This is a genomic window from Micromonospora sp. NPDC005203 (genome assembly GCF_042872705.1).
In the GTDB taxonomy this organism is placed as follows: domain Bacteria; phylum Actinomycetota; class Actinomycetes; order Mycobacteriales; family Micromonosporaceae; genus Micromonospora.
On the sequence record NZ_JBIAKV010000004.1, the window covers coordinates 341095 to 398077 of the forward strand.

General features: G+C 72.2%; 53 protein-coding genes and 1 riboswitch (1 of these 54 cut by a window edge). Of the genes, 29 read left to right on the forward strand and 24 right to left on the reverse strand.

The genetic code is table 11. The annotated features are described in order from the left end of the window. Together ACFYPM_RS13255 and ACFYPM_RS13260 are read left to right on the forward strand one after the other, a co-directional pair. Positions 1-28: the 3' portion of a TetR/AcrR family transcriptional regulator gene (locus ACFYPM_RS13255; protein ID WP_387195202.1), read on the forward strand. 545 nt of this gene lie to the left of the window's left edge; 28 of the gene's 573 nt are visible here — the last part of the coding sequence; its start codon lies beyond the left edge, outside the window; it ends in the stop codon at positions 26-28. A gap of 28 nt (positions 29-56) precedes the next feature. After that, a complete protein-coding gene (locus tag ACFYPM_RS13260; RefSeq protein ID WP_112699780.1) occupies positions 57-284 on the forward strand; it encodes a winged helix-turn-helix domain-containing protein in 228 nt (75 codons plus the stop codon). A gap of 145 nt (positions 285-429) precedes the next feature. Here ACFYPM_RS13260 and ACFYPM_RS13265 read toward each other — a convergent pair whose 3' ends face one another. Next, positions 430-885 carry a type II toxin-antitoxin system VapC family toxin gene (locus ACFYPM_RS13265; RefSeq protein WP_387195205.1) on the reverse strand — a complete coding sequence of 152 codons (456 nt, stop codon included), beginning with the start codon at positions 883-885 and terminating at the stop codon, positions 430-432. Then, a complete protein-coding gene (locus ACFYPM_RS13270) occupies positions 875-1114 on the reverse strand; it encodes an AbrB/MazE/SpoVT family DNA-binding domain-containing protein (RefSeq protein ID WP_387195208.1) in 240 nt (79 codons plus the stop codon). Before ACFYPM_RS13270 ends, ACFYPM_RS13265 begins: the two co-directional genes overlap by 11 nt. 146 nt (positions 1115-1260) lie before the next feature. Here ACFYPM_RS13270 and ACFYPM_RS13275 point away from each other — a divergent pair, with 146 nt between their 5' ends. After that, positions 1261-3336: a maltotransferase domain-containing protein gene (locus ACFYPM_RS13275; RefSeq protein WP_387195211.1), complete on the forward strand. Its 2076-nt coding sequence runs from the start codon at positions 1261-1263 to the stop codon at positions 3334-3336. Further along, positions 3324-5426, forward strand: coding sequence for a 1,4-alpha-glucan branching protein GlgB (gene glgB / locus ACFYPM_RS13280; RefSeq protein WP_387195214.1), 2103 nt, complete (start codon positions 3324-3326; stop codon positions 5424-5426). Before ACFYPM_RS13275 ends, glgB begins: the two co-directional genes overlap by 13 nt. A 21-nt stretch (positions 5427-5447) precedes the next feature. Here glgB and ACFYPM_RS13285 read toward each other — a convergent pair whose 3' ends face one another. Continuing rightward, positions 5448-6488: an App1 family protein gene (locus tag ACFYPM_RS13285; RefSeq protein WP_387195217.1), complete on the reverse strand. Its 1041-nt coding sequence runs from the start codon at positions 6486-6488 to the stop codon at positions 5448-5450. A gap of 124 nt (positions 6489-6612) precedes the next feature. On the opposite strand from ACFYPM_RS13285, the gene ACFYPM_RS13290 reads away from it, so the two are divergent. From ACFYPM_RS13290 to ACFYPM_RS13305, 4 genes are all read left to right on the forward strand, one after another. Further along, positions 6613-8232: an ArnT family glycosyltransferase gene (locus ACFYPM_RS13290; RefSeq protein ID WP_387195220.1), complete on the forward strand. Its 1620-nt coding sequence runs from the start codon at positions 6613-6615 to the stop codon at positions 8230-8232. 51 nt (positions 8233-8283) lie between these two features. Then, positions 8284-9081, forward strand: a complete 798-nt coding sequence (gene yaaA / locus ACFYPM_RS13295; protein WP_387195223.1) for a peroxide stress protein YaaA — start codon at positions 8284-8286, stop codon at positions 9079-9081. Positions 9082-9188: 107 nt separating this feature from the next. After that, on the forward strand, positions 9189-9845 hold the full coding sequence (locus ACFYPM_RS13300; RefSeq protein ID WP_387195226.1) for a hypothetical protein: 657 nt from the start codon (positions 9189-9191) through the stop codon (positions 9843-9845). A gap of 82 nt (positions 9846-9927) precedes the next feature. Beyond that, positions 9928-10890, forward strand: a complete 963-nt coding sequence (locus ACFYPM_RS13305; RefSeq protein ID WP_387195229.1) for a TAXI family TRAP transporter solute-binding subunit — start codon at positions 9928-9930, stop codon at positions 10888-10890. Between the two features lie 9 nt (positions 10891-10899). Here the strand turns inward: ACFYPM_RS13305 and ACFYPM_RS13310 are convergent, their stop codons facing one another. The 3 genes from ACFYPM_RS13310 to ACFYPM_RS13320 all read right to left on the reverse strand — a co-directional run bounded on the left by ACFYPM_RS13310 (position 10900) and on the right by ACFYPM_RS13320 (position 13412). Next, a complete protein-coding gene (locus tag ACFYPM_RS13310) occupies positions 10900-12351 on the reverse strand; it encodes an ATP-binding protein (RefSeq protein ID WP_387195232.1) in 1452 nt (483 codons plus the stop codon). A gap of 9 nt (positions 12352-12360) precedes the next feature. After that, positions 12361-13017: a response regulator transcription factor gene (locus ACFYPM_RS13315; RefSeq protein WP_357245811.1), complete on the reverse strand. Its 657-nt coding sequence runs from the start codon at positions 13015-13017 to the stop codon at positions 12361-12363. Between the two features lie 83 nt (positions 13018-13100). Beyond that, positions 13101-13412, reverse strand: a complete 312-nt coding sequence (locus ACFYPM_RS13320) for a hypothetical protein (RefSeq protein WP_355031047.1) — start codon at positions 13410-13412, stop codon at positions 13101-13103. A 113-nt stretch (positions 13413-13525) separates the two neighbouring features. Here ACFYPM_RS13320 and ACFYPM_RS13325 point away from each other — a divergent pair, with 113 nt between their 5' ends. Beyond that, positions 13526-13864, forward strand: a complete 339-nt coding sequence (locus tag ACFYPM_RS13325) for a DUF952 domain-containing protein (RefSeq protein ID WP_387195236.1) — start codon at positions 13526-13528, stop codon at positions 13862-13864. Between the two features lie 74 nt (positions 13865-13938). Here ACFYPM_RS13325 and ACFYPM_RS13330 read toward each other — a convergent pair whose 3' ends face one another. From ACFYPM_RS13330 to ACFYPM_RS13340, 3 genes are all read right to left on the reverse strand, one after another. Continuing rightward, on the reverse strand, positions 13939-15702 hold the full coding sequence (locus ACFYPM_RS13330; protein ID WP_387195239.1) for a CDP-glycerol glycerophosphotransferase family protein: 1764 nt from the start codon (positions 15700-15702) through the stop codon (positions 13939-13941). A 208-nt stretch (positions 15703-15910) separates the two neighbouring features. Further along, positions 15911-18019: a DUF6077 domain-containing protein gene (locus ACFYPM_RS13335; RefSeq protein WP_387195242.1), complete on the reverse strand. Its 2109-nt coding sequence runs from the start codon at positions 18017-18019 to the stop codon at positions 15911-15913. A gap of 137 nt (positions 18020-18156) precedes the next feature. Then, entirely contained in the window at positions 18157-18795 is a 639-nt protein-coding gene (locus ACFYPM_RS13340) for a TetR/AcrR family transcriptional regulator (protein WP_387195245.1), read from the reverse strand. A gap of 178 nt (positions 18796-18973) precedes the next feature. On the opposite strand from ACFYPM_RS13340, the gene ACFYPM_RS13345 reads away from it, so the two are divergent. The 4 genes from ACFYPM_RS13345 (at position 18974) to ACFYPM_RS13360 (ending at position 24059) form a co-directional block, all read left to right on the forward strand. Beyond that, positions 18974-19867, forward strand: coding sequence for an ABC transporter permease (locus tag ACFYPM_RS13345; RefSeq protein ID WP_387195248.1), 894 nt, complete (start codon positions 18974-18976; stop codon positions 19865-19867). 34 nt (positions 19868-19901) lie between these two features. Beyond that, positions 19902-20678, forward strand: coding sequence for an ABC transporter ATP-binding protein (locus ACFYPM_RS13350; protein ID WP_357376373.1), 777 nt, complete (start codon positions 19902-19904; stop codon positions 20676-20678). Between the two features lie 146 nt (positions 20679-20824). Next, positions 20825-22336 (forward strand): D-ribitol-5-phosphate cytidylyltransferase, encoded by a 1512-nt coding sequence (locus tag ACFYPM_RS13355; RefSeq protein WP_387195251.1) that lies wholly within the window; start codon positions 20825-20827, stop codon positions 22334-22336. A gap of 34 nt (positions 22337-22370) precedes the next feature. Next, positions 22371-24059, forward strand: a complete 1689-nt coding sequence (locus ACFYPM_RS13360; RefSeq protein ID WP_387195254.1) for a CDP-glycerol glycerophosphotransferase family protein — start codon at positions 22371-22373, stop codon at positions 24057-24059. 24 nt (positions 24060-24083) lie between these two features. Here the strand turns inward: ACFYPM_RS13360 and ACFYPM_RS13365 are convergent, their stop codons facing one another. The 4 genes from ACFYPM_RS13365 to ACFYPM_RS13380 form a co-directional block, all read right to left on the reverse strand. Continuing rightward, the gene (locus tag ACFYPM_RS13365; protein ID WP_387195257.1) at positions 24084-24830 is read right to left on the reverse strand and encodes an alpha/beta fold hydrolase; all 747 of its coding nucleotides are present in this window, start codon (positions 24828-24830) and stop codon (positions 24084-24086) included. A 125-nt stretch (positions 24831-24955) separates the two neighbouring features. Further along, a complete protein-coding gene (locus ACFYPM_RS13370; RefSeq protein ID WP_387195260.1) occupies positions 24956-25804 on the reverse strand; it encodes a C39 family peptidase in 849 nt (282 codons plus the stop codon). A 229-nt stretch (positions 25805-26033) separates the two neighbouring features. Beyond that, a riboswitch (cyclic di-AMP (ydaO/yuaA leader) is annotated at positions 26034-26175 on the reverse strand. 283 nt (positions 26176-26458) lie between these two features. Next, complete coding sequence (locus tag ACFYPM_RS13375; RefSeq protein WP_387195263.1) at positions 26459-27229, reverse strand: hypothetical protein; 771 nt, start codon at positions 27227-27229, stop codon at positions 26459-26461. 172 nt (positions 27230-27401) lie between these two features. Then, positions 27402-28610 carry an acyltransferase family protein gene (locus ACFYPM_RS13380; protein WP_387195266.1) on the reverse strand — a complete coding sequence of 403 codons (1209 nt, stop codon included), beginning with the start codon at positions 28608-28610 and terminating at the stop codon, positions 27402-27404. A gap of 276 nt (positions 28611-28886) precedes the next feature. Here ACFYPM_RS13380 and ACFYPM_RS13385 point away from each other — a divergent pair, with 276 nt between their 5' ends. Further along, the gene (locus ACFYPM_RS13385) at positions 28887-30056 is read left to right on the forward strand and encodes a glycosyltransferase family 2 protein (protein WP_387195269.1); all 1170 of its coding nucleotides are present in this window, start codon (positions 28887-28889) and stop codon (positions 30054-30056) included. Between the two features lie 109 nt (positions 30057-30165). Further along, on the forward strand, positions 30166-31218 hold the full coding sequence (gene pseI / locus ACFYPM_RS13390) for a pseudaminic acid synthase (protein WP_387195272.1): 1053 nt from the start codon (positions 30166-30168) through the stop codon (positions 31216-31218). Between the two features lie 182 nt (positions 31219-31400). Here pseI and ACFYPM_RS13395 read toward each other — a convergent pair whose 3' ends face one another. Genes ACFYPM_RS13395 through ACFYPM_RS13410 form a run of 4 tightly spaced genes read right to left on the reverse strand, consistent with a single transcriptional unit; the run spans position 31401 to position 34113 of the window. After that, positions 31401-31853 (reverse strand): hypothetical protein, encoded by a 453-nt coding sequence (locus tag ACFYPM_RS13395; protein ID WP_387195275.1) that lies wholly within the window; start codon positions 31851-31853, stop codon positions 31401-31403. Further along, positions 31837-32592 (reverse strand): SDR family NAD(P)-dependent oxidoreductase, encoded by a 756-nt coding sequence (locus ACFYPM_RS13400; protein WP_387195278.1) that lies wholly within the window; start codon positions 32590-32592, stop codon positions 31837-31839. Before ACFYPM_RS13400 ends, ACFYPM_RS13395 begins: the two co-directional genes overlap by 17 nt. Then, complete coding sequence (locus ACFYPM_RS13405) at positions 32585-33865, reverse strand: AMP-binding protein (protein WP_387195281.1); 1281 nt, start codon at positions 33863-33865, stop codon at positions 32585-32587. The genes ACFYPM_RS13400 and ACFYPM_RS13405 overlap by 8 nt, the downstream gene beginning before the upstream one ends. Continuing rightward, positions 33862-34113: an acyl carrier protein gene (locus tag ACFYPM_RS13410; RefSeq protein ID WP_179783042.1), complete on the reverse strand. Its 252-nt coding sequence runs from the start codon at positions 34111-34113 to the stop codon at positions 33862-33864. The genes ACFYPM_RS13405 and ACFYPM_RS13410 overlap by 4 nt, the downstream gene beginning before the upstream one ends. 100 nt (positions 34114-34213) lie before the next feature. Here ACFYPM_RS13410 and ACFYPM_RS13415 point away from each other — a divergent pair, with 100 nt between their 5' ends. Continuing rightward, entirely contained in the window at positions 34214-34723 is a 510-nt protein-coding gene (locus ACFYPM_RS13415) for a GNAT family N-acetyltransferase (RefSeq protein ID WP_387195284.1), read from the forward strand. Between the two features lie 93 nt (positions 34724-34816). Here the strand turns inward: ACFYPM_RS13415 and ACFYPM_RS13420 are convergent, their stop codons facing one another. Beyond that, on the reverse strand, positions 34817-36550 hold the full coding sequence (locus ACFYPM_RS13420) for a hypothetical protein (protein WP_387195287.1): 1734 nt from the start codon (positions 36548-36550) through the stop codon (positions 34817-34819). Positions 36551-36915: 365 nt separating this feature from the next. Here ACFYPM_RS13420 and pseB point away from each other — a divergent pair, with 365 nt between their 5' ends. The 7 genes from pseB (at position 36916) to ACFYPM_RS13455 (ending at position 44273) form a co-directional block, all read left to right on the forward strand. Beyond that, positions 36916-37899 carry a UDP-N-acetylglucosamine 4,6-dehydratase (inverting) gene (gene pseB, locus ACFYPM_RS13425; protein ID WP_387195290.1) on the forward strand — a complete coding sequence of 328 codons (984 nt, stop codon included), beginning with the start codon at positions 36916-36918 and terminating at the stop codon, positions 37897-37899. Continuing rightward, positions 37896-39053: a DegT/DnrJ/EryC1/StrS family aminotransferase gene (locus ACFYPM_RS13430; protein WP_387195293.1), complete on the forward strand. Its 1158-nt coding sequence runs from the start codon at positions 37896-37898 to the stop codon at positions 39051-39053. Before pseB ends, ACFYPM_RS13430 begins: the two co-directional genes overlap by 4 nt. A gap of 10 nt (positions 39054-39063) precedes the next feature. Then, positions 39064-39912: a hypothetical protein gene (locus ACFYPM_RS13435; protein WP_387195295.1), complete on the forward strand. Its 849-nt coding sequence runs from the start codon at positions 39064-39066 to the stop codon at positions 39910-39912. After that, positions 39902-41731: a class I SAM-dependent methyltransferase gene (locus ACFYPM_RS13440; protein WP_387195298.1), complete on the forward strand. Its 1830-nt coding sequence runs from the start codon at positions 39902-39904 to the stop codon at positions 41729-41731. The genes ACFYPM_RS13435 and ACFYPM_RS13440 overlap by 11 nt, the downstream gene beginning before the upstream one ends. Further along, positions 41728-42501: a cytidylyltransferase domain-containing protein gene (locus ACFYPM_RS13445; protein ID WP_387195301.1), complete on the forward strand. Its 774-nt coding sequence runs from the start codon at positions 41728-41730 to the stop codon at positions 42499-42501. Before ACFYPM_RS13440 ends, ACFYPM_RS13445 begins: the two co-directional genes overlap by 4 nt. Then, entirely contained in the window at positions 42498-43556 is a 1059-nt protein-coding gene (locus ACFYPM_RS13450; RefSeq protein ID WP_387195461.1) for a PseG/SpsG family protein, read from the forward strand. Before ACFYPM_RS13445 ends, ACFYPM_RS13450 begins: the two co-directional genes overlap by 4 nt. Before the next feature lie 81 nt (positions 43557-43637). After that, on the forward strand, positions 43638-44273 hold the full coding sequence (locus tag ACFYPM_RS13455) for an alpha-ketoglutarate-dependent dioxygenase AlkB (RefSeq protein WP_387195304.1): 636 nt from the start codon (positions 43638-43640) through the stop codon (positions 44271-44273). A gap of 28 nt (positions 44274-44301) precedes the next feature. Here the strand turns inward: ACFYPM_RS13455 and ACFYPM_RS13460 are convergent, their stop codons facing one another. The 3 genes from ACFYPM_RS13460 to ACFYPM_RS13470 all read right to left on the reverse strand — a co-directional run bounded on the left by ACFYPM_RS13460 (position 44302) and on the right by ACFYPM_RS13470 (position 49734). Beyond that, complete coding sequence (locus ACFYPM_RS13460) at positions 44302-44820, reverse strand: TrmH family RNA methyltransferase (RefSeq protein ID WP_387195307.1); 519 nt, start codon at positions 44818-44820, stop codon at positions 44302-44304. Between the two features lie 334 nt (positions 44821-45154). Beyond that, a complete protein-coding gene (locus ACFYPM_RS13465; protein ID WP_387195310.1) occupies positions 45155-47638 on the reverse strand; it encodes a DNA topoisomerase (ATP-hydrolyzing) subunit A in 2484 nt (827 codons plus the stop codon). Positions 47639-47676: 38 nt separating this feature from the next. Then, a complete protein-coding gene (locus ACFYPM_RS13470) occupies positions 47677-49734 on the reverse strand; it encodes a type IIA DNA topoisomerase subunit B (protein ID WP_387195313.1) in 2058 nt (685 codons plus the stop codon). Positions 49735-50192: 458 nt separating this feature from the next. Between ACFYPM_RS13470 and ACFYPM_RS13475 the strand changes: the two genes are divergently transcribed. Together ACFYPM_RS13475 and ACFYPM_RS13480 are read left to right on the forward strand one after the other, a co-directional pair. Then, entirely contained in the window at positions 50193-51449 is a 1257-nt protein-coding gene (locus tag ACFYPM_RS13475; protein WP_387195315.1) for a hypothetical protein, read from the forward strand. A gap of 100 nt (positions 51450-51549) precedes the next feature. Then, positions 51550-52413 carry an alpha/beta fold hydrolase gene (locus ACFYPM_RS13480; protein ID WP_387195318.1) on the forward strand — a complete coding sequence of 288 codons (864 nt, stop codon included), beginning with the start codon at positions 51550-51552 and terminating at the stop codon, positions 52411-52413. A gap of 24 nt (positions 52414-52437) precedes the next feature. On the opposite strand, the gene ACFYPM_RS13485 is transcribed toward ACFYPM_RS13480, so the two are convergent. Next, positions 52438-52608 (reverse strand): hypothetical protein, encoded by a 171-nt coding sequence (locus ACFYPM_RS13485; protein ID WP_157563104.1) that lies wholly within the window; start codon positions 52606-52608, stop codon positions 52438-52440. A 196-nt stretch (positions 52609-52804) separates the two neighbouring features. On the opposite strand from ACFYPM_RS13485, the gene ACFYPM_RS13490 reads away from it, so the two are divergent. Beyond that, a complete protein-coding gene (locus ACFYPM_RS13490) occupies positions 52805-53434 on the forward strand; it encodes a hypothetical protein (protein ID WP_387195321.1) in 630 nt (209 codons plus the stop codon). A gap of 155 nt (positions 53435-53589) precedes the next feature. Next, positions 53590-53961 carry a hypothetical protein gene (locus tag ACFYPM_RS13495; RefSeq protein WP_387195324.1) on the forward strand — a complete coding sequence of 124 codons (372 nt, stop codon included), beginning with the start codon at positions 53590-53592 and terminating at the stop codon, positions 53959-53961. Positions 53962-53976: 15 nt separating this feature from the next. Here ACFYPM_RS13495 and ACFYPM_RS13500 read toward each other — a convergent pair whose 3' ends face one another. After that, positions 53977-54888, reverse strand: a complete 912-nt coding sequence (locus tag ACFYPM_RS13500) for a DUF72 domain-containing protein (RefSeq protein ID WP_387195326.1) — start codon at positions 54886-54888, stop codon at positions 53977-53979. Between the two features lie 135 nt (positions 54889-55023). On the opposite strand from ACFYPM_RS13500, the gene ACFYPM_RS13505 reads away from it, so the two are divergent. Further along, positions 55024-55527, forward strand: coding sequence for a DinB family protein (locus ACFYPM_RS13505; protein WP_387195329.1), 504 nt, complete (start codon positions 55024-55026; stop codon positions 55525-55527). A 4-nt stretch (positions 55528-55531) separates the two neighbouring features. On the opposite strand, the gene ACFYPM_RS13510 is transcribed toward ACFYPM_RS13505, so the two are convergent. Continuing rightward, complete coding sequence (locus ACFYPM_RS13510; RefSeq protein ID WP_387195332.1) at positions 55532-56062, reverse strand: DUF664 domain-containing protein; 531 nt, start codon at positions 56060-56062, stop codon at positions 55532-55534. A 77-nt stretch (positions 56063-56139) separates the two neighbouring features. On the opposite strand from ACFYPM_RS13510, the gene ACFYPM_RS13515 reads away from it, so the two are divergent. After that, positions 56140-56655: a 2'-5' RNA ligase family protein gene (locus ACFYPM_RS13515; protein ID WP_387195464.1), complete on the forward strand. Its 516-nt coding sequence runs from the start codon at positions 56140-56142 to the stop codon at positions 56653-56655. Positions 56656-56983 lie beyond the last annotated feature (328 nt).

Here is a 56983-nt window from a genome sequence, read left to right on the forward strand (position 1 = left end):
ATCCCCCCACGTCCACCGCGCTGACTGACTCCCGGCTGACGAGAGGTGGCCCTGCCATGCCGAGACAACCCGTATACGAGCAGGTCATCGACGACGTGATCCGCTCGATCCAGTCCGGCACGCTCCAGCCCGGCGACAAGTTGCCGTCCATCGCCGAACTCGGCGAGCAGTACCGAGCCAGCGCGACGCCGATCAGGCTGGCCCTGCGGATCTTGGATGAGCGGGGCTGGATCGAGGTGCACCAGGGCAAGGGGTCGTTCGTGGCACCGAACCCGCCCGCCTGACTCCGTTCGCGCCCCTCGCCCGGCCTAGACCCACTCGGCTTTCCAGGAAAACGCCGTATCCGGGTCGCCTCGATACCGCGCTTTCAAGGAACGCGTGTGGATCTTGCGGCGCCGGGCCGCATGGCCCAGCGATGACCCAGGGCGCTCAGTGGTCCGGGGTGATCAGCGTCAGGGTCGGGAAGTACGTGCGGTATCGCGACCTGTCACGGGTCAGCAGGTTGTACCGGCAGACAGCCGCGTGCGCGCCGATGGAGAAGTCGGCAAGCGGCGAGCGCTTCGTACCGCCCAGCTTCCGGTACCGCGCATACGCCTTGCCGGCGAGGAAGCCCGCCAGGTAGGGCAACTCCTCACGGAGGAGGTCCCCGGCAGGCAACGCCTCGTCCAGCTCTTCGATGCGGTCGAAGCGGACCGATACCTCGGCGTACACGATGGGGTTGATCACCAGATTGCCGGCGTCGCGGGCCTCGGCGAGGGCGTTCCCGGACCAGTCTGCCCACTTCGGGTCGTCGGTCAGGATGTCCAACAGCACGTTGCTGTCGACCAGGGTCGTCACCGCGTCGGACCGCCGCGACGGCACTGCGCGGAGCCGGTCACTCGCCACGCAGCAACTCCATCAGCTCCTCGGTGGACATGTGCTCGGTCTCCTTGGCGCTGCCCCGGCCCCGCATGTGGCCGACGAGACGCTGGCCTCGGGTTTCGGCACCGTGGACTCGGACGATGCGGAGGGCGCCGCCGTCCTCGACCACATCGACCTCGTCGCCTTCGTGCAGGTTGTACTGGGCCCGCAGCGCCGCCGGAATGGTGACCTGGCCCTTGCTATTCAACCGCATACCCGACCCCCTGTCACGTGTCACATATGATACGCGACACTTAGAAGGTATGCGGTCCGCCTTGATGGCTTCCATCAGTCTCGCCAGGCCGCCGATGTCCGGGGCTTGCCCGCGCGCGAACGGATCTCGCGCAGTAGGTTGGCGGGGTGACTGGACGGTTCCCGATCGAAGACGTCTCCCCTGTCGTCTCGTGCGGGCGGTACCCGGCCAAGGCGGTGGTCGACGAACCGGTCCCGGTGTCGGCCCGCGCCTACCGGGAGGGGCACGACGCGCTCGGCTGCAACGTGGTCTGGATGGGTCCGGACGGCGTCACCAGGCCGTTCACCCGGATGCGCCCCGGCGAGCCCGGCCAGGACCGGTGGCACGCCACCATCCGGCCGGACACCGTCGGCTCCTGGGCCTTCGCCGTCGAGGCGTTCCAGGACCCGTACCTGACCTGGCAGAACGCGGTGACGAAGAAGATCGCCGCCGGGCAGGGGCCGGAGGACCTGGCCAACGACCTGGCCGAGGGCGCGCGGGTGCTCGCCGCCGCCCGGGCCCTCGTTCCGACCGCCGAGCGGCCCCGGATCGCCGACGCGCTCACCGCGCTCGTCGAGACCGACCTGCCGCTGCCGCAGCGGGTCGGCCCGGCCCTGGCGCTGACCGACCTGCTGTGGGAGCACCCGGTGCGGGAGCTGGTCACCTCCGGTGACACGTACTCGATCTGGGTGGATCGCAAGCGGGCGCTCTACTCGGCCTGGTACGAGTTCTTCCCCCGCTCCGAGGGGGCGACGCAGGGCCGGTCCGGCACCTTCGCCACCGCCACCGACCGGCTGCCGGGCGTGGCCGCGATGGGCTTCGACGTGCTCTACCTGCCGCCGATCCACCCGATCGGCCGGGTCAACCGCAAGGGCCGCAACAACGCGCTCACCGCCGGGCCGACCGACGTGGGCTCGCCGTGGGCGATCGGCGCCGCCGAGGGCGGCCACGACACGATCCACCCCGACCTGGGCACGCCGGCGGACTTCCGCGCCTTCGTCGAGGCGGCGGCGGCGCAGGGCCTGGAGGTGGCGATGGACCTGGCGTTGCAGTGCGCGCCGGACCACCCGTGGGTCACCGAGCACCCGCAGTGGTTCACCACCCGAGCCGACGGCAGCATCGCGTACGCGGAGAACCCGCCGAAGAAGTACCAGGACATCTACCCGGTCAACTTCGACAACGACCCGGAGGGCATCCGGGCCGAGGTGCTGCGGGTCGTGCTGCACTGGGTGGGCGAGGGCATCCGGATCTTCCGGGTGGACAACCCGCACACCAAGCCGTTCGACTTCTGGCGCTGGCTGATCGCCGAGGTGAAGAAGGTCGACCCGGACGTACTGTTCCTGGCCGAGGCGTTCACCCGGCCGGCCATCATGCACGGCCTGGGCAAGATCGGCTTCACGCAGTCGTACACCTATTTCACCTGGCGCACGACGGCCGCGCAGATGCGGGAGTACTGCGAGGAGCTGGTCGCGTCGGCCGACCACATGCGGCCGAACTTCTGGCCGAACACCCCGGACATCCTGCACGAGTCGTTGCAGCACGGCGGCCCGCCGATGTTCAAGATCCGGGCGGTGCTGGCCGCGCTGCTCTCCCCCTCCTGGGGCATGTACGCCGGCTACGAGCTGTTCGAGCACGTGGCCCGGCCGGGCGCGGAGGAATACCTGGACAACGAGAAGTTCGAGCTGCGCCCCCGCGACTGGGCCGGCGCCGAGGCGCAGGGCCGATCGCTGGCGCCGTTCCTGGCCACCCTCAACCGGGTACGCCGCGACAACCCGGCCCTGCACCAGCTCCGCAACCTGCGCTTCCACGAGGTCGACAACCCGGCGCTGCTCTGCTGGTCCAAGCACGACCCGGACACCGGCAACACCGTCATCGTGATCTGCTCGTTCGACTCACATGTGGTGCAGTGGGGTAACACGACCCTGGACATGCCGGAGCTGGGGTTCGACTGGCACGAGCGGTTCACCGTGTACGACGAGCTGACCGGCACCAGCTACGACTGGGGGCAGCGCAACGCGGTGCGGCTCGACCCGTACCTGCAACCGGCGCACGTGCTGACCCTCCGCCGCCCGGCCGCGCCCTGCGCGCCGGAGCCCGCCGGCGTCGAACCGGCGGACCTCACCGTCACCGACGTGCCCACCGAACTCTCCGGCGGTACCGCGCCGACCGCCCCCGCCCCGAAGGACGACCGATGGACCAGCTGATCACCGGCGCGACGCACGACCCGCACGCGCTGCTCGGCGCACACCCCGCCGAGGGCTCGACGACGATCCGCACGATGCGCCGGGGCGCCGGTGACGTGGTGCTGCTCGTCGGCGACGAACGGCACCCGATGAAGCGGGTGCACGACGCGGGCGTCTTCGAGACCCAGGTCGACGGCACGGTGCTCGACTACCGGGTGGAGGTCGACGGCACCGCACACGACGACCCGTACCGCTATCCACCGACGCTCGGTGAGCTGGACCTGCACCTGATCCGGGAGGGCCGGCACGAGCGGCTGTGGGACGCGCTGGGCGCGCGGGTATTCGACGAGGGCGTCGCCTTCAGCGTGTGGGCACCCAACGCCCGCGGCGTGCGGGTCGTCGGCGACTTCACCGGCTGGTCCCCGGACGACGGCTGGCCGATGCGTTCGCTCGGCTCCAGCGGCGTGTGGGAGCTGTTCGTCCCCAACGCCCGCGTCGGGGCCCGCTACAAGTATCGGGTGCTGGGCGCCGACGGGCAGTGGCGGGACAAGGCCGACCCCCTGGCCGCGTACGCGGAGGTGCCGCCGGCGACCGCCTCGGTGGTGCACCACTCGACGTACCGGTGGAACGACGCGGACTGGCTGGCCCGACGGGCCGAGCGGCAGCCGCACCAGGAGCCGATGAGCGTCTACGAGGTGCACCTCGGTTCGTGGCGACCCGGGTTGGGCTACCGCGAGCTGGCCGACCAGCTCACCGCGTACGTCACCGAGATGGGCTTCACGCACGTGGAGTTCCTGCCGGTGATGGAGCACCCGTTCGGCGGTTCCTGGGGCTACCAGGTGACCGGCTACTACGCGCCGACCTCCCGCTTCGGTGACCCGGACGACTTCCGGCACCTGGTCGACCGGCTGCACGCCGCCGGCATCGGCGTGCTCCTCGACTGGGTGCCCGCGCACTTCCCCAAGGACGAGTGGGCCCTCGCGCGCTTCGACGGCACCCCGCTCTACGAGCACCCCGACCCGCGCCGGGGCGAGCACCCGGACTGGGGCACGTACGTCTTCGACTTCGGTCGCAACGAGGTCCGCAACTTCCTGGTCGCCAACGCGCTCTACTGGTGCGACCAGTTCCACGTCGACGGGCTGCGGGTGGACGCGGTCGCCTCGATGCTCTACCTGGACTACTCCCGGGAGCACGGGCAGTGGACCCCGAACCAGTACGGCGGCCGGGAGAACCTGGAGGCCATCGCGCTCATGCAGGAGGTGACCGCGACCGTCTACAAGCACCACGCCGGGGTGGTGATGATCGCCGAGGAGTCCACCGCCTGGCCGGGCGTCACCAGCTCCACCACCGAAGGCGGGCTGGGCTTCGGGTTCAAGTGGAACATGGGCTGGATGCACGACACCCTGCTCTACACCTCGAAGGACCCGATCTACCGCCAGCACCACCACCACCAGCTCACCTTCTCCCTGGCGTACGCGTGGAGCGAGAACTACGTGCTGCCGATCAGCCACGACGAGGTGGTGCACGGGAAGGGCTCGCTGGCCGGCAAGATGCCCGGCGACACCTGGCAGCGGCTGGCCAACGTGCGGGCGCTGCTGGCGTACATGTGGGCGCACCCGGGCAAGCAACTGCTGTTCATGGGTTCCGAGTTGGCCGACGACCGGGAGTGGAGCGAGGAGCGCGGCCTGGACTGGTACCTGCTGCACGACCCGGCCCGCGCCGGGGTGCAGCGTCTCGTCGCCGACCTCAACCGGGTCTACCGGGACACCCCGGCGCTCTGGGCACAGGACACCGAACCGGCCGGGTTCCGGTGGATCGCCGGCGACGACGTCGCCAACAACACCGTGTCGTTCGTTCGGATCGCCCCGGACGGCTCGACCCTGGTGTGCGCGGCGAACTTCTCCGCCGAGCCGCTGCACGACTACCGGATCGGCCTGCCGGCCGGCGGCACGTGGACCGAGGTGCTCAACACCGACGCCCACCACTACGGCGGCTCCGGAGTGGGCAACCTGGGCCAGGTACGCGCCGAGGACGTGCCCTGGCACGGCATGGTCGCCTCGGCGGCCCTCCAGGTGCCGCCGCTGGGTGCCGTCTGGCTGCGCCAGGGCTGACCGCCCGGGGGCTGCGCGGGGTCAGACCAGGTTGGCGTCGCGCAGCAGTTGCCACAGGCCGGCGCCGTCCGGGGCGGACAGCCACTTCTGCCCCACCGGGCCCGACGACGGGCGACCCGCCGGGGCGGGCAGGGTGCCGGCCAGCACGGACTGCGTCGGGGAGAGCCGCCGGATCGCCACCCCGGCGACGTTCTCCGGGTGGGCGGCGGCGAACTCCCGGTAGATCTCCTGGTCGTGCTGGCCGTCGTCGCCGACCAGCAGCCAGCGCACGTCGGGGAACTCGCGGGCCAGCCGGGCCAGGGTGGACCGTTTGTGTTCCATTCCGCTGCGGAACCAGCGGTCGGCGGTCGGCCCCCAGTCGGTGAGCAGCAGCGGCCCGGCCGGGTAGAGGTGCCGGGACAGGAAGCGGGTCAGGGTGGGTGCCACGTTCCACGCGCCGGTGGAGAGGTAGAAGACCGGCGCGCCGGGGTGCGCGGTGACCAGCCGCTCGTAGAGCACGGCCATGCCGGGCACGGCGTTGCGGGCGTGCTCGTCGAGCACGAACGTGTTCCACGCGGCGAGCAGCGGCCGGGGCAGCGCGGTCACCATCACCGTGTCGTCGATGTCGGAGATGATGCCGAACTTGACCTCCGGGTCGAGGATGCGCACCGGCGCGTCGACCGGCTCGGCGTCCGGAACGCTGAGCCGGACCGTGCCCCAGCCGGGTGGCAGGTCGGCCTCGACGAGAGTGTCGACGAAGCCGCTGCGGTCGGCCTGCGTCTCGTGCCGTACCCCGCCGGCCTCGATGGTCACCGTGACGTGCTTGTTGGGCAGGGTGGTGAAGCTGCGCCAGCCCCGGACCTTGTCGAGTCGGCCCCGCTGCCGGGTGTCCGGTCGGCCCAGCAGCACCCGACACATCACCCGCACCCAGCCCGGGGCGCCATAACCGGTGTACGCGACGATGTTGACCCGCCAGCCGGTGCGCCGCAGCCGGCGCTGGACGAGCTGGTGCACGGCGTCCTCGATCCGCGCAGCCCGGTGCAGGTTCGGAACGGCCAGTTGACCGGCGGGAGTGGGTGGCACGCGCCAACCCTGCCACACGTCGACGGCAGCGGCCACGCGAGCCGACTCCGGCTGCGCCGATCCACCTCGGCGACCCGGCCGGTCGTGAAACACTCCGGTCGGGACGACGACGGGGGCGTTGGTCGTGTCGCATCCAGAGCAGCACCGTGGGCGATGGCGCCCGCGACTCGACCGGCCGGCGCTCGTCGCGCTGCTGTTCGGGCTGGCCGGGGTCGTCTACCGGCTGGTCCTGACGCTGTACACGGTGCCGGTGTCGAACAGCGACGAGGCCACCTTCGGCCTCGCCGCGCTGCACATCGGGCAGGGCCGGGAACGCCCGGTGTTCCTGTACGGCCAGCACTACATGGGGATGTTGGAGTCGTACCTGGCCGCGCCGCTGGTGGCGGTGGCCGGGCCGAGCTGGCCGGTGCTGCGGCTGCCGATGCTCGCGCTGTACGCGCTGTTCCTCTACCTGATCCACCGGCTGACCCGCCGGCTCTGCGCGCCCTGGTTCGCCACAGTCGTGGTGGGCCTGCTCGCGCTCGGTGGCGAGCGGGTGGTCCGCGACCAGCTCACCGTCGTCGGGGGACGGCCGGAGGTGAAGCCGGCGGTGCTGCTGATGCTGCTGATCACGGTGGGGCTGGCGACCGGCACCGTACGCCGTCGGCGGCTCGCCGTCGCGCTGTTCGGCCTGCTCGTCGGGCTCGCCGCCTGGTCGGACTGGCTGATCCTGCCGTACCTGGCGGTGGCCGGGCTGGCGCTGGTGTGGGCGCTGCGGCGCGAGCTTCTCGGCTGGTCCGGGCTGCTGCTGGTGGCGGGCGTCGTGGTCGGGATCGCGCCGATGGTCCTGGACAACCTGCGCGCCGGACCGGGTGAGGACTCGTGGACCGTGTTCCGGGAGGTCAGCACCAAGGAGGGGCCGTCGCCGCCGTTGTCGGAGCGGCTCCGGGGCGGCCTGCTGGAGGGGGTGCCGCTGGCGCACGGGCTCTGCCCGGTGGACGGCTGCGGACGCTGGCAACAGTGGTTCGGGGTGGTGTATCCGCTGCTACTGGTGGTCGGCGCGGTGCTCGCGGTGCTCGCGTACCGCCGGGCCGCCGCCACCCCGCGCGGGCAGCGGGTCGGGCCGGTCGTCCAACTCGCGCTGGTCGCCGGTGCCGCGTTGACCTTGTTGTCGTACGTCCGCAGTCCGCTCGCCGCGACCAGCCCACTGGACAACGCCCGCTACCTGTCGGTGCTGCAACTGTCGCTGCCGGCGGTGCTCTGGCCGCTCTGGGTGGCGGCGCTGACCGCCTGGCGGGGCACCAGCAGCGTGCTGGGGCGGTTCACCGGCGCGCTGTCCGCCGCCGTGCTGGTCGCTCTGACCGCCACCACGCTCGTGGTCACCGTGCTCTTCGCGGCCACCGGCACCGCCGCCTCCCGGACCGAGGAACGCCAGGCCCGGGAGTTGGCCGCCGCGCTGCGCGCCGACGGACCCCACGAGGTGTACGGGGACTACTGGACCTGCAACCGACTGATCTTCAACACGGACGAGACGGTGGTGTGCGGGGTGCTCGACGCGGACCTGTCCCCCGGGCAGAACCGCTACCGGCCGTACTGGCGGCAGGTCGGACGGGCTCCACGCCCCGGCTATGTCGTGGAGGTCGACTCCCCGATGGACCGGCGGCTGCGCCGACTGCTCGCCGACCGGGCCGACGCCACACCGGTGCGCGAGGTGGGCGGCTATCGCGTGTACCACCCCGAGACCCCGGTGCGGCCCTGGCGCTGAGGGCGGGTCGTACGCTGGCCGGGCCGCCGTCCCGCCCGTCGAGGAGACCCGATGCTCATCCTGCTGCCGCCCTCGGAGGGCAAGGCCGACGCCGGCACCGGGCGGCGCTGGGCCCCGGACCGGCTCTCGCTGCCCGAGCTGAACCCGGCCCGGGAGCGGGTGGTGGACGCGCTGGTGGCGCTGAGCGCCGGGCCGGACGAGGCGACGGCGCGGGCGGCGCTCGGCCTCAGCGAGGGCCAGCGCGACGAGCTGCGCCGCAACGCCCGGCTGCGGGAGGCGGCCACCGCGCCGGCGGAACGGCTCTACACCGGGGTGCTCTACGAGGCGCTGGAGCTGACCTCGTTGCCGGTCGCGGCGCAGCGGGCGGCCCGTCGGTCGATCCTGATCAGCTCCGGGCTGTGGGGCGCGGTCCGGCTCGCGGACCGGATCCCCCCGTACCGCTGCCCGATCGGCGCCCGCCTGCCGGGCGTCGGGGCGTTGTCGGCGTACTGGCGTGGGGAGCTGACGCCCGCGGTGGACGCCGCCGCCGGCCGGGGTCCGGTGCTGGACCTGCGCTCCGGCGCGTACGCGGCCACCTGGGCGCCGCGGGGAGAGCTGGCCGAACGGACCGTCAGCGTGCGGGTGCTGCACGAGCGGGAGGTCGACGGCGTGCCGGTCCGCTCGGTGGTCAGCCACTTCAACAAGGCGACCAAGGGCCGGCTGGTCCGTGATCTCCTCGCCGCCGCCGCCAGACCGCGCTCGGCGGCGGAGCTGCTCGGCACGCTGCGGGAGTTGAAGTACACGGTCGAGGAGCAGGCCACCGCACCCGGCCGGGTGCGACAGGTGGACCTGGTGGTCAGCGACCTGTAGCGGCGCGAGCAGTCGCAAGATTTGCTCAAGGCTGGGCCGGAAGAGTTCCGTAACGACGAAGCAGGGGCCACGGTAGGGGCACCCAGACTCCGACGAGGGAGCCTTCGTTGACCCGCGAACCCGCCCTGCTCGACCGGCCGCGCTCGTCGGCGCCGCCGCCCCCGCTGGACTGGCTGACGCTCGGCGACGCGTTCGAGGCCGCCTGCCTGCTGCGCTGCACACCGCCGCCGACCACCGCCCGGCCGAACCCGGCGCACACGCCGGGGGTGGAGTTCAACCGGGAGGACGCCGCGCAGCGGATGCGGCAGTTGCTCGCCCGCCTGGATATTCCGGTCACGCACGAGGTCGCCGTCGGGGGCCTGCGCCGCCGCTACGAACTGCACCGGCTCTGGGTGCCCCAGGAGCAGCAGGACACGTACGTCCGGCTGTTGGAGGCGGGCTGGTGGCAGGGGCGGCGCGCGCTGCTGGGCGGCCCACCCCCCGGCACCTCGCCGGCCCGCCGGCAGTTGGTGACCCGACTCGCGGCGGCGGCCTGGCGGTCGGCGCTGCTGGCCGCCGGCCGACACGTCCGCCGACACATCCTCGGCGTTCGGCTCACCGACCGGGAGTTGGCTGCCGTGCTGATTCGCAGCGCCGCCGTGCTCGACGTCCCGGCCCGGCTTCGAGCGGGCACCGGCTGTTTTCTGGTCAGCGTGGCCGACGGTCCGGACCGGGCGCGGATCCTGAGCAACGCGGCGCTGGAGCCGGCGCGCCCGGCCTGCTGACCGGCACTCGGTCCACACCCACTCGGCACACCTGTCGGCACGGAGCTTGCGCGCACCGGTCCGACGGCGCACAGTGCACCGCGTGAGACGTACCTCGTCCCGCCGGCCCCGGCGTCATGCTGCGGGACTGGCGGCCCTGTTGACGGTGCTGCTGACCGCGACCACGAGCACCGCCGGTTGCCAGGACGCCCCCACCGAGCAGGTGCTGATCCGGATCGCCACCGGCAGCCCCACCGCCGTCTACTACGCGTTCGGGCAGTCGCTCGCGACCATCCTCAACCGGGAACTGCCCGACGTCGACGCCCGCGTGGTGGTCACCGCCGCCTCCGCGGAGAACGTCCAACTGGTCCGGTCCGGCAGCGCGGAGCTGGGCTTCACCCAGGCCGACGTGCTGCCGGCGAACGCCGAGGAAAGCAGCTCGGTCAAGGCGGTCGCCCGGGTGTACGACGACCAACTCCACCTGGTCACCACGAGTGCAGGGCCGGTGCGCACACTCGGCGACCTGCGGGGCCGGCGGGTCTCCGTCGGCGCACCCCGATCGGGCACCGAGATCACCACGACGAGGCTGCTGGAGGTGGCCGACCTCGGTGGCGACGCGGTACGCCGTGCGCGGCTCGGGCTGGACGACTCGGTGGAGGCGCTGCGCTCGGGGCAGATCGACGCGTTCTTCTTCTCCGGTGGGCTGCCGGTGTGGGGCATCGAGAACCTGGCCCGGCAGCGTGCCACCCGGATCGTGGACCTCAGCGACTGGACCGAGCGGCTGCGCTCACGCTACGGCCAGGTGTACGTCTCCCGGGACATCCCCCGCTCGGTGTACGGGGTGGACGCGGTGACCACGGTGGCCGACCCGAACTTTCTGATCGTCAGCGCCAGCCTGCCGGAGCCGTTGGTCCGGGAGGTGACCCGCCTGCTGATGGACGGGCGGGCCGAGCTGGCCGCCGCGCATCCCGCGGCGGGGCGGATGAGCCCTCGCTCGGCGATCGCCACCGCGCCGCTGACGTTGCACCCCGGTGCCGCCGCCTGGTACCGGGAGGACAAACCCTGACGGCCGGTGCTACCGAGTCAGGGTGGGCCGGCGGTCGGTGGCCGGCTCGCCGTCCACCGGCTCGCCGTCCACCGGCCCGGTCGCCGGGTCCCGGTCCGGCGCGGGAAACCACAGGGCCGCGACCAGCCCGCGCGTCTCCCCCGGGCGCATGGTGAGCCGCCCGTCGGACGCGTCCACCAGCACGGCGGCGATGGTCAGGCCGAGCCCCGCGCCCTCCACGTTCTGCGCGTCCGGCGCCCGCCAGAACCGCTCGGTCGCCTGGCCGAGCTGACTGCCCGTCATGCCCGGGCCGGAGTCGCGCACCTCCAGGGCCACCCCGTCGTCGCGGCGGGCCACGGCCACCGTCACCGCCCCGCCCGCCCCGCTGAACTTCACCGCGTTGTCGATGAGCGCGTCCAGCGCCTGGTCGACGGCGGTCGGCACGGTCTGCGCGTACGCCGGGGCGTCGGTGCTGGTCAGCCGCAACGTGACCGAACGGTGCCGGGCCAGCGGCGCCCACGCGGACACCCGGGACGCGGCCACCGCGGCGGCGTCCACGGTGACCCTCTCGTTCTCCTCCCGTTCAGCGCGGGCGAGGGTCAGCAGCGCGTCGAGCACCAACGCCAGCCGATCGGTCTCCTCCAGCGCCAGCCGGTGCTCCGCGCGGCCCTCCGGGTCGCTGAGGCTGGGACCCAGTTCCTCCACCCGCAGCCGCAGCGCGGTGAGCGGGTTGCGCAGTTGGTGGCTGGCGTGCGCGACGAAGGCGCGCTGCCGGTCCATCACGTCGGAGACCACGTCGGCCATGTGGTTGAAGCTGGCCGCGAGGCGACGCAGCTCCGGCGGACCCAGGCGGTGCTGCACCCGGGCGCCCCGGTCGCCCTCGGCGATCTCGTGGGTGACCGCGTCCAGCTCGGTGACCGGGCGCAGCACCCAACCCGCCAGCCCGAACGCGGTGAGCACGCAGGCCAGCACGGCGAGCAGGCCGGCCAGGGCGAGCAGTGACCACCACACGGCGACCTCCCGGCGGATCGGGTTGGCCGGGGTCACGATCACCACCGCGCCGAGCACCTCACCACCGTCGTTGATCGGCACCGCCACCACCACCGGGCCGGTCCTCCACGGCCAGACCGACTCCGGGGCGCTCGTCTGCTGCCCGGCCAGCGCCATGTCAAGCGTCGCCGCGGTCCCCGGGCCGGGTTGGTACCGGGGCGACGCGAACAGGGTGCTCCGGTCCCGGTCGACGATCGCGGCGCCGATCCCGTACAGGTCGTCGTAGCTGGTCAGCTCCGACTCGATCGGACCCGGCCCACCGTCGCGCAGCGCGGGCCCGGCCAGCGAGGCGAACCGGGTCGCGTCGGCGAGCCGGTCGGCCCGGACCTGTTCGGTTTCGCGGCTGGCCATGGTGGCCGCCAGCGGTGTCTCCAACGCGATGAGGACGAGCACCATCAGCAGCAGATAGCTGATCACCAGTCGACGACGCACGTCAGCCCCTCACGCGTCGCGCAGCCGGTAGCCGACGCCACGGACGGTCTCCACCAGGCGGGCGTCGCCGAGTTTGCCGCGCAGGGACCCGACGTGCACCTCGACGGTGTGCCGGTCGGCCCAGGTGGTGCCCCAGGCGTCCAGCAGGATGCGGTCGCGGGGCACCGCCACCCCCGGTTGGCGGGCCAACGAGAGCAGCACGTCGAACTCCTTGCGGGTCAACGTGACGGCGCGGCCGTCCACGGCCACCGTCCGCGCGGCCACGTCGATGCGCACTGAACCGGCCTGAATGACGTGCCGCTCCGGTGTGGCGTTCGCGGCCCGGCGCAGCACCGCCTCGATCCGGGCCTGCAACTCCACCATCGAGAACGGCTTGACGACGTAGTCGTCGGCGCCGAGACGCAGGCCCAGCACCCGGTCGCGTTCCTCACCGCGGGCGGTCACCGCGATGATGCCGAGCTGGCTGCTCCGCCGGCGCAACTCCCGGCACAGGTCGGTGCCGTCGCCGTCGGGCAGGGTCAGATCGAGCAGCACCAGGTCACATGGGGCGGCGGAGAGCGCGGCCGCGACGGTGGCGGCGTGCTCGACCTCGTAGCCCCGGCGGGTGAGGGCGGAGGAGAGCGCGGCGGCCACCCGGCGGTCGTCCTCCACCAGCAGGATCCGCACCCGTGCCCCCGTTCGTCGCAGCGCTGTTCTGCGAATGGTGGCAGAAGCGCACGCCCGGCGGGAAGCCGCGTGTCGGGTCGGACCTACAAGCCGAAGACGTCGTCGGCGGTGGCGTCCCGGACGCCGTCGGTGAAGCCGCGGAAACCCGGGTCCTCGTGGCTGGCCGGCACGCTGGTGACGGTCACCCCGCTGGCCTGGGTGACCGCGTCGACCAGAGGCGGGTAGTCGATCTCGGCGTCGTTGAAGGCGTCGTCGTCCGCCTCGGCCAGGTTGATCACGTGCTGTACGTCATCGGACGGAGTGTCCGGATCTTCGGCCCACTCGCCGCCAGCCCGGTAGCACTCGTCGTACAGCGCGCGCTGACTGTCGGTCCAGTCGTCGTCGTAGCTCTGCATCGCCCATCCCTCCGCGGCCCGTGACCTGAGCATGCCCGGCCCGGGGCGACGGGCGCGGCGGTACCGGCGAAAACCGGGCGAGCGTGCCGCCGGCGTCCCCGTAGGCTGCGGTGGTGATCTACAAACTGTTGTCGACCACGGAATGGGACGACGCCCTCGCCGCCGGCGCCTTCGCCGGCTCCGCCGTGGACCGGCAGGACGGCTTCGTCCACCTCTCCGGCGGTGACCAGGTGGTGGAGACGGCGCGGCGGCACTTCGCCGGGGCGACCGGGTTGACCCTGCTCAGCGTCGAGGAGGAGCGACTGGGTGACGCGCTGCGGTGGGAACCGTCGCGCGGCGGGCAACTCTTCCCACACGTGTACGGCCCGCTGCCGGTCGCGGCGGTCGTCACGGCGCAGGCGTTGCCGGCGGACACTCCGGCCGCCGACGCGGTGGCCGCCCTGCTGGGCTGAACCGGTCGCGCCCGGCCCGAGCGGTGTCGGACCGGGCGCAACGGGGGCTCAGCGGCAGAGCCGCTTCGTGCCGCTCAGCGGCAGAGCCGGGAGATCTCCTCCTGGAACCGGTCCATCGGGTTCGCCTCGGCCGGACCGAGCAGGTAGGTCTTCAACTCCCGGCGGGCCTCGGTCATCGGGTCGTCGCCGGCCCGGGTCAGTGCCACGATCTTCTCCAGCTCACCGCAGTCCTTGGAGAGCAGGTACGCGGCCCGAGCCGTCGGGTACTCCCGGCGGAAGTCGTCCTCCGACAGGCCGGACGGGTTGGCCACCACGTACGGCCGCTGGCTCTGCACGAAGTCGGAGACCACACTGGACACGTCGCTGATCAGCAGGTCGGTCTGGTTGAAGCAGTCGAACAGCGCCGGGGTGCGGCCGGTGACCACCAGGTGCGCGGTGCCGTCCAGGGAGGACGCGCTCGGGTCGCCGCCGGCGGCGCGGATGGCCGCCACGACCCGGTCGTGCACCTTCCTGGCCGCCCGGGACCGCGACCCGGTGAGCGGGTGCGGCTTGTAGATCAGGCGCAGCCGGGGCGTCGTGGCGAGCAGTCCCTTGACGATCCGCTCGCCCATCAGCACCAGCGAGGTGTGGTACGGGTCGTCGTCGAGCCAGCCCTCCCAGGTGGGGGCGTAGAGCACGGTGAACGGCCGGTCCACCGACTCGGCGCCGAAGGTGTGCACACCGGCGAGCTGCGGGCGGCCGATCTCGACGATGTCCGAGTCGAGGACACCCACACCGGCTCGGGCGTAACGCTCCCGGCCGGCCAGGCCGGCGACCCAGACCTCGTCGTACACCTTGCTGTACGGGTTGACGCTCGCCTGCTTGTCGCTGTCGCCGTGCCCCACGAAGACGTGCTTGGTGCTCGGCTCACGCAGCATGTGGATGTTCGCGCCGACGTTCGCGGCGTAGAGCGCCGCACGGATGTTGCGCAGATCGAGGTTCATGAAGTCGACCCCCGTCGGTACGCAGATCACCGGCAGCCGGGTGTCGGCCAGATCGAGGAACGCGTCCCGGCTGCGTAGCAGCACCACCGCGCGCTGCTGGAGCGCCTCGGTCGGGGCGAGCCACATGTTGGCCTGGTAGACGTCCTTGGCCGGCCCGGCGAAGTAGAGCGCCACCTCGGGCCGGTAGTTGTCCAGCCACCGCTGCACGGCGGGCAGCAGTGGGCCCTCCCCCGTGCTCCGGCCCCGACCGCGCAGCCAGGTCAGCGCGGTGATGGCGCCCACCACACCGGTCGCCACGACCGCCAATGCAGCGGCGGCGAAGAACGGCGTCAGGTCGTGCCGCACCGCCGCGGCCACGGCGGCCGGGACCAGCAGCAGGTTGAGCAGCGGCATCCGGTCACCGGCCACCGTCGCCACCCAGCCCGGCAGTTGGGGAGCGGAGCGCAGCTCACCCAACTCGATGTTGCGCACCATGGCCGAGAGTGGGTTACGACGCTCGATCATGACGGAGAGCGCCCCGGCGAAGACCGACACGACCCACACCAGGGCCGGCAGCGCCAGCAGCAGGGTCAGCTCACCGCCGCTGAGCCGCACCTCGGCGGCGACGAGCAGCACGGCCGCGAGGTCCCGGGTCAGCTGCCGGTACGACCAGTGCAGACCCACCTTCTCCAACAACAGCTGCGACGTCGGCGACCAGCGGGCGGCGGCGAACTCGCCGATCACGGCGGCCAGTCCGGCGACGGCGAACAGGCCCACCCAGCCGAAGACACCCGCGACGAGCATGACCAGGTAGGCCAGCACCAGCAGCGCGGCGCTGGCGGCCACTCCGATGCGACCTGAGAACGTGCCGAACAACGAGTTCGCTCCCTACGATTTCCGTATCGGGTTGGGCTGGGTCTGCGCGGACCAGGAGCCGAGACCGAAGCCCCTGGTGGACGCTCGTCCCGTCACGGCAGCCCTCGGCGGACGAACGTGCCTGCGACCCTAACGTGAGACCGCCTGATGGTATCGAGCGGGTATCCGTACGGAAAACCGACCAAACCGACCGCCAACCCGACCCGCCTCAGGATCCGCCGGTGGGCGAGCCGGGGCGATAGCAGACCATCGCGCCCGGCGCCTTGCGCGACGCGAAGGGCGTCAGCCCCAGGGCGGGGGTCGCCGCCGCGCTGGCGGTGTTGCCCTTCCACAGGCACACCATGCCCACGCCGACCCTGGCCATAGCCTCGGCGACCGCAGGAACGGAGACAGGCTCCGTGCCGTCGGCGAACCTCGCGAGCAGCAGCCTGTCCTGCGCGAACGGCGTCTCGGGTCCGTAGTCGGTGAGATACAGGTCGCGGGGCAGCACCACGCGGACCTCCGAGGTGACCTGCGGAAGCGACCGCATCACCGACGACGGTGCGAGGACCAGGCCGGCGGGGTGGTCCAGCTTCTCGATCCAGAAGGAGGCGGCCTTGCGGTTCTCCGGCATCCGCCAGGTCGGCGTCGTCTGGATCACCTGCCCCTCCCACATCGGCTTTCCCTGGGTGAAGAAGAGGAACACCAGGACGACGGGAAGGGCGAAGGCGAGGACCCGGCTCGTCCGGGCCAGCCCGGGCAGGCGGATGACCGCGAGGACGCCGACGAGCGCCGGCACGGGCAGGATCCACGGCACCCGCCAGAGCACGGCCGTCAGCCCGCTGAGATCACCGCCGAACTTCAACAGGCCGGGGACCATCAGCACCGTGGTCGCCAGCGCGGCGCCGGCGGCCAGTTGCTGCGGCACACCGCGACGGAGCAGGAGGGGCGACCACCAGACGGCGAGCCCACCGATCACGCCGAGGACGCCGAGCCACAGCGTCAGCTCGTAGATGGTCCGCAGCGGCAACAGCGGGGAGTACGTCGCGGCGGCCTCCTCCACCCCACCGCGCAGAACCTGGACGAGCACGCCGGACAGCAGGGGGTAGACCGAGAGGACCGCGAAGCACACGATGGCCTCCCGCGTGCGCCGCGTGGCGAGCAGCACCGCGCCGGCCGCCGCGGCGAGCAGCGGCAGCAGGAAGACCGCGGTGGTGGTGTAGCCGACAGCAGCGACGGAGAGCAGGGTGAGGAGGAGCAGTGCCCGCCGCGAGCGGTGCTCCAGGTAGTCGGTGAGGTACACCCAGGCGAGTGGGATCAGCGCGTGGACGAACACGCTCTTGCCCTGGGTCAGCCGGGGCAGGTGGTAGGTGTTCAGGGCGTCGGCGTAGTAGGCCACGAGCAGGATGTAGGCCGCCGCGACGCCGAACGCGACGAGCGGGCGTCGCGGGGCCCAGCGCAGCACGAGCCGCCACAGCGCGAAGACCGCGAAGACCGCCAGCACCGGCAGGAGCAGGTACCACATCACCGACGCCGTGTGCACGTGCAGGGCGCGGGCGAGCGCCCCGATGAACACCTCGAAGGAGGGCAGCGGCGGGTTCGCCGAACCGCCCGGCAGCACGCCCTCGGTGAACAGGAAGTCCTTGAACGGGATGTTGTCCCGGTCGGCGACCCAGACCGACTTGCCGACGTAGAAGACATCGTCGAGCGACACCCGGTCGATCAACGTGGCGAAGTAGGCGGCGGCCAGGGACACGACGATGACCACGTACCCCTGCACGGGGGTGGTCCGCTGGCCGGCCGGCGCGGCGACCACGTCGGTCGCCCCGCCGCGGCGCGGCAGGGTCAGCCAGGCGGAGACGACCGAGACCAGGCCGAGCCCGGCGGCCAACCACCAGCTCACCGCGCCACGACCGAGGGCGGCGAACAACGCCGCGCCGAGTGCGGCACCGACCGGCAGCGCGTACCGACGCAGCAGCGCCGCGCGGTCGGCGGGCACCTCGGTCGGGGCGGGGGCGGTCTCGTCGTCGGCCTGCCGTGCCACCGGGTCATGACGGCGCAGCCGCCAGGCCGCGTACGCCGCGACCGGCTGCAGGACGACCCAGCTGAGGAAGACGACGGACGGGCGCAGGTCGAGGCCGAGGTTGAGGTGGTAGAGCAGCGTCCAGATGGCGAAACTCACCACCGCCGCGTCGGTGTACACCACGGGTGCGGCCGCCACCGCGGCGTTGAACCGCCCGATCAGACCGCGGCCCCGTCCGGGTCGGGCACCCGCGCTCGGGGTGTCCTTCTGGCTGCCTGCCGCTGAGGCCACAACAGCGTCTTCGACTTGCGTCACGGGGCGTCCTTGTCGTCCGGCGGCGGGTTGGGGCGAGAAGCGGATGTCTGACCGGTGACCGGCCGGGGGTCAGGGGGCAGCGTAGCGGAATCGGGCAGGGGGACCGCCGCTGCGGGAGGCGGAGTGTCGGAGGCTGGTCAACCCGATATCGGGGCTGTTCGGGGACGGGATAGGGCGCTGTCGGCGCCGAGCCCGGTGGCCACGGATTCGACCAGGTTGTCGAGGTAGCTGTCGGTGAGCGGGAGACGGGCGATGGCCAGCCGCCAGTAGAGCGGGCCCACGATGAGGTCGACCGCCGCGTCCGGGTCGGTGTCGGTGGGCAGTTCGCCGCGCTGCACGGCGCGGGCGACCAGGCGACCGCCGATCTCCTGCTGACGGGCGTGCAGCACCTGCCGCAGGGTCGCGTCGATGCTGGGGTTGCGCGCCGCCTCGGCCAGCAGGTCCGGGATGATCTGCGACGCCAGCGGGTGGCGCAGCGCGTGTGCCACCGCCTGGAACAGCAGGGCGAGGTCGCCGCGCAGGGTGCCGGTGTCCAGGGCCGGCAGCTTGCCGTGGGCCGCCGCGGCGACGATCTCCAGCACCAGGTCGAGCTTGGAGTTCCACCGCCGGTAGATCGCGGTCTTGCTGACACCGGCGCGACGCGCCACCGCCTCGATCGAGAGCCGGCCGTAGCCGACCGCGGCGAGCTCCTGCGTCAGCGCACGCCGGATGGCCGTGGTGATCTCGCCACGGAGCACTGCCGCACCGGCCGGGGCGCGCCTCTTCTCGGTGGTCACCAGGGACTCTTATCGCAGGTCACGGTGCCCAGGGTAGCGCAACGACGATACGGTTGCGTCCCGACGTGTTTCGGACTACTGTCCTCGCAGCGACGAGGCGGCGCCCCGCGCACATCTCCCACTAGGATTCCATCGTCGTGAGCCACCCGTCTGCACGAAAGATCGGAGCGCCATTCCCATGGCCACCACCGCGCTGGTCGACCCCGACACGGGCCTGACCCAGGCGCAGCTGGCCGCTCGGCACGGGCTACGGGTCGCCGGTGAGCGACCGACCCTCGTCGAGTACAGCCGCCAATTGTGGGCCTACCGGCACTTCATCGCCGCGTACGCCAACGCCAAGCTGGTCGCCTCGTACAGCAACGCCAAGCTGGGCCAGCTCTGGCAGGTGCTCACCCCGCTGACCAACGCGGCGGTCTACTACCTGATCTTCGGGGTGGTGCTGAGTCAGAACGAGATTCCGAACTACATCGCCTACCTGACCACCGGGTTGTTCATCTTCAACTTCACCCAGAGCGCGGTCCTGGCCGGCACCCAGTCGATCAGCAGCAACCTGGGGCTGATCCGGGCGCTGCACTTCCCCCGGGCCAGCCTGCCGCTGTCCACGACGATGACCCAGTTCCAGCAACTGCTGGCGTCGATGGTGGTGCTGATCGGCATCGTGCTGGTCACCGGGGAACCGATCACGCTGGAGTGGCTGCTGCTGGTGCCGGCCCTGTTCCTGCAGGCGGTGTTCAACGCCGGCGTCGTCCTCGTGGCGGCGCGGTTGGGCAGCAAGTCGAGCGACCTGAAGCAGGTCATGCCGTTCATCATGCGCACCTGGATGTACGGCTCCGGCGTCCTCTACAGCGTCAGCCTCTTCGAGCAGCTGCCGAGCTGGGCGACGACGCTCGTGCAGTACAACCCGCTGCTCGTCTACATCGAGCTAGCGCGGTACACGCTGCTGGAGGAAACACCGCTGCTCAACGAGTCGCTGGCCCAGCTCTGGCTGGTCGGCGGCGGGTGGGCACTGCTCGCCGGCTTGGGCGGTTTCATCTACTTCTGGCGCGGCGAACAGGAGTACGGCCGTGGTTGAGCACTTCGAGGCCCCTACCGAGGCGACCGCGACGATGACGTCGACGCAGGAGCGCATCCCGACCGTGGTGGTCGACGACGCGCACATCATCTACCGGGTGCACCAGGGCGCCGGCGGTGGCACCACCCCGGTGGCCGCGCTGCGCCGGCTGGTCAAGCGCACCCACGCCCCGAACATCCGGGAGGTGCACGCGGTCAAGGGTGTCTCCTTCACCGCGTACCGGGGTGAGGCGATCGGGCTGATCGGCAGCAACGGCTCCGGCAAGTCCACCATCCTGCGGGCCATCGCCGGCCTGCTGCCGGTCAACCGGGGCGCGATCCACACCCAGGGACAACCGTCGCTGCTGGGTGTGAACGCCGCCCTGCTCAACGACCTCTCCGGCGAGCGCAACGTCACCCTCGGTTGCCTGGCCATGGGCATGCACCCAGACGACGTGGCCCAGCAGGCCGCCGGCATCATCGAGTTCTCCGGGATCAACGACCGGGGCGACTTCGCCAGCCTGCCGATGCGGACGTACTCCTCGGGGATGGCGGCCCGGCTGCGGTTCTCCATCGCCGCCGCGAAGAAGCACGACGTGCTGCTCATCGACGAGGCGCTCGCCACCGGCGACAAGGGCTTCCGCAAGCGCAGCGAGCAGCGGGTACGGGAGCTGCGGGAGGGCGCGGGCACGGTGTTCCTCGTCAGCCACCAGCTCTCCTCCGTCCGGGACACCTGCGAACGAACGATCTGGCTGGAATCGGGCGTCCTGCGGATGGACGGCCCCACCGACGAGGTCATCCGGGCCTACGAGGCGTTCGCGAACAGCAAGTAGATCGCCGGCGAACAGTCGGCATCGACACGGCGCCATGGACCGCGTCGCCCGCGTTGGGGCGGCGCGTTCCGCGCGTTAAGGTTCATTCCGTCGCCGCTCGGGCGGAACCTTCCGTTAACGCATCCGAAGAGAGTGAGGATCCGGCAATGACGCAGGACCAGACCACTGGCCCGGACGCCGCAGCGGAGACCCCGACGCCGTGGCGGCCCTCGCGGACGGTGGCCGTGGTTCTGGCCGGCGGCACCGGGACCCGGCTGGGCCTCGGCATCCCCAAGCAGCTGCTCAAGATCGCCGGCAAGCCGATCATCGAGCACACCCTGGCGGTCTTCGAGGCGGCGCCGGAGATCGACGAGATCATCGTGCTGATGGCGACCGGCCACGTCGACGACGCCCGGCAGATCGTCGAGAAGGCCGGCCTGCGCAAGGTCACCAAGGTGATCGAGGGCGGTGACACCCGCAACGCCACCACCCGCATCGCGCTGGACGCGGTCGGCCCGGAGGACTGCAACATCCTCTTCCACGACGCGGTACGCCCACTGCTCAGCGGGCGGATCGTGCGCGAGTGCGTCAACGCGCTCTGGACGTACGACGCAGTGGACGTGGCCATCCCGTCCGCCGACACGATCATCCAGGTGGACGACAACGACTGCATCACCGACATCCCGGTGCGCTCCCGGCTGCGCCGCGGGCAGACCCCGCAGGCGTTTCGCTCCCCCACCATCCGGGAGGCGTACCGGATCGCCGAGAACGACCAGGACTTCGCCGCCACCGACGACTGCGGCGTGGTGCTGCGCTACCTGCCCGGCACCCCGATCAAGGTGATCGACGGCTCGGACGAGAACATCAAGGTCACCCACCCGGTCGACGTGCACCTGGCGGACAAGCTCTTCCAGCTCGCCGCGGCGCAGGCGCCCCGGCTGACCGACCACCGCAGCTACTCGGAGGAGCTGACCGGCCGCACCATCGTCGTGTTCGGCGGCAGCTACGGCATCGGCCACGAACTGGCCGAGCTGGCCCGACGCTACGGCGCGCAGGTCTTCCCGTTCAGCCGTTCCAGCACCGGCACCCACGTGGAGCGGGCCGCCGACGTCGAGGCCGCGCTGACGACCGCCTTCGAGGCCACCGGCCGGATCGACCACGTGGTGGTCACCGCCGGGGTGCTGGAGAAGGGCGCCCTCGCCGACATGGACGAGGAGACGATGGACCGGGTGCTCCAGGTCAACTTCGTCGGCCCGGTGACCATCGCCCGGCAGTCGCTGCCCTACCTCCAGCAGACCAAGGGCCAACTGCTGCTCTACACGTCCAGCTCCTACACCCGGGGGCGAGCCCGCTACGCGCTGTACTCGGCCACCAAGGCGGCCCTGGTCAACCTCACCCAGGCGCTCGCCGACGAGTGGGCCGACGTCGGCGTCCGCGTCAACTGCATCAACCCGGAGCGCACCGCCACGCCGATGCGCACGCGGGCCTTCGGCGAGGAGCCGGAGCACACCCTGCTCGCCGCCGAGGCCGTCGCCCAGTCGTCACTCGACGTGCTGATCTCCGACCTGACCGGCCAGGTCATCGACGTACGCCGGGCACCTGGCGACGGTCCCACGCCGAGCGTGCCGGCCCAGCCCGGTCAGGTCGACGCGCCGGTCGGCGCGGCGCCGACGAACTGACACCGACCGGCGGCGGAACCACGAACGGAGCGACATGCGCGGCGACCTGGTCCGAAAGCTGGCCGCCCGGTGCCTGAGCACCGGACTGGCCGTGCTGGCCTTTGCCGTGCTGGCGCTCACCGGCGCCACCGGCTGGGGGTTGACGCTGGCCGTCGCCGCGCTGGCCGCCTCGGCCGCCGAGCAGCGGATCCGGCCCAACGCCGACCTCGTCGCGGAGACGACGCTGATCGCGGCCGCGATCCTGGTCGGTTACTCCCGGCGGTTGGACGACGGGCTCCACCTCACGCTCGTCGCCACCGCCCTGGTGCTGCTGGGACTGGTGCTGCTGGTGGGGCCCCTGCGTACCGCCGGCAACCTGGAGATCCGCACGGCCAACCTGCCGGTCCGGGCCTGGACGCCACTGATCGCCGACCGGCTCGGCACCGCCCTGCTCGGGCTGCTCGCCGTCCTGGCGCTCGCCGCCGCGCTCACCCTGCCGGCCGGCGTGGCGTTGGTCGCGAGCCTGCTGGTCGCCGCGGGCACCGGAGTCGTCGCCCTGGACCTGGCCCGGCGGCGGTTCCGGCCGGGAGCCGGCGGCGGGCCGGTGGCCCGGGCACTGCGCCGGCACCAACCGGAGTTCCTGCTCTACTTCTCCGCGCCGCCCGGCTCGGAATACCAGGTCACCATGTGGCTGCCGTACCTGGAGCGAATCGGCCGGCCGTTCGTGGTCGTGCTGCGCGAGCCGGAGTTCCTGGCCCCGATCGCCGCGGCCACCGACGCGCCGGTGGTCTACTGCCCCACCCTGCGGGCCATGGACGAGGCGCTGGTGCCGAGCCTGCGGGCGGCGTTCTACGTCAACCACGGCGCGAAGAACAGCCACTGCATCCGCTTCACCCAACTCACCCACGTCCAGTTGCACCACGGCGACAGCGACAAGGCGCCGAGCGCCAACCCGGTGTCCGGGATCTTCGACCGGATCTTCGTGGCCGGCCCGGCGGCGATCGACAGGTACGCCCGTGCCGGGGTGCGGATCCCGGCGGACAAGTTCGTGGTGGTGGGCCGCCCGCAGGTGGAGTCGATCGAGGTACGCCCCGAGCCGGCCCGGGGGTTGCCGACGCCGACCGTGCTCTACACCCCGACCTGGACCGGGCACCACGCCGACGCCGACTACTGCTCGCTGCCGGTCGCCGAAGGGCTGCTGCGGCGGCTGCTGGAGCGCGGCGCGACGGTGATCCTGCGGCCCCACCCGTACACGGCGCAGAACCCGGCCTCGGCACGGCAGTTGGGTCGGCTGACCGAGGTGCTCGTCGCCGATCGGGCCCGCAGCGGACGCCCGCACGTGGTCGGCGCGGCGGCCCGCGAGCTGAGCCTGACCGAGTGCGTCAACTCCTCCGACGCGCTGATCTCCGACGTGTCCGGGGTGATCTCGGACTACCTCTACTCCAGCAAGCCGTACGCGCTCACCGACATGGGCGACGAGGGCGACCGGTTCGCCGAGCGGTTCCCGCTGGCCGCGTCGGGTTACGTGCTGCGCCGCGATCTGTCCAACGTGGACGAGGTGTTGACCGCGCTGCTGGACACCGACCCGCTGGCCGCGGAGCGCTGGGCCACCCGCCGGCGTTACCTGGGTGACTTCCCCGCCACGTCGTACGCCGAGGCGTTCCTGACCGCCGCGCGCCGGGAGCTGGCGGCGACGGAAGAGCCTGCGGCCGAACGCTCGCCGCAGCTCTCCCCCCTCGCCTGACCCGGGCTGACGGCCCAAGAAACCTCAGCGGTACGCGTCGAGCAGCGCCAGCACGGCCGCCGGGTTCTCCACGTGCGCGTTGTGCCCGAGACCGGGCAGCGTGGCGACCGGCACGCCGTACTCCTTGAGCTGCGCGTCGGTGACCATCGGGTCGTGCTCGCCGCGCGCCAGCAGCACCGGTACGTCGGTCGCCGTCAGCAGCCCGGTCAGGTCGGGCTCGCCGACGGCGAAGGCGTTCGGATCCATGGCGAGCCGCCACCGGCCGTCGACCTGACGGAGGCCGGCGTCCACCACCGGATGGTCCGGCGGGAGCAGGCCGGCCAGCCCGGAGACGCGCAGGTAGCGGCGGGCCGCCTCGGTACGGCTGGCGAACCAGCTCACCGGGCGGGCGGCCAGTTCGGCGGCCCGTTCCAGTTCGGCGGGTGACCAGAGCGCCTTGATCCCCAAGCCGACCACCGCGTCCACCGGCATCCCGGCGTCGCGCCCGGCCAACGCGAGGCCCACCACGCCACCCAGCGAGTGCCCGAGCACGACGAGCCGGTCGTCGGGGGCGAGGGCCGGCGCGATCCGCTCGGCGAAGCCGGCGAAGGAGTACGACGGCAGCGGCGACGCCCAGCCGTGGCCCGCGAGGTCCGGTGCCAGCCACCGGCCGGGCCAGTGTTGCTCCAGGTACGGCGCCCAGGGCAACCACACGTCACCGGTGGCCCCCAGGCCGTGCAACAGCAGCAGGACCGGCCGTCGACCGGCGTGACCACCCGATTCATCCACCACGGCCGCAGTCTCCCACGGTTCTCGGCCAGGGACGAGAGTCGTCGACGGGGGCGTAGCGCCGTGCAAGACGCGACGGGCGCCGCCCCCTCGTGAGGGACGGCGCCCGTGGCGGTCAGCGTGCCGGGTCAGGCGGAGTAGCCCCGGCTGGCGATCCAGTTGGCCAGGTCGATGGTGGTGACCCAGTACGACGGGTCGGCCGGGTTCGCCGAGTCGGCGATGCGTACCGTGCGGCCGTTGTCCTTGTAACCCACGACGGCGATGTAGTGCCCGCCGCCGTAGGAGTGCCAGGAGCCGTCGGTGTCGGTGGCGTCCCCGACGACGTTGGCGACCACGCCGCGGCCGTCGGTGATGGCCTTGACGACGTCGGCCTGGAGGCGGTCCATCTGCGCCGGGCTGGGCGCGCCGACGAACATCCGGGTCCGGTACGGGGAGCCCTTCACCTCGGCGTTGAGCACCCGGGTGGTGTCCTCGGCCGAGTTGGTGCCCATCTCGGTGGTGCCCAGTTCGGCGCCGAGCTCCTCCTGGGTACGGTCGATCCCGGTGGCGCTGAGCGCGTTGCGGGTGGCCGCCGGACCGCAGTTGTAGTAGGTGTTCTGCGCCTCGTACTCGTAGTCGAGCACCTTTGTCGCGGGCGGCTTCGGCCGCTCCGGCTTCCGGGTCAGGTCCGGGTTGCTGCTGGCCTTGGCGGCGGGCGCGGCGGCGCTGGTGGCCGGGGCGGCGCTGCTCGGCGCGGCGCTCGCCGACGGGGACGCGTCCCGCACCTCGCCGCGGGAGGCGGCGACGTCGGTGCGCATCTCGGCGACAGTGGTCGCGGTGCGCTGGCCGGCCGGCGCGTCGTCGGCGGTGGCGAGCAGGGTGCCGGTGGTGGCGGCGAGCACGAGGGCCGCGGCGGAGGCGGCGACGATCTGGTACGGGCGCTCGGTCGCGATGCGGCGGAGTTGACGCTGCATGGTGTGCTTCACGGGGTCCTCCACGGTCGGGGGGAGAGCGGCACACCGGGCCGGACCGGTATCCGGGCAGGGGCCAGCGCGCGGATGGTGGTCCGCGGGTGGTGAACCGCTCAGGGGAACGCCCGGCGTGGCCGGGCGGTGAGGCGATGACCCGGGGGTCAGCTCACCGTCACTGGACGGATGAGCGGGGGCACCGCTGTGCCGTGGAGGCGAGGGAACAGCCGAGGGGTGGAGAGGTGCTGCACGAGGATGGAACTCCTTCCGACACCGCCTACCGGGTTAGCTGACGGATTCGGGCGGGAAGATCGCCCTACCGCGGGCCGTGGCTCGCGGATTCACCCCGGACATACTGGTGGGTCCCCGGTTCGTTCATGACGATTGAGCGGGTCGGCGCGGCGTCGCCTGTTGCGATCGGTTACCGCACCGGACGGGACGACACTACTGGCCCGTTCACACCATGCCAAGCCAGGTTCACCTGCGCAAACCCGAATCGGCGCGGCAATTTCTGCACGTTCTGCCGCTGATGTGACTCGATGGGACAAGCGGTTACGGTGACGCCTATGGGCGACAACCGGACAGGTCGCCGAAACTGCGGTCAGAATCCCGCGAACAATCGCGCCGAACGTGCCGGACGCCCGATTCCACAATCCGTGACCGGGCTCACGTAACGGATCGGGCTCAACCCGCGCGGGCCGGGCGCCAACGTGCCACGACGGCGGGACGGGCCGCCCCGCGCACCAGCCGGCGGGCCGGTGCCCGACTCGGCCGCAGCCGGGCCGCTGCCGCGCACGCCTCCTCGGCAAGGGCGCGCGCCGACTCGGCGGCCAGTTCGGCAGCCCGCCAGGCGGCCCGCTCCGCGCTGGCGGCGGCCTGGTGGTCGGCCCGTCTCGCGTCCCGGATCGACCGGCTGAGCAGCGCTTCCTGCTCGACCGGGTGCCGCCGGGGATCCCAGCCGTGCCGGTGCCCGAACACGTCGCTGAGCTGCGCCATGCTTAGGTCGCCCCGCCAGTACGCCGCCGTCGCCGCGCGGTGCAGGTAGCGCTCCCGGGCGGCGTACTCGGCGGGGGTGCGGGGCGTGGCCGGGCTGGGCAGCGCCCCGGACCCCGCGAAGCGGCGCGCGCCGGTGTCCGCCTCGTCGTAGCGCGCCCAGGCGCGTTCGGCCTGCTCCTGACTGGCCAGCCAGGCATCGCGTCGCCGCTGGGCCGTCCGGGCCGCGCCGGCCGCCGCGACGGCCACCTCCTCGGCGTACCGGCGCCTGTCGACGATCGCGGCCGCCGCCACCTCACGCGCGGTCGGCACGGCCGGGGACGGGCCGGCGGTGGGCCGGTCCCCTTCCGGCCGGGCGACAAGCACGGCGAGCACGCCGAGCGCCAGCAGGAACAGGGCCGACCAGATGGCAGCGGCCTGCGGTACCCCGGTTACGAACTGGTAGAAGACGGTGGTCTCCATGGTCGGCACCTCGCTGGGGAAGCAGGGCGATGGGGAGCCCCGTCGGCCACCTGGCCACGGTGAGCGCGACCGGAAGCCACGTCCCCACGCTACCGTCGTGCCGACCCGGGCGCATCGACCGCGGGCGTGTCGACGCGCGCCGCGCCGAGCCCCCTGACCAGGGCGGACGGTGTCAGCGGGTGTCCGCGTACGTTGATCGACTGTCGGTCTGGTCGGGTCCGCCGGTGTCGGGGGCGATGTCGCCGGTGGCCCGGGTTGCGGCCGTTCGTTGTCCGGGGACGGACGCCGATCGGGCCGGGCGGCGCGGCGCGAGCCGGCGCATCATCGGGGTTTCGACGTAGCGATGCAGCAGTCCGGCGAGGAGCAGGGTCACCAGCAGGAAGCCGAGCACCACGGCCGGGCCGCGCCACCCCTCGAAGCCGATCCCCCAGTCGCCGGTGAAGCGCAGCACGCTCGTCATCACCAGCACGTGCACCAGGTAGAAGGCGAAGGAGACCTCACCGAGCCAGACCAGCGGGCGCGACCGCCACGGCGACCGCCGGTCCCGCACGTCCGCGTCCGCAGCGGCGGTGATCACCAGCAGGTACGCGACAGCGAGCAGTGTGGTCCACAGCTCCGCGCGAATCCACTGCGCGGCCGCTGCCCAGACACCCACGAAGATGAGGCTGGCCCAGGTCAGCCCGGGGCCACGCCAGAGACCCCGGCGCATCAGCTCGGCCGCCACCGCGCCCAACCAGAACTCCAGCGACCGGGCCGGCGGGAAGATCTGGGTGAACCACCACCGGCTCACCTCCGGCACCAGGTGTTGGGCCGGCCAGAGCGCAAGGATCAGCAGTGGCAACGCGACGATCAGCGCCCAGAGTAGCTTCGGCCGGGCCCGGCGCAGCAACGGCAGCACCAGCGGTAGGCAGAGGTAGAAGAAGAACTCGCAGGAGAGCGACCAACTCACCGTGTTGATGCTGTAGAACCAGCCCGGCCGGGGGTCCCAGGCCTGCAACAGCAGCAGGTTCTCCAGCGCGGCGGCCGGCAGGACCGGGTCGGCGAACCACCAGGCGACAAGCACCGTCGCCCCGAACAGCACCAGGTGGTTGGGGTAGATCTTGGCAACCCGTCGCCGCCAGAAGGTGCGCCGGGAGTCGCCGGGGCGGGCCGACCAGACCAGCACGAACCCGCTGAGGATGAAGAAGAACTGCACCCCGGACAGGCCGAGGCCGAACACCTTGTCGACAACGGCCTTGTAGTCCGGCTCGGCGATGATCCGCATGGTGCCCGCGTGGAACCCGAAGACCAACAGCGCGGCGATCCAGCGCAGCCCGGTCAGCGAGGGCAGCCGGGGTGCGCGGGCGGGCCGGGCGGTTGGCGGCGCGGCGGCGCTCGTCATGGGCGGATACCGAGGCTTGGCAGGGTCACCAGCACGTTCGTATCCTCCTCGGCGCGGCGTGGACGGCCCGACGGCGACGCCCGCGGCGGCCCGGCGGGGCCGCACCGGGGCACCCTACCGGGTCACTCCCGGCTGAACCGGACGAGTCCCGCCCGTCGCGGGCCTGGTCCCGCCGGCCGGCGTTAACCTTCTGCTGGGCGGGAGTTCAGCGACTCCACCATCCGCGGTCACGTGCGGTTCCGGGGCCGGCCATCCGGGCCGTCGAAGGTGGCGGGCGTGGTCAATGAGCCGACGCACGCACCGCTGCTGAGCATCGTCGTGCCCGTCTACGGCGTCGAGGCGTACCTGTACCAGTGCCTCGAGTCGATCCGGGCCGACATCCCGGCCGGGGAGTCGGACGCGGTCGAGTTGATCGCCGTCGACGACGCCTCCCCGGACGGCTGCGGCGACATGCTCCGCTCGTACGCCGCCGGGCACGACCGCGTCCGCGTCGTGCACCTGAGCAGCAACGTGGGTCTGGGTCTGGCCCGCAACGCCGGGCTCGACGTGGCCACCGGCCGGTACGTCTGGTTCATCGACAGCGACGACTGGGTGCCGACGGGCACGATCGCGACTGTGCTGGACCGGCTGCGCCAGCACCAGCCCGACGTGCTGATGCTCGACCACCTGCGGGTGCACGAGGACGGCCGGCGGGAGATCGACGCGAGCAGTCACCTGCTGCACGGGATCGCCGGCGTGACCCGCCTGGACGACCAGCCGCAGCTGCTGCGGGTGCAGCACACCGCCTGGAACAAGGTGGTCCGCCGGGACTTCCTGGACCGGTTGGAGCTGCGGTTCTTCCCCGGCTGGTACGAGGACATCCCGTTCAGCCATCCGCTGCTGATCGGCGCGGAGAAGATCTCCGTGCTGAACCGGGTCTGCTACCTGTACCGGCAGGGCCGCCACGGCGCGATCACCTCCACCCGCAGTGGCCGGCACTTCGACGCGTTCGCCCAGTACGAGCGCCTGCTGGACTGGGTCGCCCGCAAGCACCCGGACGGGCGGTTGCGGGCCGAGCTGTTCCAGCTGATGATCAGCCACTACCTGGTGGTGGTGGGCAACGACGACCGGCTGCACCCGCACCTGCGGCGGGACTTCTTCCACCGGGCCGCCGAGCACTACCGCCGGTACCTGCCCGTCGGCGGCTATCCGCTGCCCGCCGGGGCGATCGGGCTCAAGCACCGCCTCGTCGGGCGCGGTGACTGGCTGGCGTACTCGGCGCTGCGCCAGGCGCACCGGATCGCCGGTCGCCTGCGCCGCAGCGGCCCGGCCGGTGGGGTCGCCCCCGGAGCCGGCCCGGTCGCCGCCGACGAGGATCCGGGTCGAGGGGCGGACGTCGCGACGACGCGGGGCGGCGGGATCGCGACGGAGCGGCGGGACGCGCTGGCCGGGGGCCGGCTGCCGTGACCGCGACCAGCGCACACCACGCGGGTTTTCCAGGTCGTTCGCCCGCCGGGTGGACGACGACAGCATTACCACCGCACGCGGGTGCGGGCATACCTGAGCAGAGGTCGGAATGACGGCGACAATCAAGATCGGACCGCACCTGGTCGGTGCCGGGGAGCGACCGTTCGTGGTGGCCGAGATGTCCGGCAACCACAACGGTGACCTGGACCGGGCGCTGTCCATCGTCGACGCGGTGGCCGAGAGCGGGGCGCACGCGCTGAAGCTCCAGACGTACCGGCCGGACACGATCACCATCGACGTCGACACTCCGGCGTTCCGGATCTCCGGCGGGCACGAGTTGTGGGGCGGGGAGAACCTGTACCGCCTCTACGAGCGGGCGCACACCCCGTACGAGTGGCACGCCCCGATCTTCGAGCGGGCGCGCGAGCACGGGCTGACCGTCTTCTCGTCACCGTTCGACGCGACCGCCGTGCGACTGCTGGAGTCGCTGGACGCGCCGGCGTACAAGATCGCATCTTCGGAGCTGGTCGACCTGCCGCTGATCCGGCTCGTGGCCAGCACCGGCAAGCCGATGGTGATCTCCACGGGGATGGCGACGGTCGCCGAGATCGACGCCGCGGTGCGCACCGCCCGTGCCGGCGGCGCGGCGGGCATCGTCCTGTTGGCCTGTACCGCGTCCTACCCGGCGCCACCGGCCGACAGCAACCTGCGCCGGCTGCCGGTGCTGGCCGGCGCGTTCGACGTGCCGGTCGGGCTCTCCGACCACACGCCCGGCATCGGGGTGGCGGTCGCCTCGGTGGCGCTCGGCGCCTGCTTCATCGAGAAGCACGTCACGCTGGACCGGGCCGACGGCGGCGTGGACTCGGACTTCTCGCTGAACCCGGCGGAACTGACGGCGCTCGTCACCGAGTCCGGCCGGGCGTACGAGGCGCTGGGTGGCACCGCGATCGGCCCGACCCCGGCCGAGCGGGAGGGGCTACGGTTCCGTCGTTCCCTGTTCGTGGTCGAGGACGTCCGCGCCGGTGACCAGGTGTCCGCGCAGAACGTGCGGTCGATCCGGCCGGCCGGTGGCCTGCCCCCCGTGGAGATCGACCGGGTGCTGGGCCGCACCTTCACCACCGACGTCTCCCGTGGCACTCCACTGAGCTGGGATCTGATCTGACCGTCGTCTGACCGTCGTCTGACCGTCGTCCTTGGCCGGGTCGCCGAGTGGGTGCGGCCCGGCCCGGCGCACTTCCCTGAGCGCCTGTCGAGCTGCCCGGATGTGGGGCACGGGCGGCCGGCCACCGCACGCACCCGTCCCGGGGATGCGACGGCAGGCGCTGACCCACACCTGGGGCAGCTCTACAGGGCGCAGCCACCAGCAGCACCCCGACCGTCTGGCACGAAGCCGACGGTGACCACCAGATCGGCCAGCCAGAGGGTCCGCCAGACCGCAGACCCGTCGGCCGGTGTGCTCAGTCCGTGGCGACGCCACCACGCCGCCACCGGCACGTTGGTCAGCTTGCAGCAGCACTCGGCGCGGGTCCACCGCGCCCAGAAGTCCTCCACGCCGAACCGGCGGGCCAGCGCCGGGGGCACCGGGGCGTCGGCCCGTTCCGCGTCGATGGCCACCCGCCACCCCGGCGTCCGCGGGCCGTACCAGCCGACGCAGCGTCCGTCGTCCAGGTGACTGCGGGTCACCGCGTCGGTCAGGGCGGCGGGAGCACCGATGCGCAGGTGTCGTTCGGCGACGGCCAGCAGCGCCGGCACCGGACGGGGCCGGAGCAGCCGGTCCAGGTCAGATGGCGGCGGCACCGTCCACCACGATGACCTGGCCGTTGATGTTGGTGTGCTCCCGCAGCAGCATCCGCACCACGGGCGTGACCTCCGCCGGCTCGGTCAGGTGACCGGTCGGCGTACGGCGCACGATCTGGTCGAGCTGGGTCGGACCGAGCACCGCGGACATCTCCGAGGCGAAGAAACCGGGGGCGACCGAGTTGACGAGCATCCGACCGCCCAACTCCCGGGCCAGCGAGCGGGTGGCGGCGTCCATGCCGCCCTTGGTGGCGGAGTACGCGACCAGACCCGGGAACCCGCGTTGCCCGCAGATCGAGGTGATGTTGACGATCCGCCCGCGCATGCCCTTGCCGAGCATCCGGCGGACCACCAGCCGGGTCAACTGCAACGGGGCGGTCAGGTTGGTCTCGATGATCCGGGCGATGTCGTCGGTGGCGGTGTGCACGTGCAGCGAGTCCTGCCCGACGGCGGCGTTGTTGACGATGCCGTCGATCGGGCCGAGGCGTTGCTCCACCTCGCGGACGAAGCTCTGCGCGGCCCGCAGGTCGGTGACGTCCACCGAGCCGACGTGCACCCGGTCGGGATGCTCGGCGGCGAGCTTCGCCAGCTCCGGCGTGACGGTACGGGCGAACGCCGCCACCCGTACGCCCGCGTCGAGCAGGTCGGTGACGATGGCCAGGCCCAGCCCACGGGAGCCGCCGGAGACGAGGACCACGGTGCTGGGCGGAACGAGTGGAGTGCCGACGGGATCAGACATCGCTCTTCAGGGTCTCCTTGACGGGAATCTCGGTGAGCACGCGGATCCGGCGGGGCACCGCGTACTCGGGAAGCCGGTCCGCGCACCAGCGGACCAGCGCGGCCTCGTCGGGCACACCGGCATCGACCGAAGGCGGGCCGGCGGGGTTGAGAACCACCTCGGCGACCACCATCCGGCCGAGCACCGGGGCCCGGCGTCCGGTCACCCGGGCCCAGGCCACCGCCGGATGCCCGGCGAGCACACCGCGGACCACTCCGGCGGAGACCTTGCTGCCGCCGACGTTGATCTCGTCGGAGTCGAGGCGGCCGGTGATCAGCACCCGGTCGTCGAGGACCTGCACCCGGTCCCCGGTGCGGATCGGACCGGCCAGCCCGGCCCCGTGGTGCGGGGAGGTCACCACCAGCTCGTCGTCCACAACGGACAGGGTTGGCCGGCCCGGGGTCTTTCGGTCCAGCCAGTCGACCGGGAAGCCGGCCCGCCCGTCGTGCACCACGATGGATGCCCCCACCTCGGACGAGGCGTAGATCCAGGAGATCCGGGCGCTGGGGAACACCTCCCGGAGCTGGTCCAGGATCGCCTGGTCCACCGGCTCGCCGCCGAGGGTGAGCTGGCGCAGCGGCACCCGGGCCAGGGCGGCGGCGTCGCGGTAGAGGGTGCGACGCCAGAAGGTCGGGGTGCCGGAGGCGGCGTCCACCCGGTGCGCGGCCGCGACGGTGGGCCAGTCGTCCAGCTCGTCAGGCTCGACCACCACGAGGTGCTGGCCGGGCTGGGTCAGTGACAGGGTGACCACCTGCCACCAGGCGTACGTGCCGGGCGCGTACGGGCAGAGCCAGGTCCGGTCGGGCTGCTCGGCCCGCACGGTGGTCAGTGTGTCGAGGGTGTGCCCGACCCGTTTGGGACGCCCCGTCGAGCCCGAGGTCAGCAGCCACAGCCGGCCGGGCTCGGCGGCTCGGGGCCGGGCCGGCGCGCTCGGCTGCACGCCGTCGTCGTCGAGGACGCCGACGGTGAACCCGGCCTCCAGCAACTCCGTCCGCATCGCCGCGTCGACTCGACTCTGCGTGCTGAGCAGCAGCTCGGTGCCGTGCACGGCGTGCTGCCGAGCGGCGGCGAGCGCGTGCACGCCACGGTGGGCGAGCACCGCTGCCGGATCGGGCAGCGTCGGCGTCGGCAGTGCCCGCCAGGTCAGCGCGGCGCCACCGACGACGATCCGGTTGTCGACGCCCGCCGGCTCCCGGGGCGCGGGTGCGCGGTCGCGCGCCGGCGCGACTCTCACTGGTGTTGAAGCTCGACGAGGAAGTCGAGGACGTCTGCGACGGTGGCGATGCGGCGCAGGCCGGGGGCGTCGAAGTTGAGCTCCTCCCCCGTCTCGTCCTCGACCCGCAGGGCCAACTCGGAGAAGTCGAGCGACCGGAAACCGATCTCCCGCAACTGCGCCGCGTCATCCGCGGGCAGCTCCTTGTCCTGGTTCTTCAGCACCTGAGCCATGAGGTCGCGGATCTGCGCGCGACTCAATTCGTTCATGCGGCGCAGTCTACAACCCGTCGAATGCATATCTGCTTTCCCGGTGGGTCCGGGTAAGGTGCTCCGACCGGACGTGAACAGCTAAGAAAGCGAGACGCACGTGCTGCGCGAAGCGACGGCGGACGACGTTCACCTGATGTTGACCTGGCGTAATCAGGAAACCAACCGACAGGTCAGCAAGACCAGCCACGAGATCACCGCCGACGAGCACGCCCGGTGGTGGTCGGCGGTCCGCGACGACAGGTCCCGGCGCGTGCTGGTGTACGTCCGGGACGACCGGCCCTGCGGCGTGGTCACCTTCTTCGAGCTGCGGTTCGACGGTCCTCGCACCGGGGCGTGGGGCTTCTATCTGGACGCCGACGGGCTGGCCGGGCGGGACGAGACGCTGCCCGCCTGGCTGGGGGTCATGCGGGAGGCCGTCGAGTACGCCTTCGACGGGCTGCACCTGGATCGACTCGACGGCGAGGTGCTCGGTCACAATACCGTCGTGAGACAGATGAACCGGCGTTTCCGATTCGTCGAGGGCACCCCGAGACAGGAGCTGTCCGAGGGTCGGGAAATCACCGTCATCCCGATTTCCCTGGCTCGGGCCGACCGCCGCCAACGCTGATTGTCGGACCCATTCGGATAATGGCCCCGAATCATTAACCGATGGTGTTCCCGGTGGACATCCGCCGTTCACGAATAGCGGCACCCGGCCGGGTCAGCCCCGCCGCCAGGCCGCCCAGTGCTGCACCGGGTTGCCGCCGAGCCGGACGAAGCCGTACGCGGTGCCGTCCCAGTCGTCCGGCTGACCGGGCGCCCAGCGGGCGAACACCACCTGCGCCGCCGACGGCGGCTGCTCGCCGAACCACCGGACGTCGGTCCAGGTCACCTGGTGGCTCAGGTTGAACCGCAGGACGTAGTGCACGCCGGTCGACGCCCAGACCCGCTCGCCGGGGCGTACGCCGACGTCGGCCACCCGGGGCGTCGGCGCGGTGCTCGCGACGGCCGGCCGCACGATGCGGTACTCGATGACCTGCATGGTGACCAGGTTGGCCAGGACGAGCACGCCGAACATCGGCAACCGCAGTCGGGGCACCAGCGCGGCGGCGACGAGCAGCAGGCAACCGCCGATCCCGACAAGTGACCCGAGCACCGGGCGCATCTCCCGCCAGCCCCCGGTCAACGCCACCAGGTCCGGCGCGCTGAAACCGCCGTAGCGCAACCGGTGGCCCTGGCTGGCCACGTACGCGAGGCGGGCGGCGATCAGCGCTCCGCCGCCGACCAGCAGGGCCACCGCGACGGCCGCCCGGCGCAGCACCACCCGGTGGCCGGCGGTGAGCAGCACCCCGAGCCCGACCAGCAGCCAGAACGGTGCCAGCATCTGCACGTAGCGGCCGTAGATCGCGTCCAGCGGCTTGCCGGTGATGCCGGCGAGGATCACCGACGCACCGCCGGCCACCCCGACGGTCACCACGAGGGCCACGCCCATCGTCCAGCGGGCGGCGTCGCCGTGCCGTGGACGCCACAGTTCACGCACGGCGGCGGCCCAGGCCACTCCCGCCATCCCGAAGGTGATCACCACGAGGTACCAGAGCTGGGTGGCGACACCCGCACCGACGCGGGCCACGCCCTGCACGGAGGCGACCGCCTCGACCGTGCCGCCGCCGGGGGTGCTGCCCAGCAGGTAGACCTTGTCGCCGAGGTGGTGGATGACGGCGGCGTTGAGCAGCGCCATGCCCAGCACCGGCAGCAGCGCCGCGAGCACCGCGGGCGGGCCGATCCGGCGGCGGACCAGCAGCAGCAGGACCAACCCGGCGTGCACCGCCACGATCACCAGGCCGCGCGAGTGCAGCAGGTGGAACCCGCCGACCAGCAGGCCGACGGTGGCGGCGGCGAGCGGGCCGGGCCGGGAGATCCAGCGGTGCGCGGCGAGCAGCCAGGCGAAGACCAGCGGGGCCATCACCGTGTCGATCATGGCGATGCCCGCGTAGAAGGCGGTGGCCGGCAGGGTCGCCGCCGCGACCGCGCCGAGCAGCGCGGACGACCGGCCCAGCCCGAGCAGGCGGCGACCGAGCAGGTACGCCAACGGCAACAGCGTCGAGTTCGCCATCGCATTGATCAGCTGGACGATCCGGTAGCTGTCGCCGAAGTCCCGGTCCCCGAGGAACGCCGGCGAGATCAGCATCGGGTAGCCGACCCGGCGCAGCAGGTCGTTCTCACTGCTGAACCCGCCCGGCCCGCCGGCCAGCGCGCGGGCGGTGTTCAGGTAGCTGTCCTCGTCGGTGTGCGCGATCGGCAGCACGATGTGCCGGGACAGCCACATCCGCCAGGCGACGCTGAGCACCCAACCGACGACGAGCAGCAGCGGCACCAGCCAGCGCCGCGCCGGTGCGGCGTCGGTCGTCGTCGCCACCACCTCCGGCCGTTCGATCACGTCGCTACCGGATGCCATCAACGCCTCCAGAACTGCCGGCCGGACCGGTCCCCGCGTGGACCGGTTGGGGCCGTCGGCCCGCGCCGTCGACGCGTGGGGTGACCCGCTCGCACCGAGCCGATGCGGATGTCGGGTGAACGCGGAACCGGCCGCGCGCAGGGCTGGCGGGTCACTCGCGCGGTCACTGTAACGGCCCAATGTGGCCAGGTCAGGCCGGTTACCGGCCGGACGGAAGTGTTTGCCTACGCGGTGCTCGGCATTCACAGGAGCACCGGGCGCGGTTAACCCGCGAGCGTCGGGGAGTTAACCCGCCATGGCTAGCGTCTCACCCCGGTCGGCCGGCCGAGGGCCGCCCGTTCATCCACGATCACGGGAGCACCACATTGAGTGAGTTGAATGGATCGTCCATTCTGATCACCGGGGGAACGGGTTCCTTCGGCAGGACCTTCCTCCGGCACATCCTCACCGAGGCCGACCCCGCCCGCGTGGTCGTGTTCTCCCGCGACGAGCTCAAGCAGTACGAGCTGCGCCAGCAACTCGGCGACGACCCACGGCTGCGCTGGTTCATCGGCGACATCCGGGACCGCCACCGCCTCACCCGGGCCATGCACGGGGTGGACCACGTGGTGCACGCCGCCGCGCTCAAGCAGGTGGACACCGCGGAGTACAACCCCTCCGAGTACATCGCCACGAACATCACCGGCTCCCAGCACGTCGTCGACGCCGCGATCGAGGCCGGCGTCAAGAAGGTCATCGCGCTCTCCACCGACAAGGCGTCCAGCCCGATCAACCTGTACGGCGCGACGAAGCTGGTCGGCGACAAGCTGTTCGTCTCAGCCAACCACTACGCCGCCCAGCACCCGACCCGGTTCTCCGTGGTGCGCTACGGCAACGTGGTGGGCAGCCGCGGCTCGGTCGTCCCGCTGTTCCGCCGACTGGCCGCCGAGGGCAAGAGCCTGCCGATCACCGACAAGCGGATGACCCGCTTCTGGATCACGCTCGACCAGGCCGTGCAGTTCGTCATGGACTCGTTCGACCAGATGCAGGGTGGCGAGTTGTTCGTGCCCCGCATCCCGAGCATGCGCATCCTCGACCTGGTCGAGGCCGTGGCCCCGGACGCCACCACCCACGAGATCGGCATCCGCCCGGGCGAGAAGCTGCACGAGGAGATGATCGCGCCCGACGACAGCCGCCGGACGCTGCGCGCCGACGGCCGGTTCATCGTCCAGCCGACCATCGCCACCTGGGGCTACCAGCCGCCGGCCGACTGTGACCCGGTGCCGGACGGCTTCGCCTACCAGTCGGACACCAACGACGAGTGGCTCACCGTCGAGCAACTGCGCGACATGCTCGGCCTCACCGCATGACGGGGATGCTCCCGTACGGCCGGCATTCGATCACCGAGGACGACATCGCCGCCGTCGCCGACGTGCTGCGCGGTGACTGGCTCACCACCGGCCCGCAGGTCGACGCCTTCGAGGCCGACCTCACGGCCTGGACCGGCGGGGTCGGCGTCGCCGCCGTCGCCAACGGCACCGCCGCGCTGCACGTGGCGTACGCGGCGGCCGGTGTGGGACCGGGTGACGAGGTGGTCGTCCCCCCGATGACCTTCGTGGCGACCGCCAGCAGCGCGGTCGCCCTCGGCGCGAAGATCGTGTTCGCCGACGTCGACGACGAGACGTTCTGCCTCGATCCGGCCGCGGCCGCCGCCGCCGTCACCGCACGGACGAAGGTCGTCGCCGCGGTCGACTACGCCGGCCACCCCGCCGACTACGACGCGCTGCGCACGTCGGTCGACGGCAGCGACGCGCTGCTGCTCGCCGACGCGGCGCACTCGATCGGCGGGACGTACCACGGTCGACCGGTGGGCTCGCTCGCCGACCTGACCACGTTCTCGTTTTTCCCCACCAAGAACCTCACCACCGCCGAGGGTGGCGCCGTCGCGGCGCTGGACCCGCGGATCCTCACGCGGGTCCGCCGCTTCCGTGGCGTCGGGATGGTCCGCGACCGCGCCGAGTTCCGCTTCGCCGACGAGGGCGGCTGGCATCAGGAGGTGCACGAGTTCGGGCTGAACTACCGCCTGCCCGACGTGCTCTGCGCCCTGGGCCGCAGTCAACTGCGCCGGCTCGCCGAGTTCACGGCGCGGCGGGCCGCCTTGGCCGCCCGCTACGACGAGGCACTGGCCGACCTCGACGGCGTACTCCGGCCGAACCGCAGGTCGTGGGCCGACCCGGCCTGGCACCTCTACCCGATCCGGGTGCTCGACGGGCGTCGCCGCGAGGTGTACGACCGGATGCGCGCCGCCGGGATCGGCGTCCAGGTCAACTACATCCCGGTGCACTGGCACCCGGCCTTCGCCGACCTCGGCTACCGGCGCGGGTCCTGCCCGGTGGCCGAGTCGTTCTACTCCCAGCAGCTGTCCCTGCCGCTCTACCCGGGACTCAGCGACACCGACCAGGATCGCGTCATCGACGCGCTGAGCGCGGCCCTGCGGTACGGCTCGGTGCGTTCCGCCGCCTGATGGGAACCTGATGCACCACGCCAACCACTTCTACGGCCACGCGCACGTACTGGCCCGCTACGCCGGTCTCGGCGACCGGCACCCACCGCGGATCAACGGGTACGTGCAGCACGGCTGGAACATCGGCGACGGCCTGGCCCCCGGTCACCCGTACGCCGAGCGCTCCCCCAGCCTGCTCTGGTCCGAGCAGACCCGCCGGCGAGCCTGGTCGGTGGGGCGGCGCAACGTGGTGGTCATCGGCGCTCCGTTCGCCTACCTGCTGGCCCTGCGACCCGAGCAACCGGCGGCCGGGGAGCGGGAGGGCACCATCTGGTACCCGTTCCACGGGTGGGAGGGCCAGCACGTCAAGGGCGACCACCGGAAGTTGATCGCGCTCATCCAGGACACCGAGCCCGGCCCGGTCACCGTCTGCCTCTACTGGCACGAGTACCGGATGCGCAGCGTCCGCCGGCTCTACGAGCGCGCCGGCTTCCGGGTGATCTGCCACGGCTACCGGGGACACTGGTGGAAGGACACCGACCCGGAGTTCCTCGACAAGCAGTTGACCGAGCTGCGTCGACACCGACGGGTAGCATCCAACCGGCTGACCAGCGCGATCTTCTACGGCATCGCGGCCGGCTGCGAACCGGCGGTCTACGGCGACCCGATGATCCTGTCCAACGAGGACCCGACCTTCGGCGGGACGGCCCGCATCCGACGGCAGTGGCCGCAGTTGCACGGCACCGAGGTCGACCTGCCCACCGCGGTCGAGATCGCCCGCGCCGAGCTGGGCACCGACCACCGCTGCACGCCGGCAGAGCTGCGCGAGCTGCTCGGTTGGGCGAACCTCCAGGAGGAAGAGGGCCACCGTGACGACTGAGACGGCACCCGCCGGCCGGATCACCCTGCCCGGCGGCGAGATGCTGGCCTGGTCCGACCTGCCGCAGCAGCGCCTGGCCGACGGTGGACCCCTCGCCGCGCTGGCCGCCCGGCTCGTGCCACCCGGCGCCCGGGTGCTGGTGGCCGGGCCACACGACCCGGCCCTGCTCGAACAGCTCGGCCACGCCGAGGTGACCGGCCTGCTGCGCAGCCATCCGGACGCGGTCGCGCTCGCCCAGCGAGCCGCCCACCTGATCGTGGGTGGCCCGACCGGGTTGTCCGACGACGAGACGTACGACGTGGTGATCGCCGCCGCCGGGCTGGACCCGGTTGAGTCGGTGGAGGGCACCCGCCTCGGTTGGGACGGCGTGCTGACGCGACTGGTCGCCGCCCTGCGTCCGGGCGGCGCGCTGCTGCTGCGCGTGGACAACCCGCTCGGCCTGCACCGACTGGTCGCCAGCACCCCCTGGTACGCCAACCGGGAGGACTCCACGTGGACGATCGGCGGGGTCCTCGACCGGACCCACCCGGCCAACCGGGAGCAGCTGCGCGAACGGCTCTCCGCGGCGGGGCTGCGGGCGGGCGCCTGCTGGGCCGCGTACCCCGACGCCGGCACGCCGACGGCGCTGCTCGACGCCGACCACCTCGACTCCGACGCGGGCTCCGGCCTCTTCGACGCGGTGCTGCACGGCGCGTGCGCCGGCGGTTTCACCGGCGACACCGTGCTCCAGGACCCAGCCCGGCTGGCGGTGGACGCGCTGCACGCGGGCCGCGCCGCCGACCTCGCGCCGGGTTGGCTGGTGCTCGCCCACCGGCCCGCCGACCCGGCGGATCCGGGCACGCCGCCCGTCGACGGGGATCTGCCGGTGGCGCTGGTGCAGACCGGGCGGCCCGGGATCGGCGTGCTGGAGGTGCGGCACGGTCCGTCGGGATGGCGGTGGGGACGCCTCGCGACCACCGGCACGGACCTGCCGGCCGCCGCGCCGTTCGCCAGCCGCGAGGCCGCGTACCGGGATTCGGACGCGCTGTCCGGGCCGGTGCCGGCCGGCCGGCTGCTGCGTACCCTGCTGCTCGACGCGGCCCTGCGCCGCGACCTGGCCGCCCTGCGCACGCTGCTACACGGGTACGCGGGCTGGCTCGCCGACCAGGCCGACACGAACGGCCGGATCGCCGGCGCGGCGGCGCTGGCCGGCACCGACAACGTGGTCGTCGACGGCGAGCGGTACGCGGTGCTCGACCCGAGCTGGCGGGCCACCGATCCGCTGCCCGCAGACGTGGTGCTGGCCCGCGGGCTGTGGCGCTTCGCGGCAGGCCTGCTCACCGGCGGGTACGCCCACCCGTGGTCGTCCACCCTCGACGTCGCCGGCCTGACCGTGGTGCTCGGTGGCCTCGCCGGCCACGACCTGGACCGCCCGACCGTCAGCGAGGCGGTGGAGGCCGAGGCCGCCATCGCCGCGGCGCTGCACGGATTGGACACCGACGGCAAGGCCCACCTCGCCACCGAGCTGCACGCCGTCACGCCGACCGACCCGCCGGTGGGTGCGGCGCGCAGCTACCAACAGCTCCACGAGGCATGGCTGCGCCAACGCGAGGAACTCGCCCGGCTGGCGGCACTGACCGCGTGGACCGAGGAGCTGCTCACCTCCCGGGAACGGGCACTGCGGCGGGCCGAGACGACGATCGGCCTGCTCAGCGGATCGCTCAGCTATCGGGTGGGCCGGCTCGCCATCACCCCGGCCCGGCTGGCCAAGCGGGGCGCCCGCGCCGCCAAACGCCGGGCCACCGCGGCGCTCGCCCCCAAACAGGAGGAGCAGCAGTGACCGCCGTACCGGTGCCCGGAGCCGCCCCGGACGACGCCGGACCACGGCTCGTCGGCATCGTGCAGGCACGCATGGGTTCGTCCCGGCTGCCCGGCAAGGTGCTCCGCCCGCTCGCCGGGCGTTCCGTGCTGGGCCGGGTGGTGCGCGCCGCCCTCGACAGCGGCGTCCTGGCCGATTTGGTGGTCGCCACCAGCACGGACGCGGTCGACGACGCGGTGGTGGCCGAGTGCGCGCGGTTGGGCGTGGCGTGTCACCGCGGGCCGGTCGACGACGTGCTGGGCCGCTTCGTGGGTGCGCTCGCGGCGCACCCGGGCGACGCGGTCCTGCGGTTCACCGCCGACTGCCCGCTGCTCGACCCGGAGATCATCACCCTGGTCGCGTCGGTGTACCGGGCGGTCCCCGGGCTCGACTACGCGAGCACGTCGATCGCCCGCACCCTGCCCCGCGGGCTCGACGTCGAGATCATCCGGGCGGAGACGCTGCGTACCCTGGGCCGGGTCGCCACCGATCACCACCGGGTGCACGTGACCTCGTACGCGTACACCCATCCGGAGCTGTTCCGGGTGCTCGGGGTGACGCTCACCCCGGACCGGTCGGCGCTGCGGCTGACCCTCGACACCGAGCGGGACTGGGCGCTGGTCAGCGCGGTCGTCGACCACTTCGGCGACGTCAGCGTGCCACTGGCCACGCTCACCGACTGGCTGCACGGGCAACCCCACCTGCGCGCGCTCAACGCCGACGTCCGACAGAAGCAGCTGGAGGAGTGCTGAGCACGCCGCGGGTCGGGTTGCGCTGCGACGCCAGCCCACGGCGGGGCGTCGGCCACCTCGTCCGCTGCCTGGCCCTCGCCGAGGAGTTCCTCGCCCGGGGCGTCCACGTCGCCGTGTTCGGCACCGTCGAACGGCTCCCCTGGGCCACCGCGGAACTGGCCGCCCGGGGCATCCCCCTGCACCCGGGTCCGGACTCGCCGGCCGAACTGGTCGAGGCGGCCCGCCAACACCACCTGGACGTGCTGGTCCTCGACTCCTACGAGCTGGACCCGGCCGGGGCGGGCGCGCTGCGTGCCGCCGGCGTCTTCACCCTCGCCGTGATCGACGGGGACAGCCGGGGCCAGCTCGCCGACCTCTACCTCGACCAGAACTTCGGCGCGGAGCTGCCGGGGCTGCCGGGCCGGTTGCTCGCCGGCAGCGGGTACGCCCTGCTGCGCGACTCCGTGATCACCGCCCGGCCGTCGGCGCCTCCGCCCGTCACGACGGTCAGCCGACCCCGGGTGCTGGCCTTCTTCGGCGGCACCGACGCGGTCGGCGCGGCACCGGTACTGACCCGGGTGCTCGTCGCCACCGGCCATCCGATGGACCTCACGGTCATCGTCGGTCGACCCGAGGTCGAGGCCGAGGTCGAGGACGTCGCCCCCGGCCGGGGACAGGTCATCCGGCCGGTGCCACCCACCGGTGCGCTGCCGGCACTGATCAGCGAAGCCGACCTGGTGGTCAGCGCCGCCGGCACCTCCACCTGGGAACTCTGCTGCCTGGGCGCGCCCGCCGCGCTCGTGTGCGTGGTCGACAACCAACGTGAGTCGTACACCCGGGTGGTGCGGCACGGCCTGGCCGCCGGCCTCGGCGAACTGCCGGAGCTGACCGCCGCGGGCGTCGCCGGACGGGCCGCCCGCGCGGCGGCGGCGCGGACCCTGCACGGGCTGCTCAGCTCACCGCAGCGCCGCGCGGCGCTCGCCGCGCAGGCCTGGTCGACCGTCGACGGGCAGGGCCGGGCGCGGGTCGTGGACGCGGTGCTCGACGCCGTACGCGCCGCCGCCGTTCCCGGCTGAGCCCAGCGGGTCACGAGTGGCGGCGGACCAGCACGGCCCGCACCTAGCACGGGTGTACGAAAGTGCTGCTAGGGTGGCTGGATGACGCAGGCCGCCTACCAGCCGTCGATGCTCGACCTCGCCGACGCCGGGCCGACCCTGGGGTCCCTGCCCGGTCTGATCCGCCGGCACCAGCTCAGCCGGAGCGCCTGGGTCGACCACCTTCCCGGCTGGGTGCACGGCTCCGACGCCGTCCTCGACACCCTCCTCGCCGAGGTCCCCTGGCGGGCCGAGCGGCGCACCATGTATGACAGCGAGGTCGACGTGCCCCGCCTGCTCTGCTGGTACGACGGCGACCGGCACCTGCCCCACCCGGTGCTCACCGAGGCACGGGCCGCGCTGACCCGGCACTACGCCCCGGAGCTGGGCGAGCCCTTCGTGACCGCGGGCATGTGCCTCTACCGGTCCGGCCGGGACAGCGTCGCCTGGCACGGCGACACCATCGGCCGTTCCGCACACACCGACACCATCGTCGCGATCGTCTCCTTCGGCGCGCCCCGACCCCTGCTCCTGCGCCCCCGCGGCGGCGGCGACAGCCTCCGCTTCCCGGTGGGCCACGGCGACCTGATCGTGATGGGTGGTTCCTGCCAACGCACCTGGGAGCACGCCATCCCGAAGACCACCCGGCCGGTCGGCCCCCGGGTGAGCGTCCAGTTCCGCCCGGTCGGCGTGGCCTGATTCCCGCCCGGGTCCGCCCCGGCCTCGTCTAGAGCAGGCCGGCGAGTTTGTAGAGGACCAGCGATCCGGCGACGGCGACGTTCAGGCTCTGACCGTGCCCGACCATGGGAATCTCCACGGCCGCGTCCAGGTGGTCGAGGGCCTCGGGCGGGATGCCTGTCGACTCGTGCCCGAGGAGCACCACGGTACGGCCCCGGGCGGCGGGTAGGTCACCGAGCCGAACGGCCTCGTCGGCCAACTCCACCCCGAGAATCCGGGTGCCGGCGGCCCGTTCGGCGGCCAGCCACCGCAGCGGACTGCCGACCCGGTGGACGCAGCCCGGCCGGCGCAGGGTGTTGCCACGGGCCAGTGCCTCGTCCACCCACGGGAAGGGCGGCACGGCCAGGCAGGCACCGACCGCGTCGCAGCTACGCAGCAGGGTGCCCAGGTTGGCGCCGTGCAACGGCCAGAGCGGGGCGGCGACCAGATGGCCCCAGCAGCGATGCTGCCGGGGTCGGCGGGCGGCACGCAGCTCGCGCCTTGGCCGGACCCGGATGGCGGCGCTCACGCCGCGTCGGCGACTCCGCCGGACAAGAGAAAGATCATGTGAGAGGTGCTTGGCGGCGCACCCGGGCCATCACCGAGAACAGGAGCCCTCACCATACCCGCGCACGCGCGCTCTCCGCATGATCGTGCTCCATCAAGGATCGAGTGGTGTCACCACGTCGGTGATGCAACTACTGCCTGGATCGAGCACGATCTTCGGCGGCTCGAACCCCAAAATGCGCGCAACTTCGGGGAAGTTGCTGCCTACGGCCGGTCTGAGGCAGCAACTTCCCCCCAATTGCGCGGATCCGGGCGGGCGGTCCGGGCGGGCGGTGCGGCAACCCCCGGGGGGTGGGTCAGTCGCGTTCGATGAGGTGGCCGACCACCGTTGGGCCGAGCATCACGGCGAAGCCGGAACCGTCGCGGCGGGGATCCGCCGCCGGCAGTTCCACCGGATCACCGGTGCCGGTCGCGCCGACCGGGCGCGGACCCACCCAGGCGACGACCACGTCCGTCTCACCCTTGAGGAAGCGGTGCGCGCGCACACCGCCGGTCGACCGGCCCTTCGCCGGGTACGCCTTGAACGGTGTGACCTTGACCGTCGCCCCGGTGGAGGTGACCACCATCGGCTCACCATGCCCCGGGTCGTCGGTGCGGACCGCGCCGAAGAACGCCACCCGCGCCCCGGCCGGCACGTTGATGCCGGCCATCCCGCCGCCCTTGAGGCCCTGCGGACGGACCAGCCCGGCGGGGAAACGCAGCAGCGACGCCTCCGACGTGACGAAGGTGAGCGATTCGGTGCCATCGGCCAACCACGTCGCACCGACCACCTCGTCGCCGTCCCGCAGACCGATCACCTCGAACTCGTCGGAGCGCACCGGCCACTCCGGCGCGCAGATCTTCACCACGCCCTGCCGGGTGCCCAACGCCAGCCCCGGTGAGCCCTCCGCCTGCCCACTAAACGGGGCCAGGCCGACGACGGTCTCCCCCGCCGCCAACGGGACCAGCTCGGCCGCGGACATGCCACCGCGCAGCGACACCGTGCCGGCCTGCTCGGGCAGCACCGGCAGCGGCAGCACGTCGACCTTGAAGGCCCGACCCGCGCTGGTCAGCAACAGCACCCGACCACGGGCCGTCGAGTGCACGATCGCGCGCACCGTGTCGTGCTTGACCCGGCCGTTGCGCCGACGCCCCTCGGCGCTCTCCTCCGACTCGGCCGCGGTGCGGGCGACCAGCCCGGTCGCGGAGAGGATCACCTGGCACGGGTCGTCGGCGACCTCCAGCGGGCCGGCCGGCGCGGACGCGGCCAACACCTCCTTCAGGTCACCGTCGACAAGCGTCGTCCGCCGTTCGGTGCTGAACTGCCTGACCACGGCCGCCAACTCGTCGGAGACCACCTTCTTGAGCACCCGCTCGTCGTCGAGGATCTTGCTCAACTCGGCGATCTCGCCGCGCAGCCGCTCCTGCTCGGCCTCCAGCTCGATCCGGTCGAACTTGGTCAGCCGACGCAGCGGAGTGTCCAGGATGTAGGTGGCCTGGATGTCGGACAGACCGAAGCGGCTCATCAGCCCGTCCTTCGCGGCCTGCGCGTCGTCGCTGCCGCGGATGAGCCGGACCACCTCGTCGATGTCCAGCAGGGCGATCAGCAGACCGTCGACCAGGTGCAGCCGCTCCTGACGCTTGCGCCGACGGTACGAGGTGCGTCGGGTCACCACCTCGTACCGGTGCGCCAGGAACACCTCCAGCAGCGCCTTGAGCCCCAGCGTGCGCGGCTGCCCGTCGACCAGGACCAGGTTGTTGACGCCGAACGACTGCTCCAGCGGGGTCAGCCGGTAGAGGTCGGCGAGCAACGCCTGCGGGTTGACCCCGACCTTGCACTCGACGACGAGGCGGGTGCCGCTCTCCCGGTCGGTGAGGTCCTTGACGTCGGCGATGCCGGTCAGCCGCTTGGTCTTGGTGACCTCGTTGGTGATCGCCGCGATGACCTTCTCCGCGCCGACGCCGTAGGGCAGCTCGACCACGGTGATCGCCTGGCGGCCACGACTGCCCTCGAGCGGGCCGATCTCCACCTTGCCGCGCATCCGCACCACGCCGCGCCCGGTCTCGTACGCCCGGCGCACCTCGTCCAGGCCGAGCAGCACCCCACCGGTGGGCAGGTCGGGGCCGGGGACGAACTCCATGAGCTTGTCCAGGGTGGCGTCCGGGTGGTTGATCAGCCAGCGGGCCGCGGAGACGACCTCGGCGAGGTTGTGCGGGATCATGTTGGTGGCCATCCCGACCGCGATCCCGGACGCGCCGTTGACCAGCAGGTTGGGGAAGGCGGCCGGCAGCACGGTCGGCTGGGTCAGCGACCCGTCGTAGTTGGGCTCGACGTCGACGGTGTCCTCGCCCAGCTCACCGACGAGCAGCATGGCCTCGCGCGACATTCGTGCTTCGGTGTAGCGCGAGGCGGCCGGACCATCGTCTGGGGACCCAAAGTTTCCATGCCCATCGATGAGTGGCACGTTGAGGGAGAAGTCCTGCGCGAGGCGGACCATCGCGTCGTAAATGGCCGTATCACCGTGTGGATGGTACTTACCCATCGTATCCCCGACAATTCGGGCAGACTTCACGTGCCCGCGGTCCGGGCGGTAGCCCTGCTCGTACATCGACCAGAGGATGCGCCGGTGCACGGGCTTGAGCCCGTCGCGCGCGTCGGGCAGGGCGCGGGAGTGGATGACCGAGAACGCGTACTCCAGATAGGAGTCGGAGACCTCGGTGACCAGCGGGTTGTCGAAGACCCGCGCGCCGGCCTGGTCGAACGAGGAGAGGTCGACCTTGTTTTCCTTACGGCGTGCCATGACTCAGCTCTCCACTGGAACTGCAACGGAACGGGCGCTCATGCGTCGATCGCATCCCGGTCGACCCGGTCGGCGGAGTCGATGAGCCAGTTGCGGCGCGGCTCGACCTTCTCGCCCATCAGCAGTTCGAGGATGCGTTCGGCGGCATCGATGTCGTCGAGGGTGATCCGGCGTACGGCCCGGGTGGCCGGGTTCATCGTGGTGTCCCACAACTCGTCGGCGTCCATCTCACCGAGACCCTTGAAGCGCGGGATGGGAGTGACGATCTGCTTGCCGGCCTTCTCCAGCTTGCGGACCGTCGTCTCCATCTCGGCCTGGGTGTAGGTGTAGGCGGTCTGCGGGTTACGCCCCCTGGTGGTGATCTTGTGCAGGGGCGGCATCGCGGCGTAGAGCCGACCGGCCTCGATCAGTGGCCGCATGTACCGGGCGAAGAGAGTGATCAGCAGCGTCCGGATGTGCGCGCCGTCCACGTCGGCGTCGGCCATGATCAGCACCCGCCCGTAGCGCAGCGCGGAGAGGTCGAAGGTGCGCCCCGAACCGGCGCCGAGGACCTGCACGATGGCCGCGCACTCGGCATTGTCCAGAACCTGCTGGAGGTTGGCCTTCTGCACGTTGAGGATCTTGCCCCGGATCGGCAGCAGCGCCTGGTATTCCGAGGAACGGGCCATCCGACTCGTGCCCAACGCGCTGTCGCCCTCGACGATGAACAGCTCGCTGCGGTCGATGCCGGTCGCGCGGCAGTCGACGAGCTTCGGCGGCATCGACGCGCCCTCCAGGGCGGTCTTGCGCCGGGCGGCGTCCTTCTGCTGCTTCTGGGTGAGCCGCACCCGGGCCGCGTCGACGATCTTCTGCAGGACGGTGCGTGCCTCGGCCTTGGTGCGCCGGTCCTCCAGCCATGCCTTGACGTGCGCGTCGACCAGACCCTGGAGCACCTTGGTGATCCCCGGGGTGGAGAGCTCGTCCTTGGTCTGCGAGGTGAACTGCGGCTCGGGGATGCGCACGTGCACCACGGCGGTCATCCCCTCCAGGACGTCGTCCAGCAGGGGCGGCTCCTCCTTGGCCTTGAGCAGCCCCCGGGTGTTGCGGACCGCGTCGGCGAGGGCGCGGACGAGAGCCCGCTCGAAGCCCTTGCGGTGGGTGCCGCCGTGCGCGTTGCGGATGGTGTTGGTGAAGCACTCGACGGTGCGGTCGTAGCCGGTGCCCCACCGGAACGCCACCTCGACCTCGGCGCGCCGCTGCACGTTGGACTGCATGACGCCGTTGGCGTCGGCGGCGTTCTCCCGGTAGGTGCCCTCGCCGTTGACCAGCAGGGTGCCGGAGACGGGCCGGTCGCCGGCCGGGGCGAGGAACTCCACCATGTCGCTGAGCCCGTTGGGGTAGTGGAACCGCTCCTCGGCGGGCGCCTCGCCGGTCAGGTCACGCAGCAGGTAGGTCACACCGGGGACCAGGAAGGCGGTGTTGCGCAACTTGGTGCGGACCGCGTCCACGTCGAGCGCGGCGCCGGTCTCGAAGTAGCGGGCGTCGTGCCACCAGCGGATCGAGGTGCCGGTGCGTTGACCGCGCTTCATCGCTCCGATGACCTGGAGGCCAGGGCCGGCGGTGAAGGGCGCTTCCGGCCCGGCGCCGTCGAAGATGCCCGGAACGCCGTGCCGGAACGACATCGCGTGGATCTTGCCGGCCCGGCGGACGGTGACGTCGAACCGGCGGGAGAGGGCGTTGACCGCCGAGGCGCCGACGCCGTGCAGGCCACCTGAGGTCTTGTAACCGGAGCCGCCGAACTTGCCGCCGGCGTGCAGCCGGGTGAGCACCAACTCGACGCCGGAGATGCCGGATTTGGCGTGCACGTCGGTCGGGATGCCCCGGCCGTCGTCGTCGACCTGGACGGAGCCGTCGGTGTGCAGGATCACCTCGACGGCGCTGGCGTGGCCGGCGACGCCCTCGTCGGTGGAGTTGTCGAGGATCTCGTTGACGAGGTGACCCACGCCACGGCTGTCGGTGGAGCCGATGTACATGCCGGGCCGCTTGCGGACGGCGTCCAGCCCCTCAAGGTGGGTGAGGTCATCGGCCCCGTACAGGGTGTCAGGCTCTGCGGTCAACTGGTCGTACTCCCCGGTCTCGGCTGTGTGCTGCCGGTCACCGGCGACATCAGCCGGCGCGGCGCGCCGCAGCGAGCCTAGCCCGAGGCTAGGACAAGTCCCGGAGGACCTACGCGACCCGCCGCGCGGCAGCCGCCGGACGTGAGCCACGGAACAGCCAACCAGTGCGCACGGGACCACGCACAGAAACCCCTTTTCAGCCGGTCTGGTCGACCCGGCGATGGGTCTGGATCGCCTGCCGGTCCTTGCGCCGACTGTCCCAACGACGCGGGCGAACGGGTCGGCCGCAGCGAGGTGAACCGCGCGCGGAGCTGCCAGGTGGAGACCTGTGACGCGCCGCGGCGGAGCCATGTGTCTTTCATCGATCGATTCTGTTACGGGCCATTGACGCACGTTGCACAGGGGTGATCTGATCGCGCTCTCAGAGAATCTTTCATCTTTCGATGGATGGGGGCCCCATGCCCAGGTTCCGCCGTACCGCGCTCGCCGCGGGACTAACGATCGCCATGGCCGCGCTGTCGACAGCCGTCGCGCTGCCCGGACCCGCGTCTGCCGCACTGCCCACCGCCGCGGTGGCACTCGGGGACAGCTTCATCAGCGGTGAGGGCGCCGGGGCGTACACCCCGGTGGTCGACGTCAACGGCGTCGCCCAGGGCTTCCCCGGCTGGACGGCCGCGAACAACAACGCGTACTTCTGCCACCGTTCCGCGAACGCCTCGCTCAACCAGGCCAACCTGCCGGGCATCCAGAACCGGTTCAACCTGGCCTGCTCCGGCGGTCAGCCGCACGACATCGCCAACGCCTCGCAGGCGCGGACCAACGGCCGTACCGTGGCCGCGCAGCTCGACCAGCTCCGCGCCGTCGCGCAGACCCAGGACATCGACCTGGTGCTGATCGGCCTGGGCTCCAACAACAGCTCGTTCACCTTCGGCAGCGTCGCGGAGAAGTGCGCCAACCGGTTCATCGCCGACGCGTGGACCGGCTGGTGGGAGTTCTGGGCGTACCTCAACGGTCCGGTCGAGCAGAAGCCGTGCAGCGACGCCGACCTGGCCACCGCCGCGCAGATCAGCGCCGCGACCGCGGAGACCACCGCCGCCGTCCGCCAGGTGCTGACCACGTTGGACCAGATCGACGCCGACGGGCAGCACCGGGTGGTGTTCCAGGACTACACGAACCCGCTGCCGCTGGACCTGAACCCGGCGTACCACGAGGAGGACGGCCGGGACGACACCCGGGACAAGTTCCGTGACCTAGGTGCCGAGCGGTACGCGGGCGGCTGCCCGATCCACCGGGCCAGCCTGGCGCCGGGCCACCGGTTCTCCCAGGGCCTGGGCGCGATCGTGCAGTCCACCCGGGACACCCTGGCCGCCGAGTTCCCCGTCGACGACCTGGTGTACCTGAACGTGCAGCAGGCGTTCAACGGCGCCCGCCTCTGCGAGCAGACGAGCAGCCCGACGGGCGCGCTGGCCACGCCGATCCGGCTGCAGGACGGCGCGAGCGGCACCTTCGTCACCAGCCTGGCCGGCAAGGACAAGATCGCCATTCAGCGGATCGCCAACACCTGCGTCAGCTACTTCCAGACCTGCCAGGAGTCGTGGCACCCGAACGCCACCGGGCACCAGGTCCTCGGCCAGTGCCTAAGCGGCGCGGCCTCCACCAGCGCCCGGTCGGTGGCCTGCGTCCGCGCCGGCAACGGGACGATCTCCGTCTCCTGATCGCCGCGTCATCTCGGAGGCCCCGCCGGTCGGCGGGGCCTCCGTCGCGTCCGACCACCTGTGGCTACCCGCCAGTAACGTCAGGCCGTAGGATGGATCGATGAACGGGGACCCGGAGTACGCACAGGAGTTCGTCGAGGTCGACGGTGGTCGGCTGGGTGTGCAGTTCTATCCGGAGCCGACCGGTGTGACGGATGCGCCGGTGGCCGTGATCTGGCCCGCGATGGGGGTCCGCGCCCGTTACTACCGGCCCTTCGCCGCCGAGCTGCGCACCGCCGGACTGGCCGTGGTCGTCGCCGACCTGCGCGGAACCGGGGCGAGCACCCCGACGCCGAGCCGGGCCGACCGCTACGGCTACGCCGACCTGGCCGACGACGTCGGCGCCGTGCTGTCCGCGCTCAAGCCACGACTGGACGGGCGTACCCGGCTGCTGGTCGGGCACTCGCTCGGCGGGCAGGCCGCGCTGCTGCACCTCGCCCTGCACGGCGGCGACGAGGTGGACGCGCTGGCGCTGATCGCGGTCGGCATCCCGTACTGGCGAAGCTACCCGGGTCTGCGCGGCCTCGGCGTGCTGCCGTACACCCAGGGGATCGCCGCCACCGCGGCCCTGCTCGGGGTCTGGCCGGGTTGGGGCTTCGGCGGCCGGCAGGCGCGCGGCGTGATCCGCGACTGGGCCCACACCGCGCGGACCGGCCGTTTTCCCCGACTGAACGGTACGGACACCGAGGCGGCGGTACGCGCGGTGCGCACACCGGTGATGGCGGTCAGTGTGGACGACGACCAGTACACCCCGCACGAGACGATGGATGCGCTCTGCGCGAAGCTCGCCGCCGCCCCACTCACCCGCGAGCGCTACACCTCGGCGCGGGCCGGCGCCGCTCTGGACCACTTCACCTGGGTCCGCGCGAGCACCCCGCTGGCGCGGCGGATCGCCGGCTTCGTCGGCGACCTGCCGCCCCGCTGAGCCGCACCGGACCGCCCGGACGGGTCACTCGTCCTGGTCCAGCGGCACCAGCTCACCGTCGCGCTCCACCTGGATCTCCGCGTGGTCCTTGCGGGGCGCGACCTCCGCGGTGTTCCGGTGTGGGTCGTTGTCCGGGTGCATGAGCACCGCGTCGGTTTTCGGGGTCTTCTCCCGACTTTCGTCCGGCTGCGACATCCCGTTCCCCTCTCCGTCAGCGTCGCTCGGGATCTACCCGCCACCACGCGGACGACTCCTGCCGGCGGCCGTGGACCCCGTCGAAACCCGAACGTCCCGGTCGTACCGGTGCGGCGCGGATCAGCCCCCGGGCGACGGGGTTAGCCGCCCGGGCGGCGGGTAAGCCGCAGCGCCCAACACGGCGGAAGGGGATCACATGTCCGAACGGCACACCGCACTGCGCTCGATGCACGATCTGGGTCTCGCGGCCTGGTTCGGCGGCTCCCTCATGGGTGCCTTCGGCGTCAACGGCGCAGCCGGGAAGATCAGCGACTCGACGCAGCGACTCTCGGTCGCGTCGGCGGGATGGTCCAGATGGACCCCGGTCAACGCGGCCGCCATCGGCGCGCACCTGGCCGGCGCGGTCGGCGAGCTGGTGACCGAGAGCCCACGCGTGGCGGCCCAGTCCGGGGTGGGCCGGACCAGCGCCATCAAGACGGCGTTGACGATCGGCGCGCTCGCCGTGACCGGCTACAGCCGGTTGGTCGGCATGCGCCTGGAGAAGGCCGGTGCGTCACCGGTCAGCGGGACCACCGAGCCGAACCACCAGACTCCGGCGAGCGTGGCCTCCTCGCAGCGGCAGATGAAGTTGCTCCAGTGGGCCATCCCGGCGCTGACCGGGGCCCTGGTGGTGGTCACCGCGTACATGGGTGAGCAGCAGAAGCCCGGCCAGGTCTTCAAGGGGATTCTCGGCCGGGGCGGCACCATGAAGGGCGCCTCGAAAGGCATGATCAAGATGGCCGGCATGAGCAACGGCAAGCGACCGATGGCGATGGCCGGCCGCTGAACGCCGGGCCGGCCGGCGTCCCGCCGCCCTCTCGACGGCGGGGCGCAGGCCGGCCCTGCGCGCTCAGCGCTGCGACAAGGTCGGGTGACGACACCGCGCGGCCGGAGATCAGCACACCGTCCGCCGACCGCGGCGGACCGAGGAGCGGGGTGGCCATGACGGCGCACAAGGGACGCAGTGGCGACAACGACCGGCAGGAGCCGGAGGCGACTCAGCCGTGGGGTGGCGGCGACGGCTTCGACGCCGACGCGCCCTGGGGCACCGACGCGGACTCGCCGATGGACGAGGGCAGCGAGGCGACCGCGGTGCCCGAGGGACGACGCGGGGAGCGGCGGGCGGGTGCCCCGGCGGGCCGGACCGATCCGGCGGGACGGCACGGCTTCGGCTCGGTGGAGCCGACCCGCACGACGATGGCCGGACCCGGTGCCCCACCGGACCCCGCGCCCAGTGGCCGGACCTTCCCGGACGACGCCGACATCGGCGAGTCGACGCAGGACGCGCTGCGCAGCCGGGGCCGACGCTCTTGACACCAAGGTGGACGGTCAGCCGGTCGACCCGGCCGGGACACTCCGATCGGCGATCATCGTCTCGGTGAGCAGTTGCGCCAGCCGGGTGGCGTCGCGCTGGGCCTGACCGGCGCAGCAGTTGTTGAACAGCACGTGCAGGTCGTCGGCCGGACCGGCGAGGTCAGCCAGCAGCCCGGCCCAGTGCCGAAGCTCGTCGTCGCCGTAGGCGTAGCGGAACTTGTCCTGCTTGTCGCCGTCACCCCAGGCCTGGCTGTGGCCGTGGAAGCGGACGATCGCCGGCTCCGCGGTCCTGGTCAGGATCGGTGGCACCGACGACGGGTGCCCCTGTGGCATGTCGACGCAGACCAGGGACAGATCGTGCGCGCGCAGCAGGTCCAGCGTCTCGACCGCCGCCGGACCGTCGAACCAGGAGGCGTGCCGCAGTTCCACGCCGACCCGCCACGGCCGGCAGCGCTGCGCCAGCTCGACGATCCGACGTTCGGCCGCGCCACCGCGGGCCAGCCATGGTGGGAACTGCAACAGCACCGCGCCCAGCTTGCCGGCCGCCGCGATCGGCGCGAGCGCCGCGCGAAACCGGGCCCACAGCTCGTCGTACGCGCGCTCGGGCAGGTCACGACGGCGGATCCGACTCGGGCCGCCGGCCGGACGCAGGTCCCGGGGAAGCGCGGCGACCGGCGTCGGATGGCCGGTGAAGAGACTGAACGCCTTGACGTCGAAGGTGAAGTCGTCAGGTGTGGCGTCGACCCAGCCCGACGTGGTCTCCGGGACCGGGACCGCGTAGTACGACGTGTCCACCTCGACCAACGGGAACCGGCCGGCGTAGAAACCGAGTCGACGTGCCGGTGTGTTGGCCGAGCGTGGATACCACCCGGAGCGCAGCAGCGACTGGTCGGCCCAGGACGACGTGCCCACCTTGATCACACCCATGTCGTTCAGTGGACCGCCACCGACACGAATCGGCAACCGCTGAGGGCTCGCATATCGCACCTGGTGTGCGACACCGGAAGTGTCGGTGCCTCGCCATAGGGTGCTACCTGGTGAACATCGACGAAGGGTGGCGGCATGACCAGCACGGAGCAGCTCACCGGTGAGCGGGCCGATCTCCTGCAGACGCTCCGCCGGCACCGGGGTTTCCTCCTGCACACCGTGGACGGGCTCACCGACGAGCAGGCGGTCACCCGCTCCACGGTCAGCGAGCTGACCCTCGGCGGCCTGATCAAGCACGTGGCCGGTGTCGAGCACCGGTGGATGCTCTTCGCCCTGGGCGGAGCGGAGGCGATGCAGCGCGAGGAGATCGACTGGGTCGGTCAGTTCCGGATGGCGCCGGGCGAGACCCTCGCCGGGCTCGTCGAGCGGTTCCAGGAGGTGGCCGGCCAGACCGACGAGCTGATCGCCACCCTCGACCTGGACTCGGCGCACCCGCTGCCGCAGGCACCCTGGTTCGAGCCGGGGACGAGCTGGACGGTCCGCCGGGTGCTGCTGCACCTGATCGCCGAGACAGCCCAGCACGCCGGGCACGCCGACATTCTGCGGGAGTCGATCGACGGCGCGAAGACGATGGGCTGAGCTCCTACCGACCGGCGCCGGTGGTTGCGTCGGCCTCGAACAGGCCGCGCACGTAGGCGGCCTGGCCCGCGTGTTGCAGGTCGTCGTCGACGATGCTGACCAGCCGAACGCCGAGGGTGACCGGCGGGTCCCACGACTCGTCGACCACCCGGTCCAGGTCCGCCGGGCGCAGGCCGGCCAGGAACGATCCGGTCCGCGACGCCACCGCCTCGTAGTAGTCGACGAGCGCCTGTGCGCTCTCCGGCCGGACCGTCTCGACCTGGGCGGCCGAGTGACCGTAGCCGGTGTTGTCCGGGTCGGCGGTGAGCCCGAACCGGCCCGCCCAGTCGCCGCTCACCCAGACCTGCTCGGCGTCGAGCAGGTCGGCGACGTGGTGGTCCTGCACCCGGGTGAGGTGCCAGACGAGCCAGCCGATCGAGTTGGCGCCCGGGCCGGGCGCCCAGCGCAGCTGCTCGGGGCGCAGCCCGTCGACCGCCGCACGCACGAGGTCGGGCAGTCGGTCGTACGCCTCGGTCAGCAGGTCACTCACGTCCACTGGCACGTCCTTCGGGTCGGTTTTCCCTCAGGTACCGCTGGCGCGTGCGATCAAACCTCGGCCACTACTGTGATCGGGTGGTCGCCGCGTTGGAGTTGTATCTGGACCCGGACGCCACCCGGCGGATCCGGGCGCTCTGGGACGCCCTGGAGGCTGAGGGCGTGCAGAGCATGCGTTCCCTGTTGGAGCGACGCCACCGGCCGCACGTCTCGCTCGCGGTGGCGCCCCGCTTCAACCCCGAGCAGGTCGCCGAGTCGCTGCGCGGGACTGTCGTCGCGGCCCCGCTGCGACTGGACTTCCAGCACGCCGGGCAGTTCGTCGGCCGGGTGCTCTGGCTCGGCCCGGCCCCCACCGCGGAGTTGCTGACCCACCAGCGGATGGTGTCCGACCGGCTCACCGCCGCCGGCATCCCGCTGACCGAGCACTACCGGCCGGGCCGCTGGGTGCCGCACTGCACACTCTCCATGCGGGTGCCGAACGTGCTGATGGCCGCGGCGGTGCGCCGCTGTCTTGAGGTGCTGCCGCTGGCCGCGACGGTGGTCGGCGCGGCGCTCACCGACCACGCCCGAGGCATCGCCCACCCGCTGCCCTGAATACCGACGGCCGCGGTCGACCGGGCCGACATGGCAGCGGGGCAGCGGGGTAGCGGGGTAGCGGGGCAACGCTCGGCGAGGGGGCACGACAGGGGAGACCATTTCGGCAGCTCGGCCGCACCCGATCTCCCTACCCAGTCGGCCGCTCTGGACAACACTGATGCGTTATGTCCGGTTTGGCAGGCCACAGTCGGAAACCCGAAAACAAGCGGTGCGAATGCGGCCGGGCGTGGGAAGGTTCGAGGTGGCTGTCGTACCGGTGGTGACCCGCCAGCGCGTGGTTCGCCCGACGGTGGCGCGCTGACGCCGCGCCCCCGACGACGGCGTC

Coding starts and splice junctions, on each gene's coding strand:
- ACFYPM_RS13260 (WP_112699780.1), top strand. CDS start 57: ATGCCGAGACAACCCGTATACGAGCAGGTCATCGACGACGTGATCCGC.
- ACFYPM_RS13270 (WP_387195208.1), bottom strand. CDS start 1,114: ATGCGGTTGAATAGCAAGGGCCAGGTCACCATTCCGGCGGCGCTGCGG.
- glgB (WP_387195214.1), top strand. CDS start 3,324: ATGGACCAGCTGATCACCGGCGCGACGCACGACCCGCACGCGCTGCTC.
- yaaA (WP_387195223.1), top strand. CDS start 8,284: ATGCTCATCCTGCTGCCGCCCTCGGAGGGCAAGGCCGACGCCGGCACC.
- ACFYPM_RS13320 (WP_355031047.1), bottom strand. CDS start 13,412: ATGCAGAGCTACGACGACGACTGGACCGACAGTCAGCGCGCGCTGTAC.
- ACFYPM_RS13345 (WP_387195248.1), top strand. CDS start 18,974: ATGGCCACCACCGCGCTGGTCGACCCCGACACGGGCCTGACCCAGGCG.
- ACFYPM_RS13350 (WP_357376373.1), top strand. CDS start 19,902: ATGACGTCGACGCAGGAGCGCATCCCGACCGTGGTGGTCGACGACGCG.
- ACFYPM_RS13355 (WP_387195251.1), top strand. CDS start 20,825: ATGACGCAGGACCAGACCACTGGCCCGGACGCCGCAGCGGAGACCCCG.
- ACFYPM_RS13360 (WP_387195254.1), top strand. CDS start 22,371: ATGCGCGGCGACCTGGTCCGAAAGCTGGCCGCCCGGTGCCTGAGCACC.
- ACFYPM_RS13375 (WP_387195263.1), bottom strand. CDS start 27,229: ATGGAGACCACCGTCTTCTACCAGTTCGTAACCGGGGTACCGCAGGCC.
- ACFYPM_RS13380 (WP_387195266.1), bottom strand. CDS start 28,610: ATGACGAGCGCCGCCGCGCCGCCAACCGCCCGGCCCGCCCGCGCACCC.
- pseI (WP_387195272.1), top strand. CDS start 30,166: ATGACGGCGACAATCAAGATCGGACCGCACCTGGTCGGTGCCGGGGAG.
- ACFYPM_RS13400 (WP_387195278.1), bottom strand. CDS start 32,592: ATGTCTGATCCCGTCGGCACTCCACTCGTTCCGCCCAGCACCGTGGTC.
- ACFYPM_RS13410 (WP_179783042.1), bottom strand. CDS start 34,113: ATGAACGAATTGAGTCGCGCGCAGATCCGCGACCTCATGGCTCAGGTG.
- ACFYPM_RS13420 (WP_387195287.1), bottom strand. CDS start 36,550: ATGGCATCCGGTAGCGACGTGATCGAACGGCCGGAGGTGGTGGCGACG.
- ACFYPM_RS13430 (WP_387195293.1), top strand. CDS start 37,896: ATGACGGGGATGCTCCCGTACGGCCGGCATTCGATCACCGAGGACGAC.
- ACFYPM_RS13435 (WP_387195295.1), top strand. CDS start 39,064: ATGCACCACGCCAACCACTTCTACGGCCACGCGCACGTACTGGCCCGC.
- ACFYPM_RS13455 (WP_387195304.1), top strand. CDS start 43,638: ATGACGCAGGCCGCCTACCAGCCGTCGATGCTCGACCTCGCCGACGCC.
- ACFYPM_RS13465 (WP_387195310.1), bottom strand. CDS start 47,638: ATGGCACGCCGTAAGGAAAACAAGGTCGACCTCTCCTCGTTCGACCAG.
- ACFYPM_RS13475 (WP_387195315.1), top strand. CDS start 50,193: ATGCCCAGGTTCCGCCGTACCGCGCTCGCCGCGGGACTAACGATCGCC.
- ACFYPM_RS13480 (WP_387195318.1), top strand. CDS start 51,550: ATGAACGGGGACCCGGAGTACGCACAGGAGTTCGTCGAGGTCGACGGT.
- ACFYPM_RS13485 (WP_157563104.1), bottom strand. CDS start 52,608: ATGTCGCAGCCGGACGAAAGTCGGGAGAAGACCCCGAAAACCGACGCG.
- ACFYPM_RS13490 (WP_387195321.1), top strand. CDS start 52,805: ATGTCCGAACGGCACACCGCACTGCGCTCGATGCACGATCTGGGTCTC.
- ACFYPM_RS13495 (WP_387195324.1), top strand. CDS start 53,590: ATGACGGCGCACAAGGGACGCAGTGGCGACAACGACCGGCAGGAGCCG.
- ACFYPM_RS13500 (WP_387195326.1), bottom strand. CDS start 54,888: ATGGGTGTGATCAAGGTGGGCACGTCGTCCTGGGCCGACCAGTCGCTG.
- ACFYPM_RS13505 (WP_387195329.1), top strand. CDS start 55,024: ATGACCAGCACGGAGCAGCTCACCGGTGAGCGGGCCGATCTCCTGCAG.